Origin of the sequence: Aquibacillus rhizosphaerae, assembly GCF_030282825.1 — a bacterium.
Lineage (GTDB): Bacteria > Bacillota > Bacilli > Bacillales > Amphibacillaceae > Aquibacillus_C > Aquibacillus_C rhizosphaerae.
In genome coordinates this window covers 1-57,671 of record NZ_JASTZU010000001.1, presented here as the reverse complement: position 1 = coordinate 57,671, position 57,671 = coordinate 1, and the positions used below count along the sequence as shown (strand labels likewise).

Here is a 57,671-nt window from a genome sequence, read left to right as displayed (position 1 = left end):
TGTCATCAAATGAAGATAGGTGTATTCTTATATACGAAAAATCAAAACACCTTTTATTATAAATACTAATATATAAAAGTAATTTGTGGAAAAAGGAGATTAGTTAAATAATGAAAATAGCTGTAGCAGGTACTGGATATGTAGGTCTATCTAACGCGGTTTTACTTGCTCAATTTAATCAGGTTGTTGCTCTTGATATAATTGAGGAAAAAGTGGCCCTGTTAAACCGAAAAGTGGCCCCGATTGTAGATCATGAAATTGAAGAGTTTTTAACTACCAAGGAATTAAATCTAGTTGCAACAACGGATAAGCATGAAGCATACATAAACGCAGAGTTTGTTGTCATTGCTACACCAACAGATTATGATCCGGTGAAAAACTACTTTAACACAAGCTCCGTGGAAAGTGTTATTAAAGATGTCCTATCTATAAATCCCGATGCAGTCATGGTAATTAAATCAACAATTCCAGTAGGATATACAAACGACGTTAGAGAAAAATTTAATACAGACAATATTATCTTTTCACCCGAGTTTTTAAGAGAAGGAAAAGCATTATATGATAATTTATATCCTTCAAGAATTATTGTTGGCGAACAATCAGATCGCGCCAAAAAATTTGCTGATTTATTATTACAAGGTGCTATAAAAGAAGATATTCCTGTACTCTTCACAAATTCAACAGAAGCAGAAGCTGTTAAGCTGTTTTCTAACACATACCTAGCTCTTCGTGTAGCCTACTTTAACGAGTTGGATACGTATGCAGAAATGAAGGGGCTAGATACGAAGCAGATTATTGAAGGTGTTGGATTAGACCCCAGAATTGGGAGCCATTATAATAATCCTTCTTTTGGATATGGTGGTTATTGTCTGCCAAAAGATACAAAACAACTACGAGCAAATTACCAAGACGTACCTAATAATTTGATTAGTGCGATTGTAGACGCTAATAGCACTCGTAAGGACTTTGTAGCGGCCCGAATCATTGAAAAGAAACCTAAAACGGTTGGTATCTACCGACTTACGATGAAAACTGATTCAGATAATTTTAGAGCTTCCTCTATCCAAGGGATTATGAAACGGATTAAGGGAGAAGGAATTGAAGTAGTCATATATGAACCCTCACTAAAAGAAGAGTCATTTAATAATTCAAAAGTTATAAAAAACTTAGACGAGTTCAAAGAAATATCTGACGTGATTGTCTCTAACAGACTAAGTGACGAAATAGCTGATGTTCAAGAGAAAGTGTACACAAGAGACCTTTATAAAAGAGACTAAAAATGATGCACCACGAGGACAGTCCTTATATACATGAGCACGGTTATTCCGTTCACACGAATACTACAAATAGAGGCATGCGCAAAAGGTTTTATAAAAATACCTTTGCACATGCTTTTTAATATTTTTTTGTTTTCATTAGCTGTTACCACTTTTAAGGAAGGAAATACATGCTATCTAAATGCAAATAATTTAGCTTTAGTCATAAGAACTGTCTTATTTACTCAAAGTATCACTTTGGAACACGTAACCCAGTGTCATTCGAATATCGTCGAAAAATATGTGTTATTTATATGGTGATAGTAATAAAGATGTTTATTGGTTTAAAAGTCATCCAATAAGATGAAAAATCACTTGGATGGAGTAATTTACTACTTCGAGAGGTAGTGAGTCGATTGCTTCATCACTTATTTTTATCCTTACATTTACCTATCTAGTCGTTGCATTTACGAAGAAAAAATAAGGGGTTCATTATATGATTAGGCGTACCCGAGTCATGCACATTGAGCAAGAAATGTATATATATGACTAATTTGTAATAATTACCACTTTTTGATGTCACCACATATATATCAAATAGCGTGGTTATGATAAGAGGTTAAGGGTGCTAGTCATCTATGCTAAATCCAATGACCCCATTTCTTAGGAGCATACAGGAACTTGACGATTCCTTTACAAAGGAGGCTAGGGAGTATGAGATGTTTCCAGAGGTTGAAGAGGAAAGTGTAGATGTTGATATAAGAACTACCTAATAATAGGCACAACCTAATCTGTGCTTATACATTATTTAAAGTTAACCAGTTTTATGCGCTATGTTTCTCTTGGATGATATTTTTTTATAGATTATTGTTAGTAAAGCTTTGAACTTTTTACTATCACTATTACCTAATGCTTTATTACTCAATTTCATACACCATTGCCACTTTTCTTGATTCTTCTCTTCGCTTATTTAAAGATTCTACCAAATGGGTTCAATTTCAATTAATTTTTCTAAGTTAGCCTCCTGCAGGATATACCGAACTGTTTTCTTAATGGTTTTTGGTAACTCATTAAAATCACTCATAAAATATATACACCCTTTGAAGTATTATGTATAATACAATAGTATTCGTAGTTGAATAATATACCAGTTAAATAGAATCTCATTTATCCGACACAGTACGTCTTACTAATTGAATGTTATACTTAATATATGATTAATCTACAATTTGTTACATAATTGTAATTCACCTCACTACGCTTTCATTGTACAATGTATTTTAGTCTAATATTTTTTACTACACCATCCTATAAGGAGAATTATATATGTCAAAAAAAAATCTAGATTCAAGAGTTGAAAAACTCAAGAGTAATAAAAAGAGAAAGAAACTCTTATTTATACTTGTTCCTATAATAGTCTTTTTAACTGCAACGTCAGCTTACGCATATACGGTAATGAATAAAGCAGAAAATGCCATAACCAATTCCTATGAGGATGATGGCAGAGACAAATCGGAGCTTCGTGAAAAGGAAGTTGATCCAACCGAAGATCATGTTTCTATTCTATTTATAGGTGTTGATGATAGTGAGCACCGGTCAGAAAATGGAGGTAGTTCCTCCCTTTCTGATGCTCTTATACTTGCAACCCTAAATAAAGATCTAAATAGTGTAAAACTACTAAGTATCCCCAGAGACTCCTATGTCTATATACCGGAAGTGGATAAATTTGATAAAATTACTCATGCACATTCTTTTGGTGGACCAAAGGCCACAATTGAAACGGTTGAGAATTTCTTAGAAGTCCCAGTAGATTACTATGTCAAACTAGATTTTCATGCTTTTATTGATGTAATTGATGCACTTAACGGCGTAACTATTAACGTACCATATGAACTATATGAGATGGACTCTAATGATACCAAAAATGCTATTCATTTATTACCAGGTGAACAATTACTAAATGGTGAAGAAGCGCTAGCTCTTGCACGCACTAGGAAACTAGATAATGATATTGAACGCGGAAAACGACAGCAAGATATTATTAAAGCAATAATGGACAAATCACTTTCTGCAAGCTCCATATTAAAGTATGACGAAATTATTCAAGCCGTCGGGGATAATATGTCAACTAACATGAATTTTGATCAAATGAAAGGTTTTATATCCTATGGAACGTCTGGCAGTTTAGACATTGAAACATTGAATTTAAAAGGATCGGACTTATGGACGGATAGATATTATTATCAAATTGATGAACAAGACCTTGAGCAAAAAAAGCAGTCACTACAGGAACACCTAGACCTAAATGTTTCTAAAGAGATGACTAGCTTGAAGGTGAATCCAAATAGCTAATAAATGTGATACAAAATATGACTAATGGTTAGCCTAGTTGTCAGAACTTGGTATCCATAAACAAATTCTTTTTTAAAGGTTATATTAAGATTGATATTTTAAAGTACAAATATAGATTAAACAATAGCTCCCTAATGTAGAAATTCCAACTACAATTAAGGAGCTAAATATTTCATGAAGCAATATCACACACCCTGTTTTAAGACCTTTAGCATTTTATACTGATCTTTCTTTTAGGAGAACACATTCAAACACTTTTGATGGAGCTAAAAAGGTATGCTTCTCTTTAACTCCAATTAAGTAGTAGTAGAAGTTTTCCTATTGTACTTGGTCCTACTATACCATCTACAGTTAATTCATGATCCGCCTGGAACGAACGGACAGCATGATCAGTACTAGAGTCAAAAACAACTGAAGCATCTCGATTATAATAACCTAACTTCTTTAACTGTATTTGTAAAAAGGTCACATCAGCACCCTCGTTATTATTCTTTAGTATTCTTTCAAAAGGAGATTCACCTTTATACTCCATTAGATGAAAAGAAGCATTTGTTAACACTTTTGCCATCTGCGCCCTAGAAACTTTGCCTTTAGGATTAAATTTAGTAGCGCTAACACCTTGAAATATTCCTTGTTGTTTCATTGAAACAATCGCATCATAAGACCAACTTTTTTTCGAGACATCCCGAAACTCTACTGGATTGCTAGTTTTTGAAAAATCATAACCATTTTTAAGGATGTTGTTTAATATCGATGCCATTTGTTCTCGTGTTAACACCTCATTATAGCCAAAAGTACCATCCCCTTTTCCAAGAAACACCTTATGTTGTCTAGCTATTTCAATCGGTTCATAAGCCCATGAGGACGTTGACACATCAGAAAATGATTTATTGAATGGCTGAAGTGGTTGTAAACTAAGTACTCTTACAATGACTGCTGCTGCCTCTTCTCTCGTCAAAGCGTCATTAGGTGCAAATTCGGTTTTTGTTTTACCTTTAAACCAACCTTTTTGTTGTACGTATAGAATTTCATCCTTTGCCCAATTCTTTGTTACGTCAGTAAATATAGTTGCGTCAGGATTACTTAATTCATGTGTATCCGTAACTGGTACACTACTATCATGAGAAGTTAGCCATATCCCAAAATTATCCCAAACAGTTGGATTTTCCTGACCAATACTCCAACTACCTGTTCCTTTTAAATTATACTTATGAACAAGATCAACCTTTGCTTTAATCGATTGGTTATTTTCATACCATACCTCATAATTCCCAGGCTTTAATGTTCTACCTGCAATAGTTGTTGAGTCATTAGTTGACTTAATTGTGAAATTGGCTTTAGGAGATTGGGCCCCAACATCATAGGTAACCACGCCATTATATTTGCTAATGAGCAACTCTACTTGACGACCAGAGGCACCATAGCCACCTATTTCCTCACTATCATTCCAGTATCGTCCAAAAAACGGGAGTCCTAAGACCACTTTATTTGGATCAATTTGTTCATCTTCTACTAAAGCCTTTATTGATTTTTCTACCCAGGAAATACTTGCAACTGGTCCAGCTGGACCACCTTGGTAACTTTCATCATATGCCATCAACATTAAATAGTCTGCGTACTTTACTAACTCTTTGTTGTCGTAAGAACCGTGCCAACCGGTTATCCAATGATTTGGATTCGCAGCAATAGCTACAGATACCTCTTTATCTTTAGGTACCTTTTCCCTTAGTAGTCGGACTAAATCAGTAAAATTATCTCGGTCCTGCTCATTAACATTTTCAATATCTACATTAATACCATCAAAACCATATTGTTTAATTGCATTAGCAATTTGAGTCGACAATTGCTCACGATTTGCTAATGCAGCCCGACCAATTATACGGTTCCAATGGTTACTTAAAAAAGGAACCACTCTTATATTCCGGTTATTCATCTCATCAATAAACTTTCGGTCTACACCAGAAATCAATAGAGAACCATCACTATTTATATTAAAGTAGCTGGGCGAAATGACATCCAAGTTTCCATGTGTTTGATCTACTGCATTAACGACGGATGTAGTTGAACCGAAAAATGAGTATGTCATATTAAATGTTGCTTCATGTGCATTTACTTCGTTTTGCTGTAAAGGAATAGTCGCAATCAACGTTGTACCAATAATTACCTTAGCTGTAACTATGTTTAAGCCAGGGAAATTTTTCTTAATATATGTACTCGCTAATACTTTTATATTCTTATCTTGTTCTTTGTGTTTTGTACCAAGTTCACTAGAAAACTCTTCTAAATTAGGGTCTATGTATAGGTGTATTTCATAGCCTTGTTCCGTATGCACTAACTTCTCATTAATAAATACCATTTATTTAACCTCCAAAACATCGGATATCCTTACTTCTCTAAATATTGACATTAAATAACTAATATAAGAGTTTTATTTCTTATAATTCTCCAAAATGTACTGCACTATTCCCTAATTTAACCAGACTCTATTAGTTCCCTTTTTATTGTAAGCACCTTTGTTGTTTTCAGTGATGATAAACAAATGTTCTACAATAGAAATTTGCGGGGTGTTTTGAATGGCAAAAGATTGTTTTTTGAAGGTCGTAATTCCGTGTGGATAAAGCATTTAGCTCTAGTTAGCTGTTAACAGCTGCTATCACCCGTAGCATAATCTATAGCTTCCCACACTGATATATTTGTAATAAATTAATTACCTGTCGTTTTTCAGTAACGAAAACAGAGAGTTTTCGTCTAAATAAATAAGAGAAATTCACTTAGGAGGGGGCAATTTGAAAAAAATGGGATTACCTCTGTCTTTAATCGTCTTATTACTTGCTTTATCTGTGTCCGGAATTGATAAAGGCTACAGTAATGTTGACAAGATTAAAGTGCCAAAAGATGTAAGCATGATAAAAGTAACAGGTTTGACAATCTATTCAGAAACTAAGAACCGACTTTCAGAAAGGAAGATTGTTTTTGAACAAATTGAAGAAATAGAAGTATTGTTAAAGGCAATCGAGGACTCTACACCTTATTCGGGTCCAACCACTAGTGAAGGTGAAACCCATAATCTAATTATTACTTATACAGATACTACCTCCGAAACAATACACTTATGGCTATACCCTGATAGAAATTCAGGTAGAATTCAAAGAAAGAATTACGAAGGTCCCATCCAAATTCTTAGTAAAGATGATGTACAAAATATCGCAAGAATCTTAGCTAAAAAAAACTCGTAGCAACTGAAGAGAAAGTGAACTCATCTAGAGATGGTTCTCTTCTTTTATTGCTAAATCAACAATATTATTTATTAGCGTATTCATTTAAAAAAAGTCTGATTCCATTTTAACGAAATCAGACTTTTTTTACGAACTTGTTATATTCCAAATCCTAATACCCTAGCGATCATTGTTGCAAATTCTGCTCTTTTAATATTGTCTTTAGGTCCAAAGTTACCATCAGAATATCCATTTGTTATTTTATTTGCTAACAAGTTCTCAATATAATCATGAGCCCAATAATTGCCACTAACATCTGGAAACGAAATGTCACTATTTCCCGTCAATTTATAGGCGCGGACAAGAATAGCAGCCATCTCAGCCCTAGTTAAATAGTCATTTGGCTTAAATTTATTACCATCATATCCATTTATAATTTTCGCATTTACTGCTGCACCGATATATTTAGATGCCCAATAATTGTTTGATACATCAACAAAATTGCTGTTTTCTAGTGGTAAACCTAACTCTCTTATTATGATTGTTGTTGCTTCGGCACGTGTAATTTTATCATTAGGAAGAAAAGTTCCGTTTGAGTAGCCTGTAATCACATTTTGATAATATAAATAGGTTATATTTCTCTCTGCCCAGTGCCCAACTGTATCGGTGAAAATACTATCTGTAGCAATAGTATAATTATAGGTTACAATTTCACTAGTAATGTAGGACTCTATTGTTACAGCCTTTAAAATTGTATTTTTATCTAATTTAATTGGATTTGTATATAATTCTCCTGATGTATGACTTGGATCTGTACCATCCAGCGTATAGTAGATAGCTGAGCCTGAATCACTCGTTAATGCTACCTCAATAGGTTCTAGATATACTCCACTACCTAGCGATGCTACAGGCGCCGCCGAATCAGCTAATTGTGTTTTTTCTATATTCATCTGAATTTCATAACTCTCTTTGGACCAATGATTAAAATAATCATAAACCGCTAGATAATAAGTTCCTGGTTCTACATAGATTGACATCGATTCATTGGCGCCCATTCCATAGTCGTCAATTAATTGACGTTCTATCACAGTAGTTTCATCTTCTTTATATACTATACCTATTAAATCCAATTGGCTGGACGGGTTAGTTAAACTAACAGATAGCTCAGAATTTTGTGTAACCTCAACAGCATACCAATCCACATCCATTGGTAAATCTATTTTATCTTGATACACTTGTCCACTATTTATTTGATTTGCATCTACATAATTATCTGGTTGATCATTCAATAAGGATGGTAAATTAGCAGTCAATGCTCCAAAACCATTTACTCTACCAAAACCTGTAAAAGAATTCCAATCTGCTGTACCTAATTGATCAGCCCCAAGTTGAAGGGCCCATTCAATCTTTTCTGGAGTCCATTCTGGATGTTGACTCTTAATCAATCCTGCTAAAGCACTAACAATAGGAGCGGAAAAAGACGTACCATTCATTGTACTATAACCACCCACATAATTTGTACTATATATATTTTGGCCTGGTGCTGTAATATCTATAAATTCACCATAATTGGTAAAATCAGTTGGGCTATCATTTTCGTCAGTAGCTGCAACACTGATTACCGGTCCATAAGATGCAGGATATGACCATTCACTTGAAGCCTCATTTCCCGCTGCAGCGACTAAAACAATCCCTTCACTATAAGCTTCCTGAATCGCTTGATTTATAGCTTCACTATATTGATAACCACCATAACTCATATTAATGACATCAGCACCATTATCTATCGCATAATATATACCTTCTATCGCATTGAGGGATGAAACTGCACCATCTTTTCTCCCTACTTTTACTGGGAGAATATTAGCATTTAAATCAATACCCGCTATACCAATATTGTCTATATTACTTGCTATAATCCCTGCAATATGTGTACCATGTCCATTATCATCTGACGGATCATTATCATCATTAACAAAATCGTAACCCGGGAGTACCCTACCGGCTAAGTCGGGGTGATTTGCATTTACCCCAGTATCTAAAATTGCAATCTTTACATCTGAGGATCCCTTATTAATATCCCATGCTTTATCCATTTCTATTTTATTTAGATACCATTGCTCATTGTAATGAGGATCAGAAGGGGTAAAGGATGTTTCATATATACTATCTGGCTCAGCATATAGAATGTCCGTTTCATTTCTTAGATCTTCTAACTGTTTATTATAATTACTTTCTTCCGATATTCGTATCAAATAAATATTTTGTTCTTTAATATTTTCTGGTACATCCATTATTTTAACATCGTAAAATTTTTCAACTGGAAAGCTTTCTCCTTGTTTCATTTTCACAAGAATTCCACGTTGGTTTATCTTGTTTTGACTATGGTTTTGACTCTGTATCGTTGATCCCTTTTTAACCCGTACATAATTTGACCTAAAAGATTCGAAGTCTTCAGCCACCGATTCGATGTTTAATGGTTGTTGTTCTACCACTTTCAGATGATTGTCTAACCCCGTCTTATATAATGGTGTACTGTTTTCAGCCGATATTGTAGTAGGATAAATTAATAGAATTACTAAAAGAATAGTTAAGTATTTGGGTATTAATTTTTTGTTCTGCAAATAGTATCAACCTCTCTTGTCTTGTTTTAATTCTATCATTATTAATAGATTAAAAGAATGATAATTATTGGTATCCTATATTCCAGTTAATCAAGTGTTATCCTGGAGTTTCATATTAATATATTTTCACAAACAAACTTTTGATTTTATCGGTTGTATTTGATATAAAAAAATAGCTCTAATCCACCAAATGGATCTTAGAGCTATTAATATATGCTAGACTTTTTTTGATTCAATTAATAATTTATTAAACAGTTTAATCAAGTTCATAATACCAATTTTGTCGTCACCTACAACAATTCTAGTTGGATAAAACCATTTCCAAACTATATATTGTCGCAGATGACTGAATAAGGTAATTATGAAATTGACTCAGTTATTTTTCAATTACAAAATCACCATGTATCCAAGCAAGTTTTCCTTGATATATAATTTTGTACCAAGCGCCATCTTTGACAAAATCCCCATTACTATCTATTACTCCAAGAACAATATCATTTCTATTAAGACTACCTACAACATCACCATTGTTTGGACTATTTCTTACATTTAGAGAACTCGAACCATCTACGTCTATTTGAAGTAGATTTTCAAATGTAAGATAATCACCTGATAACCAGCCAATTTTATCATTAGCTTTTACTTTGTACCATCCACCATTCTCGCCTATTACTGTAACAGTAGCACCTTTAGCTAATGTTGTAATTACACTATATGATGTAGATGGTGCCACTCTTAAGTTTAGGTTAACAGTTGTCTTACCAATCCAACCGGCAGATGCAGTATTTATTCCGTATTGCTTGTCTCCTATTGGTTTTTGAGAACTAATTGGTTGATTGACATAACTAGGAACGTCAAATATTAGATCAAATGCATTAAGTAGATTATATTGCTCATAGATCTTTTGTATAGTTTTTGCTTGAATTGTAGCCCAACTTACATGTGTTGCATATTGATGAGTTCCAGGGACACTTGGATTCCAACGCATCTTATAAAGCGTATCTTGCCCCTCACTAATATAGCCACTACTAATAAACTTAGCACCGCCTAAGATAGCAGCTTCCTTTGTAAACCAACCTTGTTGGTATGCATGCTCAGATCCATCTTTCAATGCTGTATCATCGAAAGCTTTAATACCAAACATGTTATATGTTTTTTTCTCAGGAACTGATTTTCCATTTACTTCAGAAACTGGATAACCAGTAGATAAAGCTGATGTTCCATTTCCCGTTTCATGTAAAGCATGTCCTATTAAGTAAATGACATTTATATTATATTGCTTTCCAGCCTTGATAAATGATGCACCTGTACCTTCTAAACTACCTTTACCTTTTAATATTTTCTCATTTATTTCAGAAGCACTCAACCCATCGGTGTACGATAATTTAAGAAACTGAAAGAACTCTGATGATTCCTTGGAGAAGTTATTAGGATTCGCATAATACGCAACTAATTCTTTACTTGAAATAAATCTGCCTGCACCGTCAACTTTTGGTGTTTTAGTCACCTGAGTATTAATTACATCTGTAAAATTTGAATTATATTGGGTGTACAATATATTACTACCACTTTTTTTATCATTCATTGTCCTAAAAAGAAACGCCGCAAACTCACCTCTGGTTATAGCAGCTTTAGGATTAAAATTCGATGATTGTTTCGTTATTCCATATTGAGCTAAGATTTTTACATCGTTTCTGTGTGCTAGAGAGACGTTCGATAAGTTAATACCAGGATTAGTACCGTTATCCTTTAACCCAAACGCTCTAACAAACGTAGTTGCTACTTGCTCCCGAGTCATCGGGTCATTTGGGGAAAACAGTCTATTACTACCCTTAAAAATAGCTGGAGTAACTGCGGCAATTTCTTTTGCATTCGCACTATCTACAGATACATCATTGTAGTATGTACTTAATGTCTTTTCTACATTTGCCGGCACATTGGGCCTCAAAGCATTATATAATAAAAGTGCTCCATGACGACGAACCAATGTTCTATTTACTTGAAAGGTACCATCTAAGTAACCATTAATCACACCACTTTCTGTAAGCTCCATAATTGGTATATAAAATGTGTCCCCTTTGTCCACATCGCTAAACTCATTACTATATGAAGCTGATGCGATACGAGGAAATGTTAAGCCTATAAAAAAAAGTACTGCAATAATAGGAATAAGTAATACCTTGTTGTTAGACCCTTTTTGCATTTTTTTCCCCCTCTTAGTTAATCTATAACTCTATTTATATATTAGCCCAAAATTACTTCAATTTCTACCATTTTCCGACAAAAAATATTACTAAAAGTTCTATATAGTAAGAAAGTTCTAGTTAATACGTCTAAGCGAACACAATTTTCAGAAGAAGCGGAGGAGGACTTATACAGTTTCTTTTGCTTTAGTTCATCAAAAAATAGCCGCGATTCCACAATTGGAATCGCGTCCATATATAAAATCACTTACAACATCTTGAGGATTCAATTTAACTGGAGCGCCTCTTAGCATAAATATAGAATAATCGCCACGTTTGGCATTAGTTTAAGTACCAAATTCAGTTAAAACACACCTGACGTTACATCGTATTCTACTAGTGCAGAAACTGATTGCTTATACATTGGAGCATCATCATTGAATTGTACTAAATTATTACTAGATTCAGGACCAAAGTCTAGCACAATCCAAATAGCTAATTCACCACTTGTGATTACACTACAAGAATCAATAAAGTTGTTTCTGTTTTACCACATGAAACAGGTACCTATATAAAATTCCGAAGACATCCTATCACTTTCTATTTAATAAGGTTCGAATCCGATACCTTTACTAACTTTCTTCCCATTATTACCTTCACCACTACTATTATAACTACAGCTATCTTCATGGACATCATAATTGCTACGATTATCAATTACTAACGATGTTGTTAACTACAATTTACTACTATGTCTTGCAGAGATAATATCCTGAAAAAAACACCTACAAGATTATAAAAATAGGTAAAGTACTAAATGGAAATTATTGGACAGATAACTGCATATTCATAGACTTTGTCGTTTTCACCCTATTATAGAGTGGGATCTATTGTGCAAGCTTCCATCTTAAGTTATGGTAGTAAATAGAATAGTATATTAGGGGGAATGTAATATCAAAAAAATTAGTATTATTTCTATCATTTTTATCGCTCTTCTATCTTTCTCAACAACTAGCAGCGCCGCTAGTAATTTCCCAGATCTACCTTCATGGGCAGAAGGTGAAATCAATTATTTAAACGAATTAAATGTTGTAAACGGGTATTCAAATGGATTGTTTGGAACAAATGATAACATTAAACGCAGTGAGGCTGCTGTTATGCTTGCAAGATCAAAAGGAATAGCGAATGAAAATGGGTCAACCACACCACTTTTTTCGGATGTAAAGAATAGTTCTTACTATTTTCAAGCCGTCCAGGCAGCGGCATCAAAAGGTTACATAAATGGATTTACTGATGGTACGTTCCGACCAAATGAGACCTTAACCAGAGCAGAAATGGCAAAAATCATCTCTGTAGCCTATAACTTAGAATCGAATAATAGTATTTCTTTTTCTGACTCGTCCAATAGCTGGGCAAATCATTATATTGAAGGCTTAGTTAATAACGGTGTTACCAACGGATATTCAGATGGTACTTTTCGACCAAACAATAATATTACTCGAGTAGAATTTTCATTAATGCTTGCAAGAGCTATGAATACTACATTTAGAGTCAAACCCAATTTTAAAGCAAGTGAATTTGTCACGGCTGTCATTGAATTAACAAATATTGAAAGAAAGAAGTATGGATTACCAGCTCTGCAAGCTTATCCTGAATTAAACAAAGTAGCTAACGCAAAAGCAATAGACATGAATGAAAACAACTACTTTTCTCACACGAGTCCTACATATGGATCACCGTTTGAAATGATGAATGATTTTGGTATTACCTATCAATCTGCAGGCGAAAACATTGCTTCTGGTTATCTTACACCAGAAAGAGTCGTGAATGCTTGGATGAACAGTGAGGGACACCGTAAGAATATTCTTCGAGATTACTTTACACATATTGGCGTTGGATTTGAAGATGATGGTTACAATTGGGTACAGATGTTTGTTAAGAAGTAGTGCTTAAATATAGTGTTAAATGAGTTTGAAAAAATATGATATATGTAACTATTTATGATGAACAGGCGCTCAACCTGTTCTTTTTATTTATAAGGTTTGCTTCATGTACATGTTTAATAAAAAATGAAGAACTTCTATTTCTAGAAGTCCTTCATTATTAAATAACTACACTTGAAGAAAAAAACAATAATATAATAGGCTCCCACGTCAATAACAAAGTATCCAATAACACGATTTATCCCTTTAGCTATCACTTTAGTCTGCATCTTTAAACTGCCATCATAACAAGAATTATATAAGTGCTGGAAACTTAACAAGATTAGAGTATTCCACCCAATACATCATCTTCTAACATACAACCTTTTTTCAACTGTTAAATAACCGATTTCGACCATGCGACTATAGGTTGAATTATCTTACCTATCAGAAGTTCTAGCGCAAATGATAATTAACAGCTGACCTAAAGGCTGAAACAAACACAATCACTCTATGGTTTTATTTTTGATTAATATAATCTTGAATCCCTAGACTAATTGCTTTGGCTGCTTTTTCTCTCCATTGTGGAGAACCAAGCTTCTTTGCATCTGACTTGTTATCAATAAATCCTAATTCAACTAAAGTACTAGGCATTCTGGTATTCTCTCTCAATACATGGAAGTTGCTACCTTTAACCCCTCGATCTGCCATATTAAGCTGTTCAAGCATACGAATTTGTATGGCTTCAGCTAACTTCTTACTTTCTGCTCTAATCAAGGAGAGTTGCTCGTTCGATGAAGATGACGAACTATAGTAGTATGTTTCTGTGCCATTTGCAATCCCGTTAAAGGCGTTAGCATGAATACTAACAAATGCATCAGCTTTATTCTTATTCGCTATATCAACCCGTTGACTTAGAGAAAGAAAGACGTCCTCCGACCGTGTTAACACAACATCAATCACAGCATTGTTAACATATTGATTGTCTAAATATTCCTCAATTCGAAGTGAAGTATCTAAATTAATATCTTTTTCGTAAAGTCCATTACCAATGGCACCAGGGTCTCCTGAGCCCTTCTCATACTGTACATTACTTTTTCCTCCATGCCCTGGATCTATTATAACTTTAATTACCTCAATAGGCGCTACACTTACTCTAAAATCATGGTTTAATGCTCTGGATAGAAATAAGGAGAAATCAGATCGAGTTAGTAGACTGTGTGACTTGAAACTCTTTCCATCAATACCATCTGATATACCCGCTGCAGCAATATTATTAATGGCAGTATAAGCTCTACTTCCTTTAGGTTTGTCTATGAAATAGTTATTTTCAGTAGATTCGAGATTAAATGCATTGTCTAATAGAATCGCCATTTGGCCACGTGTAATAATCTCATTAGGTCTAAATGTACCATCAGCAAATCCATTAATTAGATTATGTTCTACTGCGGATTGTATATAACCTGAAGCGAAACTAGTTTTCACTACATCTTTAAAGGTCGTTTTTCTTTGTGTTCCATCTAGTTCAAGCATCCTACTTAACATAACAGCAGCTTCAGATCTTTTCAATTGGACGTTTGGCTTGAAGTTACCTCCACCTAATCCTTGTACTATGTTATTCTCTGCTAAATAGGTGATTTCTTTATACGCTCGGTGACTTTTACTTACATCATTAAAATTACTAGCATAAACTGGATAAGAACCCATCAGAAAAACAAAAAACACGACAAACGACAGACAACGCCAAGTATTCTTTCTCTTCAATTATAATGTCCCCCTAGTTGTAATTACTTATCTATAAGATTACTACACTATTAGACAAATTGATAGATGATTCGAACGTTTATAACAAAAAAATCTTCCACTATATTCCATATTTTGTAGTTAATTGTTAGTTATTGTCTCCAAATTTTATTAATTTTTTGTCTTGTTTAACTAGCGATTCATTATGAGTAAAACAGTTTTGACAACTGAAAAGGCGACAGTGCATTAGTGCACCGCCGCCTTTTTTAGTTATATTTAGCCAAGGCTCTATATAAAAGTATTGAAAAGTCTCTTCTTGTTATCTCTTTACGGAAACCGTATTCTGTATCATTTATTCCACTAGTTATATTATTGGCATAAAGCGTCTGAATTGCAGATTCAAATTGGTGCCCAGCAGGTACATCCTTAAACCTCTTATCTGAGCTTCCTTTTATTTCAAATGAACGAACAAGTACTGCAGCCATTTCACTTCTTGTTAGCTTATCAGATTTGTTGAACTTTCCTCCTGCCCCTCGAAAAATGCCAGCTTCTTTTGCTGCAGCAATTTCACGATAAAAGTTATCCCCTACCTTCACATCACTAAAACCTGTTTCAGGTACATCAGGAGTCGGTAAATTTAGTGCGCGAACAAACATAAGTGCAGCTTGAACTCTAGTTAATGTTTCTGTCGGACGAAAGGTGCCATCACTAAACCCGCCAATAATCTCCTGTTCAGCTAACGCTGAAACCTCTTCAAATCCACGGTTGTCAGGTGAACTAAAGTCTAGGAAACTATTTTTACTACCTAAATAGCTCGAAGCAACATAACCTGTTTCTCCATCTCTAGTCTTAACAGGATACAAAACATAATGATTATATTCTGATGAAGGATACACTTTTTCACCTGTTACAAGAACTGGCTCCCCCTTTTCTAACCCTCTTATTAATTCTCCTTCAGGATGTTCTCTTAAATTTACTACACTTGTTGTTGGCAAAACCTGACCTTTTTTAAATGATTGTTTTGTACCTGTGAGCGGACCGGGAATATTGTAATTCAATTTATTCCCAAAATATATCGTTGTACTGTTTGGTTTATAATACAAATCTAATACATTTTTATCAATCGGTGTTACAGATAATAAGCCTTGATTTTGTATATGTCTATAGATAGTTTCCTGGTAGGTTTCAGGACCTAAATTAGGATCGTTAACCTTCGACCTTCCATTATATGCCATAATGGCAAAATACCAATTTTCTAATTTATCTTTAGAACCATTGTTTATAATCGGCAGCGCCGTTTCAGCTAAGGGATTTGCTGCCAAATTCCACTTTTCAAGAAGAATCTCTGCGCCTTTTTGGATATTATATTTTATATCATATTTTAATTGATGTTCAACTTCAGGGTGGTCAGACAAGTAGCTTTTGGGTAAGGTGATTTGCATTATTCCAAAGCCGCCATCACCTTCCAAATTAGTAATAGGAGAACCATTAGTATCAAATTGTCTCCAAGTACTTTCCTGCCAAGCTATCGCCTTAAGAATCTCAGGTGGGATTCCCTTCGCATTTGCAGCTTCAGTAATCATCTTATTTATCTCTGATGCAGATGGATTCTTATAATTATTAAAATCATTTGATTTCATCATAGATTTGGTCTCTACTTTTTCTATTGTTTTATCACCCAGCACAATTTGTTGATCAGATAGTTTAAATGTTTGCACTTCCAAAGAAGAGGACTCTGCTGATTCGTCATTTTCTACATATTTAGGGTACGTAACACTAATCTCATTATTTTCATACGTAACAATACCTCTAGTAAAGTCAGTAGAGTGATAGATATCAATTAAATTAGCATCTTCTAAATAAAATAAATCAAATGAGACATAAGAACCTGAACCAAGCAATCTAGATTCTACCAAAAGGTAATTATTTTCTATGTGTACTTTTTCTATGATCCCTTGAGAAACCTGTTCTACGTATAATACTTCTCCTTCATTCAAAATTTTATAAGAAGAGTTATCTGCATTTGCAACTTGTAGCTCTAAGCCACTTTTCAAATCAATCGTGACACTTTCATTATACTTAATATCTATTTTTCTATTATTTGTTTCTGCATAACTAATAGTTGAGTTGCAAAAGACAAAAACTAGCGCGATTAATAACATAATAGAGTTCTTATTTATTCCCACAGTAATTTCTCCTTTTCAATAAAACTTTCATTCCAACTTCTTCCATTATACTCTTACTTTAGCAATAAAAAAAGACCTCTATTGATGAAATAAAGATCTTAATTAGCTTCAATAAAGTTCTGTAATAAAGTTAATAGCTGTTCCTTTTTTGATTCAAAATGCTTCGGTTCAAATTCACTCGCTTCTTCTATCACTTCTGAGAGAGAACTCTCCTCTTTCCATTCTAAAATATATCCAGATTCCGTAAAAATCTTAATGATTTCTAATTGATGATCGTCATTATGTTCTCCGTATTTTTTCAATCGTGCGGCAGCAATTACACGTTTATCTTTTTTTAAACCTGTAATAATAGATCCTGTCCCGCCATGAGATATAATTAACCGTGCATCATCATATAATTTATTCATTTCTTCGTAGGATACAAAGGGAATCATTTTCATTACATCACTGTTATATTTTGTATTGCCAGATTGAACAATAATCTCTTCTTCTAAATTAAGATCCGCCTTTGCCTGTTCTATAGCTTTCAATAAACGATCAAAAGGCATTTCATGTGTTCCTAATGTAACTAGTATCAATAAATAGACCCCCCATATGTGGCTTTAGGGTAAAATTTCTTCATCGACTCCCATTGAACAATAAATAAATCTGCAATTGGGTATACGATTCTCCCAGCTAAAGTGGGACTCTGAGACTTAGCAAAACTTTCTATAAAAACTACTTTCTTTCCAAATAATTTGGCAATATAACACATAGGTACGGATGTATGTGCTCCAGTTGTGATAATAATATCTGGCCGATGTTGTAAAAATAAGATAAAAGACTTAATTATATTAAAACTAAATTTAAAAATATATCGGATTGGGTTATTTCTCGCTCCATATACTAAAAATGACATCGGATATTGACTCTTTAGCTTCTTTGTCACTTGCGTCGATTCCGTAATGATATGATAATCATATTGCTCAAACAATGACTTCAATTCGAGTAATTGTGTTAAATGACCCCCAACCGATGCAATTAAAAGAAGCTTTTTATTGTGTTTGGGTTTGTTTTTCATCTATAGATTCTCCCTTATAGATTGAGATGACCTTGTTTAACAATGTATCGCTATTATGTTCCCTTGCTCGATGCAATCCATTTTCAATCAACTGATCTGCACGTTTGTCATCATTCAAAATATTCGTTATTGAGTTAGCCAATTGGTCCGAGTTTTTAACCGGAAATTTTACACCACAATTATCACCGAGCAGAATGGATAGTCCACCGACATCACTTCCAACTACCGGGATGCCTGAACTCATTGCTTCTAATGCCACAAGTCCAAACCCTTCCATCCATGAAGGTAAAACAAGCATTTCTGATGCATTCATCCAGTAAGCAACTTCCTCTGGCGAAAGGACTCCATGAAACACTACTTGCTCTTCTATGTCTAGTCTCTTGATTTTTTCTTGTACTTGGTCAAAAAAAGATTTGTTTTTATAGGGACCAACTATATGCAGTCTTACTTTTGAGTTATTTTGATATATGCCCTGAAAAGCCTCCAAGAGCTCCAATACACCTTTTTCTTTTATTATATTACCCACGAATAAAATTATTTTTTCATCTTCTGGAACGTCTAATTTCTTTTTGATTGCTTGTTTGTCTCTTACCTGAAAGGTATTCTGATCGACTCCCATAGAAAGCATGGATATCTTATCTTCTTTCACATGAAAGTCATTTAACAAATCTTGATACAGACCGTAACCAACACAAATTACTTGATCAGCCTCGTGTAAAATTGTTCTCGTCAAATTAAATATTCGTTCACTCTTTCTAGCCATCTTATCGATGTCACCACCATGAACTGTTACAATTAATCGACGTTTCCACAACCTTTTTGCCATTAATCCGAAAATTCCTGCTGGGAAAACGTAATGAACATGTACTACTTTATACCAATTTCCTTTGAATAAAATGTGAAAAAATGCTTTTAACATCCATAAAAAGTATTTTTTCAACACATGAAATTTATCTGTTCGAGGATCTCTAATAGAAATAATATTAGAAACCCATCCTCTTTCCTCCAACTGATCCACTTGTTTCTTTACAAAAATACCAAATGTAGGATAATTATCACTAGGATACATATTACTTAAGATTAAAATTTTATTTTTAATTGCTCTCACCGGCTTCCGCATAATAAATCTCTTTCGTATTGGTTCCATGCTCCTTATTTATAATAGCTTTGCCTTATCATTATCAAGATAGGAATCAAATTTACGATCTCCCATAATGAATGCCAATATCATAAAGAAAAACAGTGTGAATATATCCATCTCCCAAATATTATAGATAAGACCGCCACCATAACTAAATAAGACAAGCAGTACACCTAAGTTTGCAAACGGATTTGATTTTCTTTTTTTCCAAACCATATATAACATGGAAAGAAGAAATACAGCGAATGTTAATACACCTAATATTCCAGTTTGAGCTATTATTTGTGTGTATTGGCCGTCTGAGTAAAAACTTTCTCGTATATCATATTCATCTGCAATTGGGGTACCAAAACTTTTTGTAGCAGAGTCCCCGTATGTGCCAAACCCTGAACCTATAATAGGATTGTCAATAAACACTTTCATTCCATTTTTAATAATCATTACTCTTCCGCTATTAGTACTTCTTTCCATAGAAGCACCCACTCCACCTTCCTGTTTAACAATTTCAGCAAGGCTTCCTCCTAATTGATCTACACTAGTTTTATCTTTCTTTCCTTTGCCTACATTTTCATCGCCTTGTTGCGAATCATTTTCTCCATTATTAAATTCATTCACCGCATATTGTACTGGCTCGACAACTAGAAATTGAGCCACAACTAGTATTAATACAATATGTGCGATTTTACGCCAGTTTCTAATCATAACAATATAAAGAACAGCTAAAACAGTTATGAGCAGCAACATCCCTTTTGAATCTGTGAGCAGAAAAACACCTGCTAAAAATACCAAAATAACATCAATTATCCATTTGAAGTTTTTCTGAATATGACGCAGATATAAAGTTGTGATAAAGGTAAACGTCATATATACCGCTAAATGATTGGGGTTATTTATTAAACCATAGATACGCAACTTATTTCTATCATTTAATTCTGCCTCCTGCCATTCGAGTGGCAATAATAACTCTCTAGCAGATAACTTTTCAATAAGCCCGTGGATGATTAAAACTATTGCTGTACTTAACGTAAGCCAGATAAATTTCTTTACATCTTTTGTCGTAATGTCCAATCTAATTACAACGTAATAAATAATATACATTAATAAAAATGCTCTGATTTGAAATATAATTGCTACTAAATCTACTCCAGTCATCAAGGCTGAAAGAGAGCCAATTACAAGAAATATAAAAAAGGCCCACTCAAACAGTTTGAATTTAAACAAATCTTGCCACTTACCTTTATAAAGATAGGTAATTACTACAGAAATGAGTGCACCAAATATAATGGCGTCCGTAATTCCTTTAAGTGCATCTTGATAAGTTATCAGTAAAGGGCGAAGTGGAGTATATATAATTAGTATTAACAATGCCTGTTTTGGTTTGAATATAGCTAATAGAAAAAATATAAATGTTATAATAAATGCAACAAATGTGTACGGTAATACCATACCAATAATTAATAATATAAGCGAAATTAAAAAGATATAATTGTCCTTCATTACTAGCTTCATGTCTATACCATCCTTAAAAATTTATCGAAATAGCCTTCATTAGTATAGCATTGAGGGCTTATTCTGACAAATCTAGTTTTGTGTCGACAACCACAGATTTCTACACATTGTCTTTCTATTGTAAAGATGATAAAATATTAATGATTTTTAAAGAAAATAGGTGAAAATATTGAAAATAGCACTATCAGGTTTCTATGGAGCTGGAAACACCGGTGACGAAGCCATACTAGAAGCGATTATAGATAATTTAAATGATTCTTTGGAATCCCCAGAAATAACTGTTCTTTCATTAAATCCCCAAGAAACTTCTAAACGCCATAAAGTAAAAGCGGTTTATAGAGCATGGAGAAGAGAAAATAGGGAAAAATGGCAAGTTTTACGTGAAGCTGATGTATTAATAAGCGGTGGTGGTGGGCTTCTTCAAGATACTTACCCGACAAAAGTAATTTTTGGACCACTTCCATATTATTTACTAATTGTTTTTTTAGCTAAGCTAGCTAGAACTAAGGTTATGTTTTTTTCACAGGGTATTGGCCCAGTAAATACAAATTACGGTAAGTGGTTAATGCGAAGGTTTGCGAATATGGCCGATTTAATTACTGTTCGTGACTCCCATTCTAAAAATTTATTACAATCGCTTAAAGTAACAAAACCTGAGACAATTGTAACAGCAGATATAGTATTTGCATTCAAAAGAAAAACAGATAACAGTTGTTTTTTAAGCTTACCAGAAAAATGGAAAAATTATAAAGATTCTTTAGTTGCTGTTTCTGTAAGACCTTGGTTTGGAAGTGATGACTACTATGATAAAATTGCAGATAGTTTAGACTCACTAATAAAAAGTGACGATGTTTATCCAGTTTTTGTTCCAATGGAAGGAATACATGATATTCGTGCTTCAAAAGAAGTAATACGCCGTATGCAGTTTGGTAAACAATGTACGATTTTAGATGGGGAATTCACACCAAATCAATACCTTAACTTTATTGCTGAAACCAAACTATTGATAGGAATGAGATTACATGCATTAATTTTTGCTACGATTTGCCATGTCCCTCATATTGGAATTAGTTATGACCCTAAAGTAGAGAGTCTGTTAAAACGAAATGGTCTATGGGATTATTCATTTCTATTAGAAGATATTGACTCAAATCAATTAGCAGAAAATGCTCATTCAATATTAAATAATACGGCTGAAGCTAGAGCTAACTTAAAAGTTTCAGCTGAATCCCTTAGAAAAGAAGCCTTACGAAATATTGAACTACTAAAAGAAAATTTTCATTAAAGATACATAAATGCGGAGGGTTTTAGATGAATATTCTCTTAACTACTATTTTTGATTTTCCACATACCGGTGGTTTATCAACACATGTTGATACATTAAAAAAAGGCTTAGAGGAACAAGGGCACAAAGTTGATGTGCTCTCTTTTTCGGATGTAAACAAAACGATTCAGTTAGGTTATGTAAAAGGGCCTAGCTTTCTCATGAACCGTATTGTGAAGGGGTCTGGTATTATTTGGAGCCAAAAAGCAAGACAAAGACTTCTTTTGAATACTATTCAGAACTTTTTAAAAAATAATAAGGTCGATATTATTAATTCTCAAGATGCCTTCGCAACATTGGCTTCTATCCAGACAAACATTCCTACTGTGATGACAACCCATGGATATGCAGCTTTTGAAATGATTAGTAAAGGATCAGTGCCAGAAAACAGCCCACAAGCCAAACAAATGCATGATGTCGAAGTACAGGCATATCAAGGGGCTGGACAGGTATTAACGGTAGATCAACGAATTCGCGAATATATAAAAGATAAAGCAAATGTAGAAGCTATTTCCATTAAAAACTTTATAAACATTACTGATTTTACCCCGAATAAAGATAAACAAAACGATTACAGAAAGAAATACAATATTTCGGAATCAACTAAAGTATTGTTTATTCCTAGGAGATTAACTAGAAAAAATGGGGTAATCCAACCAGTAAAAGCCTTACCTAAAGTATTAGAGCAATTCCCTGATACTCAGTTATTATTTGCTGGAGAAGGAGAAGAACGCAGTGCTATCGAAAGCTTAGCATCTAAATTAGGCATTAAACATAATATTACATTATTAGGCTCTGTTTCACATCACACCATGAAAGAGTACTATTCATTATCCGATATTGTCCTAGTACCTAGTATTCATTCAAAAGGGGTAGAAGAAGCAACATCTATTTCAGCACTGGAAGCGATGGGCTCCGGTACACCTATTATTGCTGGCGCAGTTGGTGGTCTTAAAGAATTAATAGACCATAATGTACATGGCCTATTAGTTAATGCTGAAGATCCTAATGAATTAGCGCAGTCCATTACCCTGATTTTACAACAACCCGATAATGGAGAATCCATGGCCAAAAATGCTAGAAAGAAGATTGAGGAGGAGCATTCACACATAGCTGCTGCAGAACATTTTTTAAATGCATATAAATCCCTATATGATCGAGCGCAAAAGAATGTCTAGAAAGTTAGTTGGAACAGCACTTATTATTACAATACTTTCAATAGCTGCTAAACTATCAGGATTCTTGCGAGAAAGTATTATGACTAGACAATTTGGAGCAACTGCAGAGACAGATGGCTATTTGTTATCCTTTACTTTTGTTACTCTAGTCATCGCGATGATAACTAATGGGTTTAACAATGCCTTCTTACCACTTTATATTAAGGATAGCAAAAAAGGTGGTGCATCAGATCGGAATGCAAGTAGTGTTATCAACTGGCTATTCCTAGCATTCTTGTTTTTTTCGATTCTTTGTTTTGTATTTGCACCTTCAATTGTCACGTTTATTTTTAGTGCTACTGATGCTGATACAGCTGCAGTGGCCATCCAGTCCACTCGTGTCTTTGCGTTGTTCTTAAGCGCAGTTGCATTAAATGGTATGTTTGAGTCCTTCTTACAGGCGAAACGGATATTTGTTCCACCTAACATTTCTCGTTTATCCCAAACATTAACTAGTGCAGTTTTCGCCTTGTTTTTTGCAGAAAAATTAGGAATTCTTAGCTTAGCTTATGGTTTTGTAGTGGGGACCATCCTAGGGATGCTACTCCAGGGTATTGTACTTTGGAGAAGTGATTTTAAGTGGAGCCCATCATTGAAAATAGAGACCCTTTACCGAAAGGAATTCCTTGCTCTATTATTTCCAGCATTGCTAAATTCAATAGTTGGGCAAGTTAATCTATTTGTAAATAAAATTTTCGCATCTGGAACTACTGAAGGAGCTGTAACATATTTAAATAGTTCCTCGTTAATTATTAATATCCCTGGTCAGATATTTGCTACTACATTAGCAGTTATTATTTTTACTTTACTATCCGAACAAACCAACAACTTAGATAAGTTTAAAAGGACTGTTTACAGTGGCTTAGAATTAAGTTTGATTCTTTTAGTTCCTATTTCCTTTGGCTTAATTGTTGCTGGAGAACCATTGATTTCTCTTATTTATGAAGGTGGGGCATTCACTTCAGAAGATACTCACAATACCTTCATAGCCATGTTATTGTATTTACCCTTAATCATTACACAAGGTATGCAATTTATTGTCGCCAAAGCAATGTATTCTCTTGGGAAAACAGCCACTATTTTCAAAATAAGTGCTACTACTATTGTACTTAATATAATCTTAAATGCAGTATTAGTAAAACCTTTCGGCTACCCTGGTTTAGCATTGTCGAGTTCATTGGTTTCATTATACTATTTCTCGATGTGTACATTCTCTTTATATCGAAATTTTGAGAAAGGTGAATTCAAGAAGGTTTTTTACCTAATAATCAGGGTTTTTGTAGCTGCCTTAGTTATGTTGATTCCACTATTTATGTTGAATTCTATAACTAAAATTGATGTTTATTCCCCAGTAATACAATTATTAATTATTGTACCACTTGGTGTTGTTTTTTATGTTGTAGCGACTTATTTCTTAAATCGATCTAGCTTCACTAATATAACCAAATTAGTAAGAAAATAGAAGGTTAATTGTAAAAAAAGATATAGCCCTTCATACCGATTCATGAGATGGGCTATATCTTTTTTAGTTTTTATAATAATCGAAATTTAAAAAAAGCATATCTATTCAGTTAATCTATCTTTCACGATATCTTCCATATATCTCATTAATTCATCTTTTAAATCGTTTCTATCCAGTCCAAATTCAATCGTAGCCTTAATAAAACCTAATTTATTTCCGATATCAAACCTCTTACCTTTAAAAGAATAGCAAAGAACCTGTTGTGTTTCATTTAACTTTTCTATAGCATCTGTCAATTGAATTTCACCACCTTTTCCCGGCGGTAGTGTTTCTAAAATATTAAAGATTTCAGGTGTTAGTATATAACGCCCCATAATCGCTAAATTAGATGGAGCTTGATCCACTGGAGGTTTCTCAACTAGTGATCGTACCTTAGTGGTCCCATTTTCAAACCCTCCTCCTAAAAGAGGGTCCACAATACCATAATTAGCAACTAAATCAACAGGGACCTCTTGAACACCAATAACAGAGGATTGATGTTTATTAAATACATTAATCAACTGTTGTAAACACGGCTCTTCTGACTGAACAATGTCATCACCTAACAGTACTGCAAAAGGTTCATTACCAATAAATCTACTTGCAACACCAATTGCGTGCCCTAAACCCTTAGGTTCTTTTTGTCTTATATAATGAATATTTGCTAATCCTGAAATTGCTCTTATCTCTTTTAAAATTTCAAACTTCTCTTTCTTAGCTAGTGTTTCTTCTAATTCATAGGATATATCAAAATGATCTTCTATAGCTCTTTTACCACGACCGGATACAATAATAATATCTTCTATTCCTGAAGCAACAGCTTCTTCAACAATATATTGAATTGTTGGTTTATCAACAATAGGCAACATTTCTTTAGGTTGAGCTTTTGTAGCTGGTAGAAACCTAGTACCAAGACCAGCAGCTGGTATTATTGCTTTCTTAATGTTCATTACATTCTCTCCTTCATTGAAACAAATATGGTAGCTGAAACGATTAATTGTTGCATTCTATAATTGACAACATAATTCTATCATAATAGATAAATAACTAAAAATTTCGGTTCTAACCTCTATTTTTTAAAATAAAATATCCCCCGTCATAGAATATTATTTGACGAGGGATTATTGTGACTATTTTTTTCTACCGTCCATAAGTCTTAAAATAGGTCTATAGTTTTCATTGATTAAACCTGTTACTTCTACGATAAGTTCTACAATCACCAATAAGGTAATGATGATTAACGTTGAACCCCACATAGTTGCTCTTGTAAAGATAATGGCTGCAGCACTAAACAATCCACTAATCAAATAAATCATCATTACTGTTTGTCGATGCGAGAACCCTAATCTTATTAGACAATGATGTAAATGCAATTTATCTGGTGAAGATAATGGTTTCTTATTAATAATACGACGTACAATGGCAAACACTGTATCTAATATAGGTACTCCTAGAATGATAATAGGAACAATTAATGAAAAAATCGTTGCATTCTTACTTAATCCCATAACAGCTAATACACTGATCATGTAACCTAAAAATAAAGAACCTGTGTCACCCATAAAAAGCTTTGCAGGATAAAAATTATATATAAGAAATCCAAGAGTACTTCCTAGCATAATTATGCCTAGTAGTGCAATCAGAGGATTTCCCATTGAAATTGCAATTCCTGAGATCGTTAATAATGCAATGGAAGCAACACCTGCAGCCAAACCATCTAGACCATCAATTAAATTAATTGCATTAGTAATTCCAACAATCCATAGAATTGTTAATGGAATCGCTAGGTATCCAAGTTCAATCCTGTCTGTAAATGGTAGGGTAATAAAATCAATTCGAACTCCACCAATAACCGTTACAACTGCAGCTAGCAATTGTCCTGAGAACTTAACTTTTGCAGATAGTGCAAAAAGATCGTCAAGAATTCCAATCGTTACTATAATTATCGCACCTATAAATATAGGATACGCTCCAATAGTTTGTGGAAGGAAAATCAGGATGCCAATTAGAAAACTTAGAAAAATAGCTAAACCGCCTAATCTCGGCATTAATTTCGTATGCACTTTTCTATCATCTGGACTATCTACCGCTCCAATTTTTATTGCTAATTTTTTAACTAATGGTGTCATTAATCCTGAAACAATAATACAAATTCCTAATGCCAGTAATAACATGTTTTTCCTCCAATATCCCAAAAATGAGCATGAATCCTTTATAAGACGTAAATTATAAATTAAAAGTTTCATTTATTCATAGTTTTTATAAGAAAGAGCTTATCTATTTTTAATTAATCCTGCCTTATTATAATTAATCTATGCAAAAAATGCAATCCCTTTTACATATCAATACAGTTTTATATACGGCAGTTATACGCTTATTTTTTGTTTAGAAACTATCATATAAACAATGTAAGCGTGACCAAGTCTTAACTTTATGAATCACTATTTTAAATTACCCTTAAATTTTTCATATTAAGTTATCTAATCAATTTTTACTAAACTATAATCTCGTCTATTTCCACTTTTTTAAGATTCAGTTTTAAAACGTAATATGTATCAGTATATTTATTTAAATAATTTATAATAAATTTTTCATTGCCTACTTACATAAAAAGCACTCAATACCCAATTATTTAAAGCGGTATTAAGTGCAATTATTTGTAACTTCTCGATGACTCTTTTACCTTTTTATAAACCGTCTTACTCAATCTTAGTAATGGACGTCTTCCTTTACTTACTACGCCCACAATTTCTGCAAAGATGTGCAGTAAGACTAAAAATACAAATGTTATAATTAAGGAAAAGCCAATAGATGCATTCGAAAATAAAATCGCCAATAGTCCGAAGATTCCGCTTAATCCATATAACAACAATACTGTATTCCTATGACTAAACCCAGCTGCTAATAATTGATAATGAATATGTTTCTTATCTGGCATCATTATACCTTCCTTGTTAATAAACCTTCTTAACATGGAGAATAATGTATCAAAAATTGGTACGGCCAACACAATAATTGGAATTACAAAGCTAAACAAAGTGACATTTTTGAATAACCCTAAAATTGATATTACAGCTATAGAATAACCAAGAAACATAGAGCCTGTGTCACCCATGTAAATCTTAGCTGGATGAAAATTATGAAATAGAAAACCCAAGTTACTTCCTATTAATATAATGCAGAAGTATATAACTATGGTCCGATGATCAGTAATTGCCATAATCAAGATACTTGTTAAAGCAATCGTAGAAACCCCTGATGCTAATCCATCTAATCCATCAATCAAATTAATTGCATTTGAGATACCTACAATCCAAAGAATCGTAATAATAATGCTAAAGTTATTTAATTCCACTAACCCTAGGAATGGTAAGGTAATACGTTCAATAATAACTCCTCCGGAAACCAGAACTAAAGCTGCTAAAAGTTGCCCCGAAAGTTTTATTGTTGGTCTAATTTGATATTTATCATCCAATACACCTGTAATAATAATAATAACTGCACCAATGCAAATTTCTAGTAGTTGATCATGTTCAGGTCTCAGATAAAGTAAACTAATGGCTACGCCTAAGAATATTGCTAGACCGCCAAGACGTGGTGTTGGATCTATATGAATTTTGCGATAGTTAGGTAAGTCCATTGCACCAATCTTAATTGCTAATTTCTTGATTGGATAAACAAGAATTAAAGTTGTAACAAGAGAAATCAAAAATGCAATGATTGAATCGGTAATACTAAACATATTTTATCCCTGCTTTATTAGTTGTTTAATTTTATTATTTAACTCAAGTATTAATATATGTGATAAAAAAATACCAAGTTTCCAGTAAAAGTTTCCATTATTCATTAGTCTAACATTTGTCACAATAATTTCATATTTATTTCACACAAAAATGTAAGCCTATTTACAAAAAACATAGAAAGCACTTCGCCCCAAAGCGAAGTGCTCCTCTTAAACGTTTTAAGCTTCTTTCCTCTTATCCTTCTTCCGAGTAGCCAAGCCTTTGACTTTCTCTGATAGATCATCAAAGTACGTATAGACAACTGGAATTAGAAGTAATGTGAAAATACTCGATACAGTTAAACCAAAGATAACTGTGATTGCTAATGGTTGTTGTGTTTCGGCACCTTCACCCCATCCTAGTGCTAATGGAACCATAGCCAGGATTGTCGTTAAGGTAGTCATAAGAATTGGGCGCATTCTACTTACACCCGCTTCTAGAATCGCTTCATACCTATCAACACCTCGCCGTCTGACGATATTAATATAATCGACGAGCACGATGGCGTTGTTAACGACAATGCCGGCGAGCATAATCACCCCAATAAAGGCCGTTATACTGAGTGGTGTTCCAGTGACGAATAGACCACCGAATACTCCGACTGCAGTTGCTGGCATGGAGAACATGATTACCAATGGGAATAGGAAATTCTCAAATTGAATCGCCATAACTACATAAACAAGAAAGATGGATAGTACTAACGCTAATCCTAAATCACTAAAGGCTTCCACCATATCTTCAGCCTCACCACCAACACTCGTTGTATATCCTTCTGGCAAACTCATGTTATCCAGTGCAGCTTCGATATCCGCACTGACACTACCTAGGTCTCGATCAACAATTCCCGAGGACACATTTACTTGTCTTTGTTGATTTTGCCTTGAGAGACTTGCTGGACTTTGAATTTGTTCAAAATCAGCAATCGTAGCAAGTGGAATCATTGTTCCTGCTTGTGTTTGAATGACCATGTTTTCAAGGTCACTGATTGTACTACGTTCTTCTTCAGGATACATTAAATTTACATTCATCTCGTCACCGTCTTCACGATATTGCATGACCGTTTGTCCGGTGAAGTTCATTTGAATTTGACTCATGACATCTTGATAGGTCAATCCATATTGCGCTGCTACTTCTCGATCTACATCAACACTTAATTGTGGTGTCGTATCGGAAATAGAGGTTGTTGGATTATAAACCCCTTCAACGTCAGAAATCGTATAAATTACTTGATCTGCTAATTCACGCAAGACATCGTGTTCTGGGCCACTTATTTGAATGGAAATAGGATCTCCAGTACTTAATCCTCCTCCACCCATTGCACTAACTGTAATGTCAGCTCCTACAATATCTTCAAGCTCGGCATTAACCTCTTGCATGACTTGATCTGTTGTTTGGTCGCGTTCTCCTGGTGGTACAAGCTGTAACGTGTATGAGGCGGTGTTCGAACTGCCACCACCCATTAACCCTGCTGCTGCATCACCACCACTGATCGTCATGTAATTCACTTCTATCACATCTTGAAACGCTTCTAACCTTTCACTTACTTGTGCTGCTACTTCTTCGGTAACTTCTTTTGTTGTTCCTGTTGGTGTTTCAACTGTAACACTTAATTGGCCTTGATCCCCTTCTGGAATAAATTCCGTCCCAATCAATGGGATAAGGGCTAAGCTTCCAACTATAGTTAACGTTGTTACCAAAATGGTTGTTTTTCTGAATTTTAATACTCTACGTAATACTTTCTCATAGCCGTTATTAAATTTATTTAGTGCACGATCGAACCAATAACGACGTCCATGGTCCTCGAGTGCTTTTGTTAACAATTTAGAAGATAACATCGGAATTAACGTAATCGATGCAAGTAATGATGCAATTAATGCAAACGATACAGTCAACGCAAGTGGCGTGAATAACTCTGATGCAATTCCACCAACAAATACGATTGGCAAGAATACAACTAAGGTAGTTGTAGTGGAAGCAATTACTGCTGGTGCTAATTCAGACGCACCTTTGATAGCCGCTTCTTTCATCCCATATCCGCGTTGCCGGTAAGAAACAATATTTTCTAATATAACAATGGAACTGTCCACCATCATACCGAGTCCGAGGGCAAGTCCACCCATGGTTAACACGTTCACTGTTTCTCCCGTGAAATACATTAATGTAAATGTTGCAACGATAGCAATCGGTATAGACAAGCCGACAACAATTGTTGCACGAATACTTTTTAGGAAAAGCAATAAGATTAGGATCGCAAACACGCCACCAAGTACCATGTTTTGAATCACAGATGATATCGACTCTTTGATAAACGTTGATGTATCAACAACGAGATCCAGTTCGACCCCTTCTGGCAAGTCCTTATTTATCTCCTCAGTTGCAGCAATAATGTTATCTGAAACTGCTACTGTGTTTCCGTCTGATTGTTTCATGACAGATAACACAACGGAAGGTTTGTTGTTTACTAATGAAGTACCTGATTCAGCAAACGTATCATTAACTGTTGCTATATCTTCCACATGCACAGTCGCGCCTTGTGACGTCTGAATAATTGTTTCTCTTATATCATCAACAGACTCATAGTCGCCATTAATACGAATTTGTAGGTCTTTATCACCTTTGGAGACAACTCCAGCTGACCCTGACTGATTCGCTCCACCTAGCGCTTGCATGACTACATTGGCATTTAAGCCGTATTGTGATAGCTTCGAACGATCAAGTTCAAGCTGAATCACTCTTTCTTCTCCACCTTCGACAGTTACAGATGCAACACCGCCTTGGCGTTCAAAGTATGGGACAACTTGTTCTTCGGCAATTTCTTGCAATTTAACCGTATCATCACCAGTAAGACCAACCCACATGATTGGTAACTGATTCGGATTAAATCGCAATACACTTGGGTCTCCAGCACCTTCTGGAAGCATTGCTTTCACCTGGTCGATACTTTCCCTTACTTCTAGCAGTGCATTATCCAGGTTTGTTCCATTTTCAAACATAACAATAACGAGTGATGCACCGGATTGTGATTGTGATTGAATCGTATTAACACCTTCGATAGAACTTAACGCCGATTCGACCGGCTGACTAACTTGTTTCTCTACTTCTTGTGGTGCTGCGTCTTGATAATTGGTTGCTACAACTGCGATTGGTAAGTCGATTTCAGGAAAGAGATCGATGGCTAAACTTCGTACCGATATGACCCCTAGTGCAATGATGGCTAAGACAACCATAATTACACCAACCGGCCGTTTCACGGAAATATCTACTAGCTTCACGATTAGTTTTCCTCCTTCATGATGTCAACTTGGTTGCCGTCTGTAAGCGTCAGCTGACCATTTGTTACAACAGTATCCCCTTCACTTATTTCCCCTTCAATAGCCGTTTGATTTGTTTGTGATTCAACAACAGTGACAGCAATCTTTTCTGCTACATCATCTTTTACTACATAAACAAAGGATTCGTCACCTTCTTCAACCAAGGCTGTTGTTGGAATAAGCAATGTATCTTCTACAACATTTTCTGGTAGGTCTACCATTGCAGTCATACCTGGTTTAATGTTTGTATCCTCATTATCTACAGATAACTCCACAGCATATAATCCTGTTTCGCCTGCAACTGATGAAACATAGTCAATCGTTGCCGTTGTTTCCAGGTCAATGGCACTAAACGTAACCGTTGCTTCATCATGATCATTAAATAGTTGCAAATTGTCAGCAGTAATATTCACTTGAATTTGTATCGTGTCTAGATCAACAATCATAGCCATTGGATCTGAACCTGTAAGCATACCGCCTTCTTTTACATCTAGTGATGTGATTTGTCCATCTGCAGGTGCTTCAATATCAATCGTTCCAAGGCCTTCCGCACTTATGAACGTGGCAATCACTTCTTCTTCCTCTACTTGGTCACCATTCGATACTTCTAATGAATCAATTTCTCCAGCTGAAGGAGGCATCACCGGAGTTGTTGCATTAGGTGATGTTCTCCCGTAGAATGTTTTCTCTATCACCAAATTATCTACTGTCACTTCATCAACCTCTACTGGTGTCACACGTTCTTCTGTCTCTTCCGTTTGTGTATCTTCTTCTGTACAGGCTACTAATAGCAGCATAAGTAATAACATAGGTAGCAATATTTTTTTCATTGATCTAAGTCCCCTCTCTACTCTTTCGATAGCAATGGAATCTCTATAATTTTCGCTATCTCCTCACATGATTGCTTCAGTTCTGGTATAGACTGAAGATGTGTCAACATTCCTTGGATGATAATTTTTTTCGGTTGTTTCTTTTCTAACTCTCCATTTATTACATCAGCCGCTTCTAATAGCTGTTGTTTTTCTTCAGAACTAATCGATTGATTATGTATTTGATCAATCATTTGAACAAGTAATTGTTGTACCTTTTCCACACCTGTTTTCTCACATTTTAGTGCATAATACGTTAATTGATTCATGTTGATTTGCGGCCTGTCACCGCTATTTAACATACCTTGAATGCTGTCATCCAATCTGCGCACAATAAATGCCGCTAGTTCCATCGTATCCACTTGAATGTCATGCATTACTAACCATTTAAAGTACCCTTGTAAAATGCCGTCTAGCTGTATAGAAGCATCAACAAGATAAGGTTCAATCGAAGGACCGTATATTTCCTTCATATTCTCACTTGTCCATTGCAGGCCAAATTTATTCATTTGGAGTATAATTTCATCAAATTGCTCACCTAATTGTAGATTATCCCTGAAATGCATGATGATGTATTCCTTATGATTACTTAGCATTTCTAAAAACACATTGATTTGTTCTGTAAGTTTTTGTTTTGGCTCATGATTTTGCCTACGGATTTCCTCTACTTTTTCTAAAATTAGATTAGAGTAATATTTGAAAATGGACATTGCTAATTCATCTTTAGAATTAAAATATAAATAAAAGGCCCCCTTTGACACGTTACTTTGTGTAGCAATTTCTTGAATTGATGTTGCATGAAAACCTTTTTGCGCAAAAAGAATCATGCTTACTTCAATTATCTTTTTCTTTTTCTCATTCATGTTTTCACCTAACTTCGTATAAATTTACGGATAGGGACTCTGTTTAGTTTCATTTTATTATGACCGGTCAGTCAATATTTAAAATAGTATATCATTTTGACCAATTTGTAAAACATTAGACATCATTTACAATAACTATATAAAAAGAAAAGGAACCCTTATATGTCAAGGATTCCTTTTCTTTAAGTTTTACTCTTCTTCCTGATCCATTGTGTCTTCATTTGTTGCATCTGTTTGTTCATCTGTTACATCATTACCATTTTCGTCATTAGGGCCTGCTTCACCATTATTACCTTCATCTGTATTTCCGTTCGTACCATTCTCACCAGTAATTCCACCATCATCGCCTTCTTCGCCATCCATCATATCATTTGTTTCCTCTTGAAGCTCATCGCCCATGTCTTCACCAGTATCTTCAATCTCTTCACCTGCGTCATCCATTTCTTCTTGAATTTCGTCCGCTGGTGCATCTTCTTCTGGTGGTGGGTTTTGCTCGTCATCATTTGCACAAGCAGCCATTAACGAAACCGCAAAGATTGGTGCACTAATTTTGTATAACCACTTTTTATCCATTGGTAAATCCTCCTTCTAAGATAGATATTGTTTGTCTATATTAGCGTTCCCAAATCCCGAATTAATTATCGAGTATAAGTCGTCTTAGTTTTAAAAAATCTGTGATTTACCTATTCTTTAATATCCAAGCCCCCGAAACTACTGCTTATAAAAGGAACAGTCGCGTATAGATTACAACAATAAGCATAAAAATATACACACTAACTTTTTTGCAAAAAAAAAGATGGAATCAAATTTTGATCCCATCGATATGTCTAACTCCACTGCCTTTTCTTATTTAATTGCAAACATGATTTCTGCTTCACATGCAAGCTCCCCGTCCACGGTTGCTGTAGCTTTACCTTTACCGATTGGTCCTTTTAAACGGATGATTTCTACTTCTAAACGCAGTTGATCACCTGGTTTAACTTGACGTTTGAAGCGACATTTATCAATACCTGCTAAAAAACCTATTTTCCCTTTGTTTTCTTCTTTACTTAAAATAGAAACTGCACCTACCTGAGCTAATGCTTCTACAATAAGAACACCTGGCATTACGGGATAATCAGGGAAATGACCTTGAAAAAATGGTTCGTTTATTGTTACATTTTTTTTACCAACAACACGATTTCCGTCCACTTCTGTTATTTCATCGACTAATAAAAATGGATAACGATGTGGTATTGTTTCCTTAATTTGTTGAATATCTAACATTGTTTTAACCCCTTTTCAAAAATTATATGTAAGTATTTGCTAAAACAAACAAGCGTTGATACCTTTAGTATAACAAAAAAGTTAATCGCATTAATGTTTACGATTAACTTAACTATTACTATACATCACCATTGACAAGTTTTATGATTTTTTCCCACGTGTCAAAATTCAACGCATCGGTGGGGTTTCCTCCGCCAAGGATACCATATCCAACCATTAAACCCGCAAGCAAAGCCGCAAACGAAAGAACGATAACCACAACAATTCGAAGCCAAATAGGGAATACACGTCGAATTTTCGGTTTATTCTTTCGCTTTTCTTCCCTTTGTTTCTTTTTCTGACTTTTCTTGTCATGGTTATCTCCATTATTTTGCTTTTCCAACTTTTTTTCTTCTTTTTGAAGTTTACGCTGTTCCCTACGTGTCTTCGGGTTTTGCGTTGTTTGTTTAGCTTCACTCTGCATTGTAGGCATAGTTGGTGACTCCTTACTTAAAAATTCATCAATGGAATTATTTAGCGTAATTGATTAATCAAACCGCTCATTTGATCATTCATTGATATAGATCTTGCATTTAATTGATAAGCACGCTGTGTCATTAAAAGATCTGACATTTGATTCGTTAAATTTACATTGGAACTCTCTAGTGAACCGCTTTTCACTTCAACTTGATTTCCATCCAACTGTTGAATAATCTCATTTGCATTAAATTCTTCTTGGGCCGTCTGAGACAGACGCAAGTTATTGTTCCCTGTAGCTTCAAGCATTCTAGGTCTAATTGCTTCCGCTATCGCCAATTGGCCTTCAACCTGATCGATTCCATTTCTAGTTACAGAAATAGCACCATCTTGGTTAATCGAGATACCTTCCATATCGTCAGCAAACACGAGTGGTCCATCTTCTCCTAAGACAGGGTGGCCATCTTGTGTTGTTAACATCACTGTTCCATCATCCATTGGGTTCAAATAAAATGTTCCTGATCGAGTATACTGGGTTTCTTCTATTCCATTTTCAGTAACATTTATTTGAAATAAATGATTGTCCTGAAGTAAAGCAACATCTAACGCTCTACCAGTTTCTTGAATGGATCCAAGTGATAAATCAATATTGGTATGTCCTAGTTTTGCTCCTGAACCAACTCTTATTCCGTCTGGAGTTAGACGATTTTCAGCATTGGCAGGATCAGATAGATTATTGATTTGCTGAAATAATAAGGAAGAAAAATCTGCCTGTCTATTTTTGTAACCGGTTGTGTTTGCATTTGCTACGTTATGTCCGATTATATCCAATTTATTTTGTAGTTGACCCATTGTTACCGCTGCTTGGATTGACATTCTACTCATCTTTTATTCTCCCCTTACCTAAGTCTCGCAATTTCATTAACCGCTTTATCCATACTTTGATCATATGCTTGTATTACTTTTTGATTGGCTTCAAACATTCGATACGCTTGCATCATGTCTGTCATTGTTTGATTTGTATCTACGTTTGAATTTTCTAATGATCGTTGCACAATACTGAAGGTTGCATCTGGATTGGCTCTAACATCATCTAAAGCGCCTTGGTCTGCTTCTAATCGATATAGGCCTTCCCCTTCTTTGATTAATTGATTCGCATTTGGACTATAAGCAACTCCAAGTGGGGTTACTTGATTTGGTAGTTGGATATTTCCTTCCGCACTAACGGTAAACTCTTGTCCATCTGTTTCAATTGGGTTTCCGTCTTGGTCTAAGACATAATAACCTTCATTAGATACTAAAAATCCTTGGCCATCGACAGTGAAATTCCCATTTCTCGTATACCTGACTTCTCCGTCCCCATTTTGAACGGTAAAAAAGATGCTTCCCTCTTCATCTGGAAGTGTACCATTTACAAGTGCCATATCCGTGGTTATTCCAGTTTCACGAAGCCCACCTTGAGCAAAGTCTGGAATCGTTTCTTGTACGTAAACCCCAGTATTAATCGAACCAACCGTATTTTGTGTTGGTACGCGAAAACCTCGAGAAGTAGGAACATTATTAGATTCCATTCGTTGAATTAATAACTCTGGAAATGATTTAAGGGTAGCTTGGTCTTGTTTATATCCTGGTGTTAAGGCATTTGCTATATTGTTTGATAACGTTTCTTGACGTCGTTGTTGTGCCATCATTCCTGCTGTTGCGGTGTAATAACCTCTTAACAAGATTCATTCTCCTCTCCACATCTATGACTACTTACGGTTCCAACTATTTGCCTTTTATCCTTTATTTCTACATGCAGAAAACATGATGTTTTCTTACAAAATTCGCAATCACGGCAAAGGAAATCACTTTAAACGATTTTTTTTCGTTCAATTTTATCGATGTTTTCTAGCATGATCCCTGTACCCTTTGCCACACAGTTCATCGGTTCGTCTGCTAGCAATACTGGAACTTTTAACTCTTCTGCCAACAGTTGATCAAGCCCATGTAACAATGCTCCACCGCCAGTTAATATGACACCACGATCGATAATATCTGCTGACAACTCAGGTGGGGTCTGTTCAAGAACTGTTTTTGCTGCTTGCACAATAAGAGAAACAGATTCGCGTAACGCTTCTTCAATTTCGTTTGAGCGAATAGAGATTGTTTTTGGCAATCCACTAACCATATCTCGACCACGAATGTCAATTTCCTCATCTCTTGCTCCTAGAAAAACGGTTGCTACATTTATTTTAATATCTTCAGCTGTTCGTTCACCGATCAGCAATTTATATTTTCTTTTTACATAGTTAAGTATCTCAGCATCAAATTTGTCCCCGGCCATCTTAATCGATTGAGCTGTAACGATATCTCCCATCGACAATACTGCCACATCTGTTGTTCCGCCACCGATATCCACGACCATATTTCCACTTGGTTGAAAAATATCCATGCCAGCACCAATGGCAGCTACTTTTGGCTCTTCTTCTAAGTATACTCTCTTGCCACCAGACTTTTCTGCTGCTTCTTTGATTGCCTTTTGTTCTACTTTTGTAATATTTGTTGGACAACAAATTAGCATTCTAGGTTTTGATAGAAAACCACGTACATTTATTTTATTAATAAAGTATTTTAGCATAGCTTCCGTTACATCAAAATCAGCAATAACTCCATCCTTTAGCGGACGAATTGCTTCGATATTACCAGGAGTACGCCCAACCATACGACGTGCCTCATCTCCGACTTCAAGTACTCTACCTGTTGTACGATCCATGGCAACTACCGATGGTTCATTTAATACAATTCCCTTGCCTTTTACGTGTATTAACACGTTTGCCGTACCAAGATCTATTCCAATATCCCTAGAAAACATGAATTTTGATCCTCCCTGCCGATTATAGTTGCGTCGCATCCGTACTTGAACACAATGCCTCTAACTATATATAATATCACAAATTTAATTATTTAGTTAAAATTAAAATAAAAAAGTTATCTAATTTGGATATTTTTTGGCAATCAGGAGGATCGGGTTATTAACCTACTGGTTTGATTGGTGGTTCTTCTGTTACTGTTGATGCTGAACTTAACTTGTATTTCATTTTTGTTGCTTCACCACCACGTAAATGTCTAATTGCTTTATGATGATCAAGGATCGTTTTTACTTCATTGGCTAGTTCGGGGTTAATGTCTGGTAGCCTTTCTGTTAAATCTTTGTGGACTGTACTTTTGGAAACTCCAAACTCTTTCGCAATGACTCGTACGGTTTTTTTTGTATCTACGAGATACCTGCCGATCCTGATAGTTCTCTCTTTGATGTAGTCGTGCACATCACTCGCCTCCCTGAGTTGTATGTCCAAGGTGTTAATTAAAGACAAGGTGATGAGATTCGTGATAATTTGTATGATATTTATTATGTAAACTAAAAGAGTGGCTCTGTTGTAATATCCTATGATTAAAAAGCCCCACACACTCTCACCTCAGACCTTCTTTCTATGGTTTGTATCATTTTATTAACAGAAGTGAGGGAATATGATTAAAATTTATTACGACTGATATTCGAAGGGTGTTTTTAAACATAAAAAAGACCCCATCATATGAATGAAAGGGTAAAATGAATTTTTAGTTCTTCTGAATCATTTCGATACAATTTGCTGTTTCCATGGTGAATTGTAAGTGATTAATGATGTTTGAGTTCGTGAAGTGGTAAACGGGCAAAGAAGTGATCACTACGTTTTTCAATGAAATCATTATAGGAACTTATAAATAAGTCTCTTTCCCCGGTGGCTAGTCCCAAATAATACTTGCGAAATGGGGTTATTTCATCTATTCCACGTAAGATTGCCTTGGCACCTTGAAAATTACCTTTAGCTATTTCTATATGGGCTTGTTCACTTGGATCATTAGTCTTTAAATTTTCGACGACACCGAAGTGCGCACAAACAAATGGGTAATTTCTATCCTTTATTGCACGGATTAACCTTTTATTGTTGAACATTTCAGCGAATTTTAATGCTTCATTTAAATGATACACACACGATGTATAATCATCATATATATAGCTCAATCCCAAATTGATGTGTAATTGTGATTTTCTTTCTAAGTTATATGTCTGGTTTAGTGCACGATATGCGTGCTTTCGAGCTAATATTAACTCATTCCGTTTCCAATAATAAATAAACAGTAGCATATTTAACCGCGCTTTATAGAGGGATGCCAGTAAAGGGTTTTCAATATGAAGCATTAACGAATTAATCTCATCAAGGTAATACCCCAGGCAGTCATACTTATGCGCAGAGAAGTTAATTGAGATGGTAAGAAACCGTATTAAACACTTTAATTCTGGTATATCGGTTGTAATATTGTTCACTTGCTCGATTACAACATGAGAAGGTAAATGATGGTCTAATCTCGCAATCATTAATTCGTATATCTGAGCACCCTTACGATTAATTGGATTATCTGAATGTTTATTTCTTTCTATTAATACATTTAAGTCATTGTAGAAACCATTCATATAGAGAAATTCCATACCAACTCGCCAATCTGATTCACACTTGGATTCTATCAGAAATTGCCTCGCTAATTGGATAACTGTTTTCTCATTATTATCTAAGCTAACCATCGTAATAAATTGGTTTAAACTTAACGTTGATTTCACTTGATTATAATCATCCATCATTTTATGATCATGATGCGGTATTTTTTCTTCCATGTTGCCCCCTCCTCTTCTTGAGTGGCGTCCAATATATCTATTCATTATTTCATAAATGAATAATTATTCAACAGTTATATACTAATATTCGCTCGACACTTTTAAATAATTTTCGACATTGTTACATTCAAATCATGAGCCACCTATATAAATAGAGTATTTTTTATGCCCATATACTTAATTTTTATATAGCTTCTCCGTAAATATAGAGTTTGCAGTAAGTTTATCGTAACATCCTTTCAATTTATTTAAGATGAATGGTTAATCCAGCGCTACGGAAAAATACTCGCTTTCCATGGGGAACGCTTCAGTCTCCTCGGGAGCAAAAACCGCTCCCTGTGGGGCCTTCAGACTGTTCCTTTCCCATAGGAGTCTCGCATTTTGCCTTCGCTCAGTATGGTTTTTTTTAAAGTAAAAGGTAGTTAGCCCTTGATTTCATGCACTATAACGAAACATATTTAAAATTTTAATCATCACAAGAAAGATTATTAAATAGATACCGTTTTCAGCGGATCAAGCAAATTGACGACACTCCTAGAAAATAAAAATCGATTTTCTTCGTGCGATGTATTGCTGTCGAAGCATTTCTTGTCCTGCAGGAACAGTGCGAGCTGAAGATCCACTCAGAAGTGATTTTCTTCTGAGTTAGCTGAAACCGTGCCTGCGGAAAGGGAGTTCGATTTTGCTTGAGGAGCGGGGCCAGTGCTCTACTGCAGACTTTATATTTTACCTGCCATAAACAATTTTTTTAAAAATAACCTAAAGTAAAAAACCTTAGGTATAATCCTAAGGTTTTTACACAATCTATTGTTACTTACGCATTTGCCATTGCTGCTGAGGATTCTGTATTTTCGTTAACATTTTCCTCTTCAGCACCTTCATCCGCTTCGTCTTCATCCTCTGTAGAATCATCTTCTCTATCACTAGATGTTCCTTGTTCTGGATCTTCTTGCATTGTTTCTTCATCTGTTTTCTCTTCTTGTTCTAACTCTTCTACTTCTATATCAGCCATAGACTGATTGAAGTAATCTTCTGGGTTAACAGGTTCACCATTTTTTCTTAATTCAAAGTGAACATGTGTACCACTAGCTTGACCAAATAAGTTACGACCTGCTGTTGCAATCGCATCTCCTTGCTTTACTTCCGCACCACTTTCTACTAGTACGTTCTCTAAACTAGCATAATAAGTGGAAATGTCATTTCCGTGGTCAATTTTGATTAGATTCCCTAGTAATGGATCTTCTTTTACTTCCGTCACTGTTCCACTTAGCGATGCAGTAACATCGAAACTTTCACCATTAGCTGATGCAAAGTCTACTCCATCACTTTGGTAGTATTTATTGTCGTATAGAACAAGTGCTTTTTCTTGATCTTCACTACCAGCGTCATAATCATAAAACTTTGTTACAATTTCTGTTTGGTTTTCCTCTGCAACAGGCATTTTAACTATTTCTTGTTGACTAACAACTGGGTCAGAATCCTTATCAAACTCTGATGGGTTACCAAAAGATTCATCATTTTCCAACTCTGATTGAGGCTCTTCAGTTGCCTCCGGAATTTGATTATCTAGATTTTGGTACCATAGTACTGCTGTTAACAACAACGCAGCCATTGTTAAATATACTGCTGGAAAGAACCACTTCTTGCCAAAGATACGTTTCCAACCTTTTTTTGAAACGTTCTGATTTTCCTCCATTTGATCATCACCTCAGCAATCATTCTGATCAGAAAGAGGAAATTATATACATTAAATTGAAATTTTTTTCTACTTATCTTTCGACAAAGCTGAAATATTATACATTTTTGATATAAATTAATTGATTTGACTTCTAATTTTGAGTCTATGACGCCTCTCTGGGCATATCTACAACCCGGATGTAGATATAACCTATTACAACGAGCATTAGCTCACGTTTTGTGTAGATATATAATGAACTAACGGGCAAATATGCAGATCGAATGTATATATATTCAAACATTTTTAAATCGTATTTAAACGAAAAAAAATAGAGAAGCAGAAATTCCACTTCTCTATTCGCACACATTTATTCACCTGAAGCTAAAGTTGGAGCCGTTGTTTTTACTTGATTGATTTCTGTATCTTGATAAAAATACATGGCTATTTCTTTATAGTTTTTACCTTCTTGTGCCATTCCATTTGCACCATATTGGCTCATTCCTACACCATGACCATATCCTTTTGTTGTAAATACAAGATGATTATTTTTTTTAGTAATTTCAAAGTCACTGGAATTTAGCCCAAGAGCCTCTCTCACTTCTCGCCCAGAGAATTTCTGTCCTGCTAAATTTATTTCAGCAACTCGGTTACTTTCTGTTCGACTTATTTCAAAACTTTCCGAATCTGGACTAATTTGGATTTCAAGAGCTTTTTCCACTTCAGAGACAGTAAATATTTTTTGATCTAAGAACTTAGGTGAGTCTTCATCCCATGGACTTGCCACACTTCTCAAATAAGGTAATTCATTTGTCCAATAGTTTTCTGAGTCCTCCGTATACCCATTGCTCGTTGAGAAAAAGGATGGTGTAATTGGCTGGTCATTATATGTTAAAATCTCACCCATCGTTTCATAGACAGCACGACTTATTTTATCTATTTTCCAATTATAATCTGTTCCCCATTGTTGCCTAAGTTCATCCTCGTCTTTATACACTTGGTGTTGGACTGTGTCTGTGACATCAGATCCTTGCGGCAAAGAACCCTTTTTGGCATGCATCAAATAGTTCACGATATAGGTTCGAGCTGCTAACGCTTGTGCTTTTAATGCTTCTAGTTCAAAGTCAGCAGGCATTTCTGAAGCAACCACCCTTGTGACATATTCTTCTAGTGGTACGTCTTCTGTTGTCTCTTCGCTTGCTCGAAACACTTTCACAGAAAAAGGAGAATCACTTACTTCCATTGCTACCTCTTCTTTCTTTGGAGCTGTATCAACCGACTCTGTCTCGGTTCCATCTTCTTGGATGAATGGGAAGACAATTAATGTAGGAACCAGCAATATTAATGAAAATAAACTAACTACGATAATGATACTTGGCGCTTTCCATCTGCTTGATTCAACTTGTTGTTGAAACTTTTTTGATGTTACATGTTTTTTCCACTTATTTTTAGTTGGACTTTTTTTCCATCTATTCATAGGTGGCCTCCCCTCTAGTACTATTAGAATTGGTCTGCTTAGTCGATGATAGGATTTAGAAAAGCATCAAGACGTGCTATAAGGACAAGCCTTATTCACTTGCGTTTCTAATTCTTCTACTACTAAATCTATACAGACTAGACAAACAATAGAACTAGAATTAAGGAAGATTTAATTATTTTTTGATAGACAAGTTCATCTGAATTAATAATAGGTTGTACAGATTATGTTTATTTTTCGGATTTCTTTTAATGAATACAAGGATAACTCTTTTGCTTGCGTGGATAAGCAATCATTTAGACAGAGGTCCAATAGTAGAGACTGTTTCTTTAAGAGAAGTGTTGGACGAACAAGTGAAACAGCACACCAATTCGAATCGTCGGCATGCTATAAAATCTAGTTGAATCTATTCTTTTATTGATAGACTTCGTCTTTTATAGGTGTCTTATTTTTTATTTGATCATTGTATAGATGACATGCGACAAAGTGATTTGTTTCAACTTCCTGCCACTCTGGTTTTACTTCAGCACATGCTTTCATCGCAAAGGGACAACGCGTCCGAAATACACAGCCGCTTGGTGGATTGATTGGACTTGGTAATTCTCCTTCTAAGATCATTCTTTCCCGACCTTCCTCCATATCAGGGTCTGGAATTGGAATCGCAGATAACAATGCTTTCGTATAGGGATGTAATGGTTGTTCATACAAATTATTACTCTCTGTAAGTTCCACCATGTTCCCTAAATACATAACACCGATACGGTCAGAAATGTGTTTCACCATTGATAGATCATGTGCGATAAATAAGTAGGTGAGTCCTTTTTCCTGTTGTAGTTTCTTTAATAGATTGACTACCTGCGCTTGTACAGATACATCAAGAGCCGATATCGGCTCATCTGCGATAATAAAACTTGGATCTAATGCTAATGCTCTAGCGATCCCAATTCGTTGACGTTGCCCACCACTAAACTCATGGGGATAACGATTCGCATGGTCTCTACTTAAACCAACTTCTTCTAATAATTGATAGACGCGGTCTAAACGTTCTTTTTTGTTGGGGTATAGTCCATGAACTTCCATCGGTTCTGAAATAACTTCTTTCACCGTCGAACGTGGGTTTAGTGATGCGTATGGGTCTTGAAATATCATTTGCATGTTTCTACGAAAATCAAACGATTCTTTATCATCTAGTTCATGAATATTATTATTATTATAAACGACTTGACCATCTGTACAGTTGTATAGCCCCATAATCGTACGACCAATGGTAGACTTCCCACACCCTGACTCACCAACTAAACCGAATGTCTCTCCTTTATATACGTCAAAATTTATGCCATCTACTGCCTTTAATGTTTGATTTTTTCCAACATTAAAGTGTTTTTTTAATTGTTTTACGCTTAATGCAATTTCATTATTCATGGTAGCCCTTTGCCAATAGCGTCTTGCTGCACAAAGCTCTTCCTCATAAACCGTATTCGCTAAAGTAATTATTTCAATGTCTTTTCCTGTTTTAGGAGAATGAATCATTAATCCATCTCCATAATATATTCCGACATGGTGTAACTTCCCTTTACCCTGTTCATATGCAAAAAATAGTAAGTCCCCTGTTTCGATTTGATCTAAGGCGACTTCTTCTCCAGCTGTCGCCTGGTCTGTGGCGTCTCTCGGTATTTGATAACCGTTCGCCTTATGCATGTTGTAGGTAAAACCGGAACAATCATAACCAAAAGCACTCATTCCACCCCAAAAGTAAGCTAATCCAAGGAAAGCCTCGCCTGTTTTGACAATGCTATCACCACTTAGCTTAGGAATCGCCTCCACCGAATCATAAATCGTTACACTACTACTTGTTAGATAACCACTTCCGATAGGACTATCTACTAAAACTTTATTTTCTGTTTGTTGTAATAAGGGCAGTCGAGTCAAGTAACTTATCGTTAATTGTTGCAGACTTTTCTCTTTTGCAAACAGCGCTTGTTTATCTGTCACTACGACAACGGGTTTGCTATGATCTAATGTTACGTGGCTTAATTGTTCTGTTGGTATCCAACCAGGGTAACCACGCTGGTCTTTTTTTGATGGTTGCGTTGGAACGATTACAAAACTCCAATTTCCTTGTTGTTGTTCTACAATAACCTCTTCACCAAATAGTACTTGAGACTGTACTAGATTATCATCACAAAGTGCTAGCCTTGGTTCAAAGGTTAGTTGTTGTAACCATTTTTCAAGATTAAGAGGATTACTAATCCCTGGTGAATCTATTTTGCGCGGGGAATCTGGTGATGTCCAAACTGTTGCTACCGGAACGTTGACTGTCCAAATTTGATCATGGTTGTTCGTATGCATCTTTTTCCCTCCATTCTATGATTAGAAATTTACTTTATTTATTCCTAACCCTGATGTTTTGGGTAAATGAATTTTATTTTTATCGTAGGTAATGCCACCATCTACACTATCTTTTGCCAACATCAACGGAGCATCAAAATCAAATCTAGTAATATTCTTTTGACTTGCAGCGAAATGAGCTGCAGCAGTAATACCTAGCTTTGTTTCAATCATACTACCAACCATACATTCTACCCCATAACTATCAGCTAATTTAGCTATTTTCATTGCTTGATAAATACCGCCAGCTTTCATCAGTTTTATATTAATTAAATCCGCACTTCTTGTCTCAAGAACACGTCTAGCATCGATGAGGGAAAACACACTTTCATCAGCCATAATTAGTGTATCTACATGGTCCGTTACATATTTTAAACCTTCGATATTTTCTGCTTGGACTGGTTGTTCTACCAATTCAATATCCAACTGCAAATCTTCCATTGTTTTAATGGCTTTAACAGCAGCTTTTGGCGACCAGCCTTGGTTAGCATCTAGTCGAATGATAACGTCTTTTCCGATAGATTCTCTAATAGTTTTTATTCTATTAATATCCGTAATCACATCACCTATGCCAACTTTTATCTTTAAAACAGAAAAACCATTATTAATGTATTTCCGCGCATCCTCAACCATTTCCTCTGGACTATTTACACTTACTGTAAAATCTGTTTCTAATTCATTACGATAGCCACCAAGTAACTGGTAAAGCGGTAATCCACATCGTTGTGCGAAACAATCATAAATTGCCATATCTACTGCTGCCTTTGCACTGCTGTTGCCGATAATTTGTTGATGGAGTGTCTGAAATAAGGATTCCGTATGTAATAATGATTTACCAATTAAAGCCGGCTTTAAGATTTCTAGTATTGTATAATCAATACTTTTTAAACTATCACCAGTAATGACATGGGTAGGTGGCGCTTCTCCCCATCCAATCGTTCCATCTTCACATGTTATTTTTACAAAAATAGATTCTAGTTGTGTTACGGTTCGTAATGCTGTTTTGAATGGCTTTGTTAATGGAACGTTCATTTGAATTGTTTCTAGTTTGGCAATCTTCATAGTTTTAATCCTCCAACTAAGTTGATAAGAAACGTGCGAGGCGCCTTGCTCTCTCACGACAAGCTTAAGACGATCATCTATGTGGGGCTCTTTACAACAAAGATGTTCGACTCGGGTAGTCCCCTTACGCTAGCCATCTCATAATTTTTTATTGATTCCTAGCTTTTAATAAACTAAAACTCAACACACTCCTGGTGAAATGTGTAATGTCTTATCCTTACTAGATAGTTTTGCTTCTACACCAAATGGGATTGAAAAATTCGGAAGACAATGCCCGATTTTAAAACCTTTTATAACTGGTTTATCTTTAGCCGCTAAATAGTGAGTGAGTACCTCATCTAAACTTAACAAGTTTGTTTCTTTGTTTACTTCCGTGTCACCAAAATCACCTACAACTACTCCACTAACGTCTTTTAATTTACCCGCCATTTTCAATTGATTGAGAAAAGCGTCAATTCGATATGTCTCTTCTCCTATATCTTCAATCACTAATAATTTATTTCTAGTGTCAATTTCAAATTCAGTACCTAACGTGTTAATTAGTAATGAAAGGTTACCACCAACTAATTCTCCCACTGCTTCGCCTTCATTTATAACTTGTAACAGAGAAATTTGTTCCGTATAGATTAATTGACTTGGTTTAAAAAGTTGGTTAAACATATGTTTAGATAATGTATCAAAATCCGGTTCTCCGATATCAGAACTTACCATCGGACCATGAAACGTAACCAGTCCTGTCTTTTCCCTTATCGCTGTATGTAAAAAAGTTATATCACTATACCCCCAGAATATTTTCGGATTGTTAGCAATAAGTTCAAAATTTATTTGTGATGCTATTCGGGCTGTACCATAGCCTCCTCGCGCACAAATAATACCTTTTATATGATGATCGGCAAACATCTCGTGTAGATCATGTAGTCGGTCCTCATCCGTACCGGCTAAATAACCATACGTATCAAAAACATGCTTGCCTATTTTCACGTTTAAACCTAGTGATTGTAAATAAGAGATGCCATTTTTTAACTGATTAACCTTAGGAGGTCCTGCTGGTGCAATGATTCCAATTGTGTCCCCTTTATGAAGTCTTACTGGTCGCAAGCTAATCTCCTCCTTTTACGAACTAGCTGTATTTCAATCCTTTTAATCAATTTCTTAATATTAATTTTGTCGTCACCTAGACTGAATAAGGTAATTAAAAATTGACTCATGAATTTAAAAGAAAGAAGGAATGGCTCCCCTTCCTAGAATACCTAGAGTGAAGGAACCAATCCCGTCTTTAAATTTCTTGCCACTTTTATTATTCTGCTTTGTCAGCCCATTTTAACTCTAAGTAACCAACCGGATGACGAATGATATCTGTCACACTTGGATTTTGTAAAACAACTTGGTTATAGTAGTGAATTGGGAAAATTGGCATTTCTTCAAACAAAAGCTTTTCTGCTTCATACATGTAATCATAACGTTGTTGCTCGTCTGTTGCTGCTTTTGCATTTGCAATTAACTCATCATATTCTGCATTTGACCAGCCCGTACGATTCATGGCAGAATCTGTAACGAAACTTTCTAAAGCGTTAATTGGATCAGCGTAGTCATGTAGGAATGAACTACGAGATAGTTGATGATTTAGTGCCTTTTGATCTTCTAGGAATACATTCCATTCTGCATTTTCCAATGTGACATCCATACCTAGGTTTTGTTTTAGCATCTGTTGGATCGTTTCAGCAATTGCCTTATGTGAATCACTCGTGTTATAGGACAATGTAATTGCTGGAAGCTCATCGTAACCTTCTTCAGCCATGCCTTCTTCTAGTAAACTTGTTGCTTGATCAGGATCAAACTCAACTAAATTACCATTTGCTTCACGGAAATCTTGACCTGAAGGGTCTTTGAATCCTGGTGCTACGAAACCATATGCTGGCTCTTCACCATTCTTGGTCACATATTCAACAATTTGTTGTTGATCAATAGCCATGGCAATCGCTTTACGAATCTTCGCATTCTGGAATGGTTCTTTATCTACCACAAAACGATAGAAATAAGTCCCTGCTTGATCTTCAATAATTACATCATCGTCTGATAGTAACTCTTCTGCCATGTCAGAAGGTATTGCTGATGTATCTAAATCTCCACTCTCGTACATTTGATATTCTGTATTCGAATCATTGACCATTGCCCAATGAACTTTATCTAGTTTTATAGCATCAGCATCCCAATACTGATCGTTCTTAACCATTACCAACTCTGTATCATGTGTCCATGACTCTAGTTTAAATGGTCCATTACCTACAAATGTTTCAGCCTCTGCAAACCATTCTGGATTTTCAGTTGCTACCGCTTCGTTTATTGGAAAGAAAGCAGGTAGTGAAATCACATTTAAGAAGAATCCAGCAGGACTTTCTAATGTTACTTTTAATGTTTTTTCATCTTCTGCTACGACTGCTACGTTATCACTTGAGCCTTCCCCACTATTAAATGCTTCCGCACCTTTAATAAAATATCCTAAAAAGGCTGATGAGGCACCAACTTCTGGGTCTAACATACGTTTCCACGCAAAGACAAAGTCACCTGCAGTTAAATCATCTCCATTAGACCATGTAGCATCTTCACGGATATGGAACGTATATTCAGTTCCATCATCAGAAATATCCCATGATTCTGCAATTGCTTCTTCCGGTTGGTCATCTTGACCAAGTCGCGTTAAACCTTCCATTAAATTGTTTAGTGCACTCCAAGAACTTGAATCAAAACCTATTGGTGGATCAAAGGAAGTTGGTTCTGTTCCATTATTCAAGTATAAAACTTTTTCATCGGAACTTGTTTCTGTATTTGTATCTTCCGTTTCTGTTGAATCTGATGCTTCCTCTTCTTCCTCTTCTCCTGCACTTTCATTGGCAGTACAAGCTGCTAAAACTAGTACCGTCAGGATGGCTAATAATAATGCATGCCACTTTTTCATGGTCATTCCCCCTCTTTTTTTATCTTCACTTACTCGCAATTGCAGAAGCAGCAACGCGTTTTCCTCTTTCATCCTGCAGCCAACATTCTACATTGTGTGTAGCTGTTAACTTGGAATGAAAAGGATATATTTTATCACATACCTCCATAGCAAATGGACATCTTGCAGTAAATGGACATCCTTCTGGAGGTGCGAATAAATCTGGTGGTGTTCCTTCAATTGGAATTAGTGTGTCTTCCCTCAAATCAAGACGTGGAACTGATTTCAGCAACCCTTGTGTATATGGATGCTGCGGGTTATAAAAAATTTCTCTTTTTGTCCCAACTTCAATTATCTTTCCTGCATACATGACAGCAATTCTATCAGCAATTTTTGCTACAACCCCTAAATCGTGGGTTATTAGAATAATAGATACTCCTGTTTTTTCTTGTATTCTTTCAAACAGTTCCAAAATTTGCGCTTGGATTGTTACGTCTAGTGCTGTTGTTGGTTCATCTGCAATTAATAAGTCCGGATCACAGATAAGAGCCATTGCAATGACAATCCTTTGCCTCATCCCGCCGCTAAATTGGTGTGGATACTGTTTCATACGTTCTTCTGGGTTTGGTATTCCTACTAAATCCATCATTCTCAATGCTTTTAATTTCGCTTCTTTTTTTGAAACTGGTTTATGTTGGAGCAACCCTTCAATCAATTGACTTCCAATTGTTAAAGTAGGATTCAACGCTGTCATGGGGTCTTGAAAAATCATCGATATGTCTAACCCACGAATTTTACGCATTTGTTTTTCTGTAGCTTGTGTTAAGTCCTGACCTCTATAGCTAATGGAGCCTTTTGTTATTTTGCCAGGAGGACTTGGAATCAACCGCATAATACTATTTGATGTTACACTTTTTCCACATCCTGACTCACCAACAATCGCAAGTGTTTCTCCCTTTTCAAGGTGAAAATCAACACCACGAACAGCTTGAACCTCGCCGCCATACGTTTTAAAGGAAACATGAAGGTCTTTCACATTAAGTATCTTTTCCATTGTAGTCACTCCCTCAGCTTCGGATCTAATGCATCCTGTAGTCCATCTCCTAGTACATTAAAAGCAAACATTGTTGCGGATATAAAGAAAGCCGGGAAAAATAGGCGCCACCAATGACCTGATAAAATAGTGCCTAAAGCATCATTAGCCATTACTCCCCAACTAGCAAATGGTGCTTGTATTCCAAGTCCTAAGAAACTTAAAAATGCTTCCGCAAATATTGCAGACGGTATGGTTAAGGTCATTTGAACAATGATTGGTCCCATGGTATTTGGCAATAAGTTTTTCCTAATAATACGAATTGTTTTTGTGCCAAATGACTTGGAAGCAAGTACAAATTCTAGGTTCTTCAGTTGTAACACTTGGCCACGAACAATTCGAGCCATTCCAACCCAACCGGTAACAGATAAAGCGATGATAATGGTTGTTAAACTTGGCCCCATCACGACAAGCAACATAATAACTACAAGCAAGTATGGTAGGCCGTACAATATTTCAACAATACGCATCATCATATTATCGGTCTTCCCACCTTTGTATCCTGAAATGCCGCCATAAATGATACCAATAGTAAAATCTATCAAAGCAGCCATCAATGCTACAAACAAAGAAATACGAGCCCCGTACCATGTTCGAGTAAATACATCTCGACCAAGTTCGTCGGTTCCAAACCAATGCGTACTTGAAGGTAATTGATTTTGGTTAGGAAGATTGATATCTGTAACGGAATGTGGCGATAATATTGGTCCAAAAACGGCCATGATTGCTAAAAATACTAAAAATAGTAACCCGGTCATTGCCAATTTATTCTTTACTAAACGTTGCCAGGCATCTTTCCAGTAAGAAAGCGATGGCCTGGTTAACTTTTCTGCATCTTGCTTTTGTTTATTTAAAGGTGAAAACCATTCATCTGGTATGGATGGAGAACTGTTTTTTTGTTTTTCACTAAGCAAACTCATGATTCTCCCTCCTTCGTATGAAGCTTTATGCGTGGATCTAATAAACCATAGACTACATCTACAAGAAAAAGCATCAGAATAAGAAAAGCACTATAAAAAACAGTTGTACCCATAATAACTGGATAATCTCTTGTATTAATACTTTCAACAAAATATTTACCCATACCTGGAATGGCGAAGATTTGTTCTAATACAAATGTGCCTGTAAGGATTCCTGCAAGTAATGTACCGAGGATCGTAACAACCGGCATCAAAGCATTTTTTAATGCATGTTTAAAGACAATTTTTACCGGAGAAAGCCCCTTAGCTTTGGCCATTTTTATGTAGTCTTGTGTTAACACTTCCAGCATGCTAGACCGTGTTAACCGAGCAATGATAGCCATCGGTCCTGTCGCTAAAGCTAACGTCGGTAGGATCATGTGCATCGGACTTGACCAAGTCGCTGCCGGTAAAATTTTAAAATACACTGCAAATGTTTGGATAAGTTGTGTCGCTAATATAAAGTTAGGAATGGAGATGCCTAAGACCGCTATGGTCATTGCTATATAATCAATCATACCGTTATGCCTTAAAGCAGCGATAATCCCTAATAATATCCCAGAGATGATAGCAACCGTTATCGAGACGAGTCCAAGTTCTAATGAAATTGGAAATCCACGACTTAACAAATCATTTACTGATGAAGTTGGTTGTTTAATTGATGGTCCAAAATCGAATGTAACGATTGATTTTAAATAAATAAAGTACTGTACATAAAGTGGTTCATCTAAATGATAATGAGCTTCTAAGTTGGCTTGAATTGTTGCATTTGTACCTCGCTCCTCATTAAAAGGTGATCCAGGAACAGAGTGCATTAATATGAAGGTCAATGTAACGATAATCAGAAGTGTAATAATCATCATTAGAAAGCGTTTTACTATATATTGGAGCATTCCCCCTTACCTCCTAACGAAATGTTGTATGCATAGCTAATTCTGTCATTACAATCATTGCTTGATATGCTTCTAAAATATCTTTTGCTTCAAATTTCACTGTAGGTGACCCAGGCTCGATTTCAGTGCCCGGCATTAAGTTTGCCCACTCGGCTTCTCCATAGTTAGTAAATTCAATTCGAAGCGTCGGTTTTTTAGGTGGTGCAAGAGGTTTTACCTTATTTCTATTTTCTAGTGCAACTGCAACTTTTTCTTGAAGAAGTACTCCGGCTTTCTTTGGTGTTAAACTTTTCACTGCAGATCTGGAAATTGTTTGTTTTACAGAAGCTGTAGTGATATGGGGAATAAGTTGTTCTGCTTCTGCACATGCTTGGTCATCACCAGCAACCATTAAAACCGGAACACCAAAATGGCCAGCAACATAGGCATTAAAACCTAGCTCACCAACCTTATCATCGTTTATGTAAAAATTCCTTACTCCATGAATCATTGAGTGGGCCATTGCACCAAACTCACCTGCTCGTGCATGATAGCCAAGAAACATCGCACCTGAATAGCTATTATCCAAACATTGAACCATTGAAAGTGGCTTAACGTCACCTGTTATTAAATAGGCTTCTGGATGTAACTCGTCAATTAATATATTATTCATTTTTGAATGACTGTCATTTACAAGTATTTCTGTAACGCCATTCTTATACGCTTCTTCGATAACGTAGTTCGTTTCTTTTGTCATAATTCGTCTTGCTCTTTCATAATTATGTTTACTAGAGTCTACATAAGTATGATCAGGTAATCCCGTAATCCCTTCCATGTCTACTGATAAATATAGTTTCATAGTTGGTATTCTCCTTCTTCAAAGGTGTTAGATTTTTCTAAAAATTTAAATGAATTGTATCATGCTCTTGTAAAATTTTACATTACTATTGGAAGATATTCTCACATACAAATTTTATTTTCCTTTAATTAATATGTATCTACTTGGTACTTAATGTCTTTAGAAATAATTTTAAACAAAAAAAGAGACCGTCTCAGAACAATCAATCAAAACCAGATGTTTTCCCTCTGAATTTGATGATCTGTTCCAAGACAGTCTCTAATAACTTTTAAGATGCTGAAGTTTGTTGTTTTTCAGTAGCATCAACAATGACAATGTCTTCATCATTAACACGTTCAATATCAGCACCTAGTTGTGCTAATTTTTCTGTTAGATCTACATACCCACGGTCTAAGTGTTTTAACTCAGTGACACGTGTATAACCTTCTGCGGTCAATCCAGCCAAAATCAATGCTGCCCCTGCTCTTAAATCTGTTGCAGCAACTTCTGCCCCTTGTAATGTTACAGGTCCTTCAACAATGACGCTACGGCCTTCAATCTTAATTTTAGCGTTCATTCGACGAAACTCTTCGACATGCATAAATCTGTTTTCAAATACAGTTTCTGTAATCACACTTGTGCCTTTGGCATTCAACATGAGTGCCATCATTTGAGATTGCATATCTGTCGGAAATCCTGGGTGTGGCAATGTTTTCAAATCTGTAGCTTTAAGGTTTTTAGGTCCAATAACTCTTAGACCATCTACCTCTTCTGAGATTTTAACACCCATTTCTTCCATTTTTGAAACCAAGGAACGCATATGCTCTAACTCTGCGCCTCTGACTAAAACATTTCCACCAGTTATTGCAGCAGCAACCATAAATGTACCTGCTTCGATACGGTCTGGGATAATTGTATGCTCAGCACCAGTTAATTTTTCAACACCGTCAATTTTAATGGTTTCTGTACCTGCACCAATTACTCTTGCACCCATTTTATTTAAGAAGTTAGCTAAATCTACAATTTCCGGTTCTTTTGCGCAGTTTTCCAAAATCGTTCTACCTTCAGCTAAAGCAGCTGCCATCATAATATTTTCTGTAGCTCCTACACTAGGAACATCCAGATAAATCTTCGCTCCTTGGAGACGACCTTCGGCATGAACTTCAACAAAGCCGTTTCCTACATGCACCTTTGCACCCATTGCTTCAAAGCCTTTTAGATGCAAATCAATAGGCCTTGATCCGATTGCACAGCCACCTGGCATAGCTACTTTCGCATGACCATAGCGTGCAAGCAACGGACCTAATACAAGTACTGATGCGCGCATTTTTCTAACATACTCCATTGGAGCTTCTGTAGTTAGGGGTTCGGATGCGTCAACAGTCACTGTATTATTTTCAAAACGCACGTTTGCATTCATATTGCTCAATACTTCTTTAATCGTATAAACATCAGCAAGGGCTGGAACGTCATTAATGACACTTTTACCTTCACTTGCGATTAGACTTGCGGTGATGACAGGCAGCACGGCATTTTTAGCACCTTCTACCTTTACTGTGCCGGTTAACTGCCTTCCACCACGGACGATGATTTTATCCAAGGTTCATTCTCCTCTGCGTCCAATTTCACTATTATTAATATTCAGTAGTTATGATAGGTGTTCCTATTGTTATGGTTGTCTTTCCGCCCAATCCTTCTCGAGCAGCCAATTGTACATTCATTGGTAATGACTTGTCCGAGGTAGGTATAACAGTTTCCCAGCGTGGAGTAAAACCAGATAGGACTGTAAAATCTTCTTCATGTATATTATTTAGCGCTTGAACATTTAATTTTTCTTGTAAATGATTTAACATAGAAACTCTATCCATAATAACACTTGATTGTGTTTTGATACAAGAGAATTTTGTCAAATTTTCAGTAAATAATTCCCTTGTAATCTCTTCAAGTTTATTTTCGTATGTTTCTTGAATTTCTTCGTTCCAATTATTACCGGTAATTTTATAAGTAATTTCATATTCTTGCGCATTTGATTTAGGCACAATCAGTATAAATGATTCGTCAACAATATCATTTTTATGGGGTTTGAAAATAAATTTGGTTGCATTTTTTGTTTCTGTTTTTTCAAATTTATATCCCTCGTATTCTTTCTTTACCTTTTTTAGCATTTGTTCAAACGTTTGATAATCTTTTTTTTCTTTAACGATGACTTCCCAGTTGTCAATGAATATATCTTCTTGTTCTAGTAGATTCGCAATTTGATTGATTTCAGTAAGCTGATTTGTAGAAGCACTTGAAAGTGTTTGGAATGAAAAAATAATGATAGTAAAAATAATAGAACCGAGAATAAACCTTGTTTTCATATATATATCTCCCCTTGTAAGTTCTTGTTGTAAATCAGTATCGACCGATATAATTGAAAACATACAATTTTATAGGATTTTCTATGAAACTATATGAATTAATCCTTTCTAGTAATCTTTTAACCTAGTATGTGATAGCTAGAAAGTTGATTCTTAGCCAAATATAATACAGCATATTTTCGTAAATATTTTTGCTTTAAAGTCGTCTAACTTGATGTAAAGTTTGCATTAAGTTTATCGTAACTTCCTTTCAATTTATTTAAGATGAATGGTTAATCCAGCGCTACGGAAAAATACTCGCTTTCCATGGGGAACGCTTCAGTCTCCTCGGGAGAAAAAACCGCTCCCTGTGGGGCCTTCAGACTGTTCCTTTCCCATAGGAGTCTCGCATTTCCCCTTCGCTTAGTATGTTTTTTTCAAGCGAGAGGTATTTAGGAATTGATTCTATGCTCTACAACGAAACATAGTAAAAAATTCAACTAACATAAGAAAGATTATTCAATAGATACTTTTTTCAGCGGATCAAGTAAAATTGGCGACACTCCTCGAAAATAAAAATCGATTTTCTTCGTGCGATGTATTGCTGTCGAAGCATTCCTTGTCCTGCAGGAACAGCGCGAGCTGAAGATCCACTCAGAAGCGTTTTTTTCTGAGTTAGCTGAAGCCGTGCCTGCGGAAAGGGAGTCAATTTTGCTTGAGGAGCGTAGCCATTGCTCTAGTGCAGACTTTATATTTTATCTACCATAAACTACATATCTTTTTAAAAAATCCATAATAAAAAACCTTCCCGTGTTGAAAGGTTTTTTATAGAAAATATATTGCTAAAATAGGTAAACGAGCTGTTCGGACCATCGTAAGAAGTCTAAAAAAAAGTTACTAACGGTTGTTCCAATCGCTATCGTAATAAATATGATTAATATTCTCGCTTCATATGTACGAGTTTTTCTAAATAACTGGTCAAAATTTAACGATTGCAATACTTGCCATGTAATGATAATAAAAACGATGTGAGAGATCATACTTATTAAAGCATCTTGCCCTAACAATTGCATCATCATATTCAATCACACCTTTCTAAATTAGATTTATTTTAACTACTTTGCCACGTGGTATTAAAATTGTCAATGCTGTTAGATGATACTACTAGATAATGAACCAAAATCCCAAAATAACTTATAATATATGAAATTCCATTTATTTAACTACAATAACTGGCATTTCCCGGGAAATAGTGACAGATTAACTTATCATTACCCTACACTCTCTTCTCATAAGTAGATATTAAACGTACTTTTTTGTTGATTTCCACTCTAGATATTTGCTTTCCTCACACTAAACAAGCAATTGTCTTTCATACTACAATGAGGGGAGGTTAAAAGTTACGTTTTATTCTATAGATTTTTTCTCATAACAATTAAAAAAAGCTTTAATCCATAGGGTGGACTTGGACTAACATAAATTAGTGAGACAATATAAAACACCTTCGGAAATGGTACACTTAAGACAAGTACTAAAATCGGAGGTGTTTTTCATGGGGAA

45 protein-coding genes and 2 pseudogenes are annotated in these 57,671 nt (G+C 35.4%); 10 read left to right on the top strand and 37 right to left on the bottom strand.

Features of this window, described 5'->3' with window-relative positions; translation table 11 throughout:
* The first annotated feature begins 110 nt into the window (after positions 1-110).
* The 3 genes from QQS35_RS00230 (at position 111) to QQS35_RS00220 (ending at position 3,608) form a co-directional block, all read left to right on the top strand.
* On the top strand, positions 111-1,277 hold the full coding sequence (locus QQS35_RS00230; RefSeq protein WP_285929664.1) for a nucleotide sugar dehydrogenase: 1,167 nt from the start codon (positions 111-113) through the stop codon (positions 1,275-1,277).
* A gap of 617 nt (positions 1,278-1,894) precedes the next feature.
* On the top strand, positions 1,895-2,029 hold the full coding sequence (locus QQS35_RS00225) for a hypothetical protein (protein ID WP_285929663.1): 135 nt from the start codon (positions 1,895-1,897) through the stop codon (positions 2,027-2,029).
* 553 nt (positions 2,030-2,582) lie between these two features.
* Complete coding sequence (locus tag QQS35_RS00220) at positions 2,583-3,608, top strand: LCP family protein (RefSeq protein ID WP_285929662.1); 1,026 nt, start codon at positions 2,583-2,585, stop codon at positions 3,606-3,608.
* Positions 3,609-3,894: 286 nt separating this feature from the next.
* Here QQS35_RS00220 and QQS35_RS00215 read toward each other — a convergent pair whose 3' ends face one another.
* Positions 3,895-5,964 carry a glycosyl hydrolase family 18 protein gene (locus tag QQS35_RS00215; RefSeq protein WP_285929661.1) on the bottom strand — a complete coding sequence of 690 codons (2,070 nt, stop codon included), beginning with the start codon at positions 5,962-5,964 and terminating at the stop codon, positions 3,895-3,897.
* A gap of 430 nt (positions 5,965-6,394) precedes the next feature.
* Between QQS35_RS00215 and QQS35_RS00210 the strand changes: the two genes are divergently transcribed.
* Positions 6,395-6,844: a hypothetical protein gene (locus QQS35_RS00210; RefSeq protein WP_285929660.1), complete on the top strand. Its 450-nt coding sequence runs from the start codon at positions 6,395-6,397 to the stop codon at positions 6,842-6,844.
* A gap of 137 nt (positions 6,845-6,981) precedes the next feature.
* On the opposite strand, the gene QQS35_RS00205 is transcribed toward QQS35_RS00210, so the two are convergent.
* Positions 6,982-9,447 (bottom strand): S8 family serine peptidase, encoded by a 2,466-nt coding sequence (locus QQS35_RS00205; RefSeq protein ID WP_285929659.1) that lies wholly within the window; start codon positions 9,445-9,447, stop codon positions 6,982-6,984.
* Between the two features lie 376 nt (positions 9,448-9,823).
* Positions 9,824-11,650: an SH3 domain-containing protein gene (locus tag QQS35_RS00200; protein ID WP_285929658.1), complete on the bottom strand. Its 1,827-nt coding sequence runs from the start codon at positions 11,648-11,650 to the stop codon at positions 9,824-9,826.
* Positions 11,651-12,583: 933 nt separating this feature from the next.
* On the opposite strand from QQS35_RS00200, the pseudogene QQS35_RS22870 reads away from it, so the two are divergent.
* Positions 12,584-12,772: pseudogene (locus tag QQS35_RS22870) on the top strand (S-layer homology domain-containing protein); the annotation flags it as partial.
* A gap of 15 nt (positions 12,773-12,787) precedes the next feature.
* Positions 12,788-13,576 carry an S-layer homology domain-containing protein gene (locus QQS35_RS00195; protein WP_285929657.1) on the top strand — a complete coding sequence of 263 codons (789 nt, stop codon included), beginning with the start codon at positions 12,788-12,790 and terminating at the stop codon, positions 13,574-13,576.
* A gap of 495 nt (positions 13,577-14,071) precedes the next feature.
* On the opposite strand, the gene QQS35_RS00190 is transcribed toward QQS35_RS00195, so the two are convergent.
* The 6 genes from QQS35_RS00190 to QQS35_RS00165 form a co-directional block, all read right to left on the bottom strand.
* The gene (locus QQS35_RS00190; protein WP_285929655.1) at positions 14,072-15,316 is read right to left on the bottom strand and encodes an N-acetylmuramoyl-L-alanine amidase; all 1,245 of its coding nucleotides are present in this window, start codon (positions 15,314-15,316) and stop codon (positions 14,072-14,074) included.
* 245 nt (positions 15,317-15,561) lie between these two features.
* Entirely contained in the window at positions 15,562-17,481 is a 1,920-nt protein-coding gene (locus QQS35_RS00185) for an S-layer homology domain-containing protein (protein WP_285929654.1), read from the bottom strand.
* Between the two features lie 98 nt (positions 17,482-17,579).
* Entirely contained in the window at positions 17,580-18,059 is a 480-nt protein-coding gene (gene pssE, locus QQS35_RS00180; protein ID WP_285929653.1) for a PssE/Cps14G family polysaccharide biosynthesis glycosyltransferase, read from the bottom strand.
* Positions 18,056-18,541: a PssD/Cps14F family polysaccharide biosynthesis glycosyltransferase gene (pssD, locus tag QQS35_RS00175; protein WP_285929652.1), complete on the bottom strand. Its 486-nt coding sequence runs from the start codon at positions 18,539-18,541 to the stop codon at positions 18,056-18,058. Before pssD ends, pssE begins: the two co-directional genes overlap by 4 nt.
* Entirely contained in the window at positions 18,516-19,661 is a 1,146-nt protein-coding gene (locus QQS35_RS00170) for a glycosyltransferase (RefSeq protein ID WP_285929651.1), read from the bottom strand. The genes pssD and QQS35_RS00170 overlap by 26 nt, the downstream gene beginning before the upstream one ends.
* A 36-nt stretch (positions 19,662-19,697) precedes the next feature.
* Positions 19,698-21,191 carry an O-antigen ligase family protein gene (locus QQS35_RS00165; RefSeq protein WP_285929649.1) on the bottom strand — a complete coding sequence of 498 codons (1,494 nt, stop codon included), beginning with the start codon at positions 21,189-21,191 and terminating at the stop codon, positions 19,698-19,700.
* Between the two features lie 169 nt (positions 21,192-21,360).
* Here QQS35_RS00165 and csaB point away from each other — a divergent pair, with 169 nt between their 5' ends.
* Genes csaB through murJ form a run of 3 tightly spaced genes read left to right on the top strand, consistent with a single transcriptional unit; the run spans position 21,361 to position 25,194 of the window.
* Complete coding sequence (gene csaB, locus QQS35_RS00160) at positions 21,361-22,476, top strand: polysaccharide pyruvyl transferase CsaB (RefSeq protein WP_285929647.1); 1,116 nt, start codon at positions 21,361-21,363, stop codon at positions 22,474-22,476.
* A gap of 26 nt (positions 22,477-22,502) precedes the next feature.
* On the top strand, positions 22,503-23,693 hold the full coding sequence (locus QQS35_RS00155; protein WP_285929646.1) for a glycosyltransferase family 4 protein: 1,191 nt from the start codon (positions 22,503-22,505) through the stop codon (positions 23,691-23,693).
* Positions 23,686-25,194 carry a murein biosynthesis integral membrane protein MurJ gene (gene murJ / locus QQS35_RS00150; protein ID WP_285929644.1) on the top strand — a complete coding sequence of 503 codons (1,509 nt, stop codon included), beginning with the start codon at positions 23,686-23,688 and terminating at the stop codon, positions 25,192-25,194. Before QQS35_RS00155 ends, murJ begins: the two co-directional genes overlap by 8 nt.
* 101 nt (positions 25,195-25,295) lie before the next feature.
* Here murJ and galU read toward each other — a convergent pair whose 3' ends face one another.
* The 16 genes from galU to spoIID all read right to left on the bottom strand — a co-directional run bounded on the left by galU (position 25,296) and on the right by spoIID (position 43,625).
* Positions 25,296-26,183 carry a UTP--glucose-1-phosphate uridylyltransferase GalU gene (gene galU / locus QQS35_RS00145; RefSeq protein WP_285929643.1) on the bottom strand — a complete coding sequence of 296 codons (888 nt, stop codon included), beginning with the start codon at positions 26,181-26,183 and terminating at the stop codon, positions 25,296-25,298.
* 180 nt (positions 26,184-26,363) lie between these two features.
* Complete coding sequence (locus QQS35_RS00140) at positions 26,364-27,407, bottom strand: glycosyltransferase family 4 protein (protein WP_285929642.1); 1,044 nt, start codon at positions 27,405-27,407, stop codon at positions 26,364-26,366.
* 479 nt (positions 27,408-27,886) lie between these two features.
* On the bottom strand, positions 27,887-28,975 hold the full coding sequence (locus QQS35_RS00135; RefSeq protein ID WP_285929641.1) for a glycosyltransferase family 4 protein: 1,089 nt from the start codon (positions 28,973-28,975) through the stop codon (positions 27,887-27,889).
* 219 nt (positions 28,976-29,194) lie between these two features.
* Positions 29,195-32,287, bottom strand: a complete 3,093-nt coding sequence (locus QQS35_RS00130) for an efflux RND transporter permease subunit (RefSeq protein ID WP_285929640.1) — start codon at positions 32,285-32,287, stop codon at positions 29,195-29,197.
* Positions 32,288-32,289: 2 nt separating this feature from the next.
* Positions 32,290-33,156 (bottom strand): efflux RND transporter periplasmic adaptor subunit, encoded by an 867-nt coding sequence (locus QQS35_RS00125; RefSeq protein ID WP_285929639.1) that lies wholly within the window; start codon positions 33,154-33,156, stop codon positions 32,290-32,292.
* Between the two features lie 17 nt (positions 33,157-33,173).
* A complete protein-coding gene (locus QQS35_RS00120) occupies positions 33,174-34,058 on the bottom strand; it encodes a TetR/AcrR family transcriptional regulator (protein WP_285929638.1) in 885 nt (294 codons plus the stop codon).
* A gap of 189 nt (positions 34,059-34,247) precedes the next feature.
* Entirely contained in the window at positions 34,248-34,631 is a 384-nt protein-coding gene (locus QQS35_RS00115) for a hypothetical protein (RefSeq protein WP_285929637.1), read from the bottom strand.
* Positions 34,632-34,904: 273 nt separating this feature from the next.
* Complete coding sequence (fabZ, locus tag QQS35_RS00110) at positions 34,905-35,324, bottom strand: 3-hydroxyacyl-ACP dehydratase FabZ (protein ID WP_285929636.1); 420 nt, start codon at positions 35,322-35,324, stop codon at positions 34,905-34,907.
* A 118-nt stretch (positions 35,325-35,442) separates the two neighbouring features.
* A complete protein-coding gene (locus QQS35_RS00105) occupies positions 35,443-35,796 on the bottom strand; it encodes a DNA-directed RNA polymerase subunit beta (protein WP_285929635.1) in 354 nt (117 codons plus the stop codon).
* Positions 35,797-35,837: 41 nt separating this feature from the next.
* A complete protein-coding gene (locus tag QQS35_RS00100) occupies positions 35,838-36,665 on the bottom strand; it encodes a flagellar hook-basal body protein (RefSeq protein ID WP_285929634.1) in 828 nt (275 codons plus the stop codon).
* A gap of 14 nt (positions 36,666-36,679) precedes the next feature.
* On the bottom strand, positions 36,680-37,504 hold the full coding sequence (locus QQS35_RS00095; protein WP_285929632.1) for a flagellar hook-basal body protein: 825 nt from the start codon (positions 37,502-37,504) through the stop codon (positions 36,680-36,682).
* Between the two features lie 128 nt (positions 37,505-37,632).
* On the bottom strand, positions 37,633-38,634 hold the full coding sequence (gene mreB / locus QQS35_RS00090; RefSeq protein WP_285929630.1) for a rod shape-determining protein: 1,002 nt from the start codon (positions 38,632-38,634) through the stop codon (positions 37,633-37,635).
* A gap of 160 nt (positions 38,635-38,794) precedes the next feature.
* Positions 38,795-39,088, bottom strand: coding sequence for a sporulation transcriptional regulator SpoIIID (gene spoIIID, locus QQS35_RS00085; RefSeq protein ID WP_285929629.1), 294 nt, complete (start codon positions 39,086-39,088; stop codon positions 38,795-38,797).
* Positions 39,089-39,438: 350 nt separating this feature from the next.
* A complete protein-coding gene (locus QQS35_RS00080) occupies positions 39,439-40,473 on the bottom strand; it encodes an AimR family lysis-lysogeny pheromone receptor (RefSeq protein ID WP_285929627.1) in 1,035 nt (344 codons plus the stop codon).
* An 814-nt stretch (positions 40,474-41,287) separates the two neighbouring features.
* Positions 41,288-42,169: a M23 family metallopeptidase gene (locus QQS35_RS00075; RefSeq protein ID WP_285929626.1), complete on the bottom strand. Its 882-nt coding sequence runs from the start codon at positions 42,167-42,169 to the stop codon at positions 41,288-41,290.
* A 349-nt stretch (positions 42,170-42,518) separates the two neighbouring features.
* Complete coding sequence (gene spoIID / locus QQS35_RS00070) at positions 42,519-43,625, bottom strand: stage II sporulation protein D (protein ID WP_285929625.1); 1,107 nt, start codon at positions 43,623-43,625, stop codon at positions 42,519-42,521.
* A 251-nt stretch (positions 43,626-43,876) separates the two neighbouring features.
* On the opposite strand from spoIID, the gene QQS35_RS00065 reads away from it, so the two are divergent.
* Positions 43,877-44,029 carry a hypothetical protein gene (locus QQS35_RS00065; RefSeq protein WP_285929624.1) on the top strand — a complete coding sequence of 51 codons (153 nt, stop codon included), beginning with the start codon at positions 43,877-43,879 and terminating at the stop codon, positions 44,027-44,029.
* Between the two features lie 10 nt (positions 44,030-44,039).
* Here the strand turns inward: QQS35_RS00065 and QQS35_RS00060 are convergent, their stop codons facing one another.
* The 12 genes and pseudogenes from QQS35_RS00060 to QQS35_RS00005 all read right to left on the bottom strand — a co-directional run bounded on the left by QQS35_RS00060 (position 44,040) and on the right by QQS35_RS00005 (position 57,184).
* Positions 44,040-45,047, bottom strand: coding sequence for an ABC transporter ATP-binding protein (locus QQS35_RS00060; protein WP_285929757.1), 1,008 nt, complete (start codon positions 45,045-45,047; stop codon positions 44,040-44,042).
* A gap of 30 nt (positions 45,048-45,077) precedes the next feature.
* Positions 45,078-45,974, bottom strand: a pseudogene (locus tag QQS35_RS00055) (C40 family peptidase); the annotation flags it as partial.
* Between the two features lie 21 nt (positions 45,975-45,995).
* Positions 45,996-47,075 (bottom strand): mandelate racemase/muconate lactonizing enzyme family protein, encoded by a 1,080-nt coding sequence (locus QQS35_RS00050; protein ID WP_285929623.1) that lies wholly within the window; start codon positions 47,073-47,075, stop codon positions 45,996-45,998.
* Positions 47,076-47,255: 180 nt separating this feature from the next.
* Positions 47,256-48,179 carry a S66 peptidase family protein gene (locus tag QQS35_RS00045; RefSeq protein WP_285929756.1) on the bottom strand — a complete coding sequence of 308 codons (924 nt, stop codon included), beginning with the start codon at positions 48,177-48,179 and terminating at the stop codon, positions 47,256-47,258.
* Positions 48,180-48,372: 193 nt separating this feature from the next.
* Positions 48,373-50,031 carry a peptide ABC transporter substrate-binding protein gene (locus QQS35_RS00040; RefSeq protein WP_285929622.1) on the bottom strand — a complete coding sequence of 553 codons (1,659 nt, stop codon included), beginning with the start codon at positions 50,029-50,031 and terminating at the stop codon, positions 48,373-48,375.
* A gap of 25 nt (positions 50,032-50,056) precedes the next feature.
* Entirely contained in the window at positions 50,057-51,064 is a 1,008-nt protein-coding gene (locus QQS35_RS00035; RefSeq protein WP_285929621.1) for an ABC transporter ATP-binding protein, read from the bottom strand.
* Between the two features lie 5 nt (positions 51,065-51,069).
* The gene (locus QQS35_RS00030) at positions 51,070-52,023 is read right to left on the bottom strand and encodes an ABC transporter permease (protein WP_285929620.1); all 954 of its coding nucleotides are present in this window, start codon (positions 52,021-52,023) and stop codon (positions 51,070-51,072) included.
* Entirely contained in the window at positions 52,020-52,955 is a 936-nt protein-coding gene (locus QQS35_RS00025; protein WP_285929619.1) for an ABC transporter permease, read from the bottom strand. Before QQS35_RS00025 ends, QQS35_RS00030 begins: the two co-directional genes overlap by 4 nt.
* Before the next feature lie 13 nt (positions 52,956-52,968).
* Positions 52,969-53,793 carry a M55 family metallopeptidase gene (locus QQS35_RS00020; protein WP_285929618.1) on the bottom strand — a complete coding sequence of 275 codons (825 nt, stop codon included), beginning with the start codon at positions 53,791-53,793 and terminating at the stop codon, positions 52,969-52,971.
* A 268-nt stretch (positions 53,794-54,061) separates the two neighbouring features.
* Positions 54,062-55,372: a UDP-N-acetylglucosamine 1-carboxyvinyltransferase gene (murA, locus tag QQS35_RS00015; protein ID WP_285929617.1), complete on the bottom strand. Its 1,311-nt coding sequence runs from the start codon at positions 55,370-55,372 to the stop codon at positions 54,062-54,064.
* Between the two features lie 34 nt (positions 55,373-55,406).
* On the bottom strand, positions 55,407-56,132 hold the full coding sequence (locus QQS35_RS00010) for a YwmB family TATA-box binding protein (RefSeq protein ID WP_285929615.1): 726 nt from the start codon (positions 56,130-56,132) through the stop codon (positions 55,407-55,409).
* Between the two features lie 821 nt (positions 56,133-56,953).
* The gene (locus tag QQS35_RS00005; RefSeq protein WP_285929754.1) at positions 56,954-57,184 is read right to left on the bottom strand and encodes a DUF1146 family protein; all 231 of its coding nucleotides are present in this window, start codon (positions 57,182-57,184) and stop codon (positions 56,954-56,956) included.
* Between the last annotated feature and the right edge of the window lie 487 nt (positions 57,185-57,671).

Bases quoted from the DNA above. Each gene is read 5' to 3' on its own strand.
- QQS35_RS00200 (WP_285929658.1), bottom strand. From the start codon at position 11,650: ATGCAAAAAGGGTCTAACAACAAGGTATTACTTATTCCTATTATTGCA.
- QQS35_RS00195 (WP_285929657.1), top strand. From the start codon at position 12,788: ATGCTTGCAAGATCAAAAGGAATAGCGAATGAAAATGGGTCAACCACA.
- fabZ (WP_285929636.1), bottom strand. From the start codon at position 35,324: ATGTTAGATATTCAACAAATTAAGGAAACAATACCACATCGTTATCCA.
- QQS35_RS00065 (WP_285929624.1), top strand. From the start codon at position 43,877: ATGAATACAAGGATAACTCTTTTGCTTGCGTGGATAAGCAATCATTTA.
- murJ (WP_285929644.1), top strand. From the start codon at position 23,686: ATGTCTAGAAAGTTAGTTGGAACAGCACTTATTATTACAATACTTTCA.
- QQS35_RS00020 (WP_285929618.1), bottom strand. From the start codon at position 53,793: ATGAAACTATATTTATCAGTAGACATGGAAGGGATTACGGGATTACCT.
- QQS35_RS00030 (WP_285929620.1), bottom strand. From the start codon at position 52,023: ATGAGTTTGCTTAGTGAAAAACAAAAAAACAGTTCTCCATCCATACCA.
- QQS35_RS00005 (WP_285929754.1), bottom strand. From the start codon at position 57,184: ATGCAATTGTTAGGGCAAGATGCTTTAATAAGTATGATCTCTCACATC.
- QQS35_RS00035 (WP_285929621.1), bottom strand. From the start codon at position 51,064: ATGGAAAAGATACTTAATGTGAAAGACCTTCATGTTTCCTTTAAAACG.
- QQS35_RS00230 (WP_285929664.1), top strand. From the start codon at position 111: ATGAAAATAGCTGTAGCAGGTACTGGATATGTAGGTCTATCTAACGCG.
- galU (WP_285929643.1), bottom strand. From the start codon at position 26,183: ATGAACATTAAGAAAGCAATAATACCAGCTGCTGGTCTTGGTACTAGG.
- QQS35_RS00120 (WP_285929638.1), bottom strand. From the start codon at position 34,058: ATGAATGAGAAAAAGAAAAAGATAATTGAAGTAAGCATGATTCTTTTT.
- QQS35_RS00170 (WP_285929651.1), bottom strand. From the start codon at position 19,661: ATGCGGAAGCCGGTGAGAGCAATTAAAAATAAAATTTTAATCTTAAGT.
- QQS35_RS00215 (WP_285929661.1), bottom strand. From the start codon at position 5,964: ATGGTATTTATTAATGAGAAGTTAGTGCATACGGAACAAGGCTATGAA.
- mreB (WP_285929630.1), bottom strand. From the start codon at position 38,634: ATGTTTTCTAGGGATATTGGAATAGATCTTGGTACGGCAAACGTGTTA.
- QQS35_RS00040 (WP_285929622.1), bottom strand. From the start codon at position 50,031: ATGAAAAAGTGGCATGCATTATTATTAGCCATCCTGACGGTACTAGTT.
- QQS35_RS00225 (WP_285929663.1), top strand. From the start codon at position 1,895: ATGCTAAATCCAATGACCCCATTTCTTAGGAGCATACAGGAACTTGAC.
- QQS35_RS00010 (WP_285929615.1), bottom strand. From the start codon at position 56,132: ATGAAAACAAGGTTTATTCTCGGTTCTATTATTTTTACTATCATTATT.
- QQS35_RS00050 (WP_285929623.1), bottom strand. From the start codon at position 47,075: ATGAAGATTGCCAAACTAGAAACAATTCAAATGAACGTTCCATTAACA.
- QQS35_RS00075 (WP_285929626.1), bottom strand. From the start codon at position 42,169: ATGGAGGAAAATCAGAACGTTTCAAAAAAAGGTTGGAAACGTATCTTT.
- QQS35_RS00115 (WP_285929637.1), bottom strand. From the start codon at position 34,631: ATGGATAAAAAGTGGTTATACAAAATTAGTGCACCAATCTTTGCGGTT.
- QQS35_RS00080 (WP_285929627.1), bottom strand. From the start codon at position 40,473: ATGGAAGAAAAAATACCGCATCATGATCATAAAATGATGGATGATTAT.
- QQS35_RS00155 (WP_285929646.1), top strand. From the start codon at position 22,503: ATGAATATTCTCTTAACTACTATTTTTGATTTTCCACATACCGGTGGT.
- pssD (WP_285929652.1), bottom strand. From the start codon at position 18,541: ATGAAAAACAAACCCAAACACAATAAAAAGCTTCTTTTAATTGCATCG.
- QQS35_RS00025 (WP_285929619.1), bottom strand. From the start codon at position 52,955: ATGCTCCAATATATAGTAAAACGCTTTCTAATGATGATTATTACACTT.
- QQS35_RS00125 (WP_285929639.1), bottom strand. From the start codon at position 33,156: ATGAAAAAAATATTGCTACCTATGTTATTACTTATGCTGCTATTAGTA.
- QQS35_RS00140 (WP_285929642.1), bottom strand. From the start codon at position 27,407: ATGTTATTACTGGCATTAGGAATTTGTATTATTGTTTCAGGATTAATG.
- spoIID (WP_285929625.1), bottom strand. From the start codon at position 43,625: ATGAATAGATGGAAAAAAAGTCCAACTAAAAATAAGTGGAAAAAACAT.
- QQS35_RS00060 (WP_285929757.1), bottom strand. From the start codon at position 45,047: ATGAATAATGAAATTGCATTAAGCGTAAAACAATTAAAAAAACACTTT.
- QQS35_RS00100 (WP_285929634.1), bottom strand. From the start codon at position 36,665: ATGAGTAGAATGTCAATCCAAGCAGCGGTAACAATGGGTCAACTACAA.
- QQS35_RS00220 (WP_285929662.1), top strand. From the start codon at position 2,583: ATGTCAAAAAAAAATCTAGATTCAAGAGTTGAAAAACTCAAGAGTAAT.
- QQS35_RS00165 (WP_285929649.1), bottom strand. From the start codon at position 21,191: ATGAAGCTAGTAATGAAGGACAATTATATCTTTTTAATTTCGCTTATA.
- QQS35_RS00135 (WP_285929641.1), bottom strand. From the start codon at position 28,975: ATGTTTAGTATTACCGATTCAATCATTGCATTTTTGATTTCTCTTGTT.
- QQS35_RS00105 (WP_285929635.1), bottom strand. From the start codon at position 35,796: ATGCCTACAATGCAGAGTGAAGCTAAACAAACAACGCAAAACCCGAAG.